Genomic DNA, 57,671 nt, shown 5'->3' on the forward strand with positions numbered 1-57,671 from the left:
ACAAAAATGCTTAAACTAATTAAATTTGATTTAATTTGTTCAGGTAGAGGGTTTTCTTCGATCATATATGTTTGTATGACCGTCCATATTCTTTGGTTGTAATTCAGAGCCATATAAAATGCTTCATCATCTTCTGTTTCCTTGGCGGCAAGCAGAAGTTGGGCGGCCTTTTCCAGGACGGCGGCATCCGTTTCTCCCGGGCTTTCAACCGTTTTTATGTGGTTATCATATGCGCTATATGGTGAACGGTTCATAGGCCAACCTTTTTGTTAATCCTGGAATAGTACTTTCTTTTCGTATTTTATCAGGGCCCGGGCGTTTTTCAATGCGCCATAAAAATCATCATCCAGAATGCGCGTGCCCAGCTCACTGATAATCTCAATAACCTCCTGAGATGGGCAGGCTTCCAAAAATTGCTTGGTAAGCTCAAAAAAAGTTGGATGGAGATTCTTACTCTCGTCAATTGAACCGGCAAGATACATGAGCAACGCCGTATAATAAATTCGCTTCGCAGGGGTATTGGCATCCTCTTCGGTCAGGATATCCTTTTCCCGCAGAATTGTTGTTTTGCTATGTACCAGAAAAGATGTGCTTTTGGGGCCGTTCTCGATAACAGTGCTACCGATCACCAGCTTTTCATGGGGCTTTAGTCTCAATCGTAAGGGCATTTGTCCACCTCTCACCCATGTTAATAGACTGATTTATTTGACAACAGGTTAATCAAAAAAAAACGGGTGGGAAAAGTCCCCACCCGTTTTCCGTTGTTAGACTTTCTGAACTTACCTGAACAATTGCAAGATACTCTGTTGCGATTGGTTGGCAAAGGACAGAGCAGAAGTACCCAGGGCCTGTCTGGTCTGAAGGGCCAGCAGGTTGGCGGATTCTTCTTCAAGGTTAGCGTTGATCAACAGGCCAGCACCAGCTTCAAGAGTCTGGATCAGCTCATTGGTGAAAGCTTCACGTGATTGCAGAAGACCAAGATCGGTACTAAAGCCAGAAGCCGTGGTCCGCAATGTTGAAAGACCGGATTTGGCTTCGGCGATGGATGTATCGATATTAGCAGCGACACTCCAATCCGCGGTCGCGGCCGTAAAGTTAAGGCCGGTCACGTTCAAAGTCGTCGAAGTAATGGTAATGCTCGTCGACTTTTCGTTGGTTGTTACGGTCAGGTCGTTACCGCCGATGAGGTTAATACCCTTATAACCGGCATCAAGATACAGTTTGTTGATTTCGGCAAGGACCTTTTCAAAGTCAGCTTCAAGTGACGCAACGTCAGTGCCGGACCCCGTAGAACCGTACGTGGTGGTGCCCATCGTGAACATTTGCGTAGCAAACGCTGATGTACCCGAAAGAGTAACCTCAACACCCGCAGAAGAAGTGATTTCAATTTTGTCCGAAGTGGTATTGTAAGTAGCGGTAATACCCGTGTCGGCTGCGGAAATAGCCGTCACGATTGACGCAATTGTATTCGTGGTCGAATACGTTACGGTCGCTGAGCCACCACCGGTAACGGCGACGGTCAAGACTGCAGACGTTGAAACAACAACAGCAGCCCAAGCAGCCGAAACAAAAGTCGAGCCACTATTTGTCGTTGAAGCAACAGCCAAACTGGAGATTTTAGAAACCTGAGTTGAAGCTTCTTTAGCCTGCTCACCAAGTGTCTTGGCCTGTTCAACTAAATTCGTCAGTGCCTCAATACCTTTATCAGCCGCTTTCAACGTCTGAACGGCCTGGCCCATACCGTCTTTAAGAGAGGTAAGGTCAGAAGCACGGTTGTTCAAACTACGAGCCGTAAAGAACGGGCTGGCACCGTCAAGGGCGCTGTTAACTTTCAGGCCGGTAGACAGACGCTCGGACGTACGCTCGAACAGAGCGTTGGTGCTTTGCAGGGAGAGGAGGTTTGTGCGAATACTCGCACTAAGATTTACATCGTTTGCCATAACTTAAAGGCTCCTATTCTAGGATAAAAGCAGGGCTATTCTGCCCTGTGACGAGATTCCTTCTCGTCAGAAACTAAAACGAATCCGTTCCAATTTCTTACCGTGAACTATATGCGCAGTTTTTTTCCGTGTCAAACCCTATTTTGAGTCAAAAAGGGGACAAAATGGCTGAATTAAGAGTCTAATGATTTCAATACATTAGGCAGCAGAATCTGTTTTTTTTGCAATCTGTGGTAAATTTTTGGCAAATCGCAGCGCTCATTACACTTATTCCCAGTAGGGAAATCGCCGGTAACGTGCCATCGGCGAAATTCCTTATAGGATTCGGAATTCCAGATCTCTTCCAATGTGTGGTCACGGACGTTTCCAAAGCTCATTTCGGTGTCATAATCCTGGGTACACGGAACCACCTCGCCATTGGCCATGACCGTAAGCGACGTCCACGGATATTCGCAATATTCGCTGACATAGTGGGATTTGTTCTCTATTTCGTCATCATCTTCAAAATACCAGCGATTATCCTGGCTTTTGACATAATTAAAGACATCCAGCGGGTCGAAAATGTCCATAAACCGTGATTGGGTCTCTAAATCATCATTTGAGACCCCCATAGCGATCATTGTTACGACGATGGTGGTCTTAAACCCGCGTTTCTTCTTCAAATCGATGACTTTTTGGATATTCTCGAAAGAATTGGTGAAATCGTTGCGTTTGCCGCGAATTTTCTTCTGGCCTTCGTCATCAAGGGCGTCAACGGAGAATTTCAACACACCTAGGCCCAATTCCATCAACTGTTCGATTCGCTCAAGATTGATATTGGCCGGCACACAGGAGAAATAAGACGGAATATTGCGTTCCGAACAGGCCCGAACCCGATCCAGAATATACTTATCCAGCAACGGCTCACCGTAGCCATGCAAGGTCACATGGCGGGCAACAATATGGAAATAGAAGCCGTTTTCACTTTGCGTCTCCCGGGTCACCCCATATCGCTGTTCGACGAAATCCCAAAAGTTCTCCAGTTCTTCCTCAGTGTAGGGACGGACCTGGTCAAGGACGTTTTCAAAGATATTGTCATCGATCCATTCATTCTTGCGCGTCATCAGCGTCGTGCGCGGACACATCACACAGCTCATATTGCAATAGTTGGTGGTCTCGATGTTAAAAACGTTGGGTTTGCGGTCGCGCAAAGCTTCCAGGTCATCGATAACACGCTCAGCGTCGCCCGGACCGACACTGCCAGCCAGGATTCGCTCCTTGAGCTCAACTCCGTTCATAAAGAATTCGATACCGTACATCAGTTTCTCCGAAGCAGGAATTCGATATCCGGCGCCAGTTTCTCCGGCGCCCAATTAACGACATTCATATTACATAAGCAGGTATTTTTGGCAAACAAGCCAATTTCACACCTTCCTATACCGTATCACCAAATTCATTAAGAGTTTGCCTAAGCGCGTTTTGCTGCACTTCGCGTTCTTCAGCATTTCGTTGATTCGAGGTGAATTGCATGATTCGCCGTTGCAGTTTTTTGGCGACGGGGGTCTCGCCCCAACCGATTCCCTTATCAGCCATCGCCGGCTCCTCACCGATCAATTGCCAGCAGGCATAAATGCCGTCACCACCATTTTTGATGAACGCCATGCGGAAGGCGTCCCAGGCAATATCCTGCTCGAGGCCCTCAAAGCGGGCGGCAAAGGTGAAACAACTGTTGACCTCGCCGGCCGGTAATTTTTGTGGTCTTAGCAATTCAGACTTGGCCAGCAGGTCCCGGTAGCCGTTACCGGCGGCGATTCGCAAATCGACAAGTTCAACGATGCGCTCGGTTTGCGCCAGCGCCACAGCCCCGGTCAGTTCGGACATCCGATAATTGAACCCGATTCTGTCGTGGCGTTGCCAGTCAGGGTTCTGGAATTTATCCCGGTCGATGCGAACCTTGCCCGAACGCGCCGTCAGGTTGGCAAAGCCGAGCCCGCCGAACTTGCGAATTTCCATGGCCAGGTTTTCATCCTGACAGGTGATCATGCCGCCTTCCCCCGCAACCAGATGCTTGGAGGCCTCAAAGGACCAGGAACCAGCGTCGCCAATGGTTCCGCCGACACGTCCCTTGGCGTCTGTTCCCAGAAAACATTCGGCGCAATCTTCAATGACCTTAAGGTCGAATTCCCTGGCCAGCGCCATGATCGCGTCCATGTCACAAACCTGGCCATACAAATGAACCGGCATGATGGCTTTGGTTTTATCCGTAATTTTTGCCCGAACATCAACGGGATCAAGCAGGAAATCATCCCAGCCAACATCGGCATAAACCGGGGTCGCGCCACAAAACACCGGTGTCACCCCGCACATGATCGGTGACAGGTTGGGAATAATGACTTCATCGCCGGGCCCCACGCCAAAGGCCGCAAGGGCCGCGTGCAAGGTGCTGGTGCCGGAATTAAAGGCGATGGCGAAAGGTTGGCCGAAGGTCTCGGCAAACAGGGCCTCGACCCGTTCGGTCATGGCCCCGTCGGCACCGGCGCGGAAGCCGTTATCGAGGACTTCCTCTATATACTTCATTTCGTTACCTGCGAAGCGCCAGCTTTTACTCATATATCCACCCGCTCGTTAAATTGCTGTTGATTGAGGAGAAACTCCCCCTGGCGGTGCCAGTTAATATCGACCAGCCCCAGTTTCAAAGCCTTCGCGGCAATTTCAGAACCCGGTGCATCCGTTGGCATCACTTCATACACACGACGGAAAAATTCGGCGTCTTCGGGATAATCCAGGGTTAGCCGTACATCCAGTCCACGTTCGTCGTCATTTAAGGGAATTTCTGCGATTCGCAGTCCCGCCGCCTCAATATAACGCGACACCACATCCGTATCGGTCTCCGGATCGGGGGCGAGGGCAAACATTTTATCAACTGCCTGACGGGTAAAAGCATAAGTCAGCAGGCCGCATACGACATCTTCGGGAACTTCGTAAACATCCCCGCCGCCGCCGCCCAACGCATCGGCTGCGCGCTTTGCGACATTAAAATCGACGGCCAGATCATCGCCATCAATACAAACCATGGCATCGGCATCGTGGGCGGCCAGGCAATCATGCCAGCGCTTGATTTTATTTAACCTGGCGCCGCGAAAAACGGCCACTCCTTCGGCTGCGGCAAGGCTCGCCAGGCGATCATCACTGGCATCGTCACTGGTGCCAAAGACAACCTCAAGCCCGGTCAGCTTGGCTCGTTGAATAATAATTTGATACGTCTGCAAGTCGTCGGTTATCTGGGCGAAGCATTTTCCCGGCAGGCGGCTTGACGTCGAACGCGCATTGATGACGGCGATGATTTTCATGACATTCTGTCCTTTGAGATAAAATCGCTAGAAACAGTATCTACCTTATCCCACCCGGCAATGGCAACCTTGTACAGACGGTTGTCATGCTGTTAAAGGTTAGCGATGATTATTCAACGCAACATTCGTGACTATTTGATTCTGGCCGATGAATCCATTCATGCGGCGCTTGGCAAGATCAGCAAGAACCAAAGCGGCTTCGTCGTCACCGTTACAGAAGAAGGCGCCGTCGAGGGGGTCCTGACTGATGGTGATTTCCGCCGCTGGATTGCCTCTGTCGAGGATCTAGACCTGAACATCCCTGTTCACACCATTTCAAAAAAGCAGCCCTTCGTCACCTCACTGAAAAATGACCCGGCAACCATCGCCGCCATGTTCAGCGAGGAAATCCGCTGGCTTCCAATCGTTGATCATAACAATCATATCACCGCCATCGCCTTTGCCGAACGGGGGCGCCTGAGCATCGGCGACTTTGAAATTGGTGAAGGATTCCCTGCCTTCGTGATTGCCGAAATCGGCAACAATCATAATGGCGAAATCGACGTCGCCAAACGCCTGGTCGATGAAGCCAGGCAAAGCGGTGCTGATTGCGTGAAGTTCCAAATGCGGGACATGGCCTCGCTGTATAGAAACACCGGCCAGTCCGACGACATCCGCGAAGATCTGGGCTCGCAATACGTTCTTGATACGCTGGCCCGTTTTCAGTTGGACAATGATGAAATGTTTGAAGTGTTCGACTACGCAAAAGAACAAGGCATCATGCCCCTGTGCACGCCGTGGGATCTGGCCAGCCTGCAACGACTGGAAGACTACGGTGTTGAAGCGTACAAGATCGCCTCGGCGGATTTGACAAATCATCAATTGCTGAGAGCCGCCGCGGCGACATCAAAACCGGTCATCGTATCGACCGGCATGTCCAGGGAATCCGAAATCATCGCCGCCACCGACGTGTTGCGCGAAGCCGGTGGACTGTTCGCCATGCTGCAATGCAATTCCACATACCCCGCCCCCTTTTCGAGCATTAACCTGCTCTACATGGACCGCCTGAAAAACATCGGCAAATGCGAGATCGGTTATTCAGGTCACGAACGCGGTTACGGTGTTGTCCTGGCCGCCATCGCCCGTGGTGCGCGGATCATTGAAAAGCATTTCACCCTCGATCGCTCCATGGAAGGCAACGATCACAAAGTCAGTCTGTTGCCCGGTGAATTCAAGGAAATGGTCCTTGCCATTCGCGATGTCGAAGCCTCTCTGGGCAGCGCAATGGAACGCCAGTTAACCCAAGGGGAGATGATTAACAGGGAAAATCTCGCCAAGAGCCTGACAGCGGCCCGCGATATTCCATCGGGCACCCGGCTAACGGCAGAAATGGTTGAGATCAAAAGCCCCGGACAAGGCCTGCAGCCGGACAGGCTGAACGACTTGCTGGGTCGGGTTAGCCAGCACGATATGCAAAAGGGCGATTTCTTCTTTAGCAGCGATCTTCAGAACAAGCGCGAGGAACCACGGGCCTTTTCATTCAAGCGGCCTTGGGGCGTACCCGTCCGCTATCATGACTTTGTCTCAATGGCATCCTTGATTCCGGCGGATTTACTGGAATTCCATTTCAGTTTCCGCGATTTGGAAGAAAAACCCGAAGATCATTTTAAGGAACCTTTCGATCATCAGCTAATCGTCCACGCACCGGAAATTTTTTCCGGCAGCTACCTGCTCAATCTGGCCGTCGACAATCCGGAAGAAGCAGCCCGGGGGGTTAGCGAAATGCAGCGGGTCGTTGACGTCACCCGAAGCATGAAGCCGTTTTTCCCCAATTCGGATTGCCCGTTGATTATCGCCAATGTCGGCGGCTTTACCGAAGCCGGATTTATTGATGCATCCGAACGCCATGACATGTACGCCCGGCTGGCTGAAAATCTGTCCAAGGTTAACACCGACGGCGTCGAAATCATCCCCCAGACCATGCCCCCCTTCCCGTGGCTGTTTGGTGGACAGCGCCATCACAATCTGTTCGTCGATGCCGATGAGATTGTGGAATTTTGCAATGCTGAGGGCTTTCGTATTTGCCTCGATGTATCTCATTCAAAACTCGCCTGCACCCATTTTAAAACCTCGTTCTCCAGCTTTATTAAAAAGGTCTCGCCTTTTGCCGCCCATTTGCATTTGGCCGACGCGGCGGGCGTCGATGATGAAGGTTTGCAAATCGGTGAAGGGGATATTGAATTTCCTGAACTGGCCGAACTACTGGAAACCTTGTCGCCGAATTCCAGCTTCATTCCGGAAATCTGGCAGGGTCACAAAGATATGGGTAGCGGATTCTGGCTTGCCTTGAGCAGACTGGAAAAGTGGTTCTAGATCAGTTCACGTTTCGTTTGAGCACGTTATGTTCAAACGAAACGTGAAAAACTGATCGATTTATTAAAGTGTGACCGGCTCTAGCGGGACGCACACCACAAGCGCCAAATATCCCGCATTTGTGTGGCAAAGGCCTGGGCAAATTTCTCACCGTTACAAAGGTGTGAGGCGTCCATTTTTTCCCTGAGCCCGGCGCGCAATCCTTCAAGCCTGTCCCCGTCATTGGCAAGCCCAACCGCCAGCCTGACGTAATCATCATGATCACGGGCGATCAGCTCAGGCAGACCAATTGTCGACAAATGGCTGAGCGAATGACGGCTTGCGAAGGTCTGCCCTGGAACGGTGATAACGGGCACCCCCATCCACAAGGCTTCGTAAGTCGTCAGGCCACCCGAATAGGGAAAAGGATCAAGCGCTATGTCCACGTCATTATAACGGGCAAAGAGCGCCTCGTGCGGTGAAGGACCTTCCAGCGTCAATCTTGAGCTATCAATCCCCTCTGCCATAAACATCGCGGTCAGGCGTTCGATGTTTGCGCTTGAATCAATACCTTTGTACTTGATCAGCAGATGTGAATGCGCCGCCCCGTCAAGAATTCTTGACCAGACGGAGACGACTTGCTGATTGATTTTGGCCGGATTACTGAAAGAGCCGAAAGTCACACCATCATTTTTCCTGAACGGCGAAGTTCCGACCTTTGGCGCATAGTCGGGCGGGTCGTAACACAACCAACCATCGGGCATTCTAAGGATGGATTCACTGTAATACTGTTCTTCATCGGCGAGCGTAGAATATTGATCAGACAGATAATAATCGATTGCCGACAGGCCCGTTGTTCCCACATATCCCGCCCAGGAAACCTGCAAAGGAGCAGGCTTGCGGGCAAAAACAAGAAGCCGGTTGTTGGCCGAATGCCCAGTCAGGTCAATAAGGATATCGATCTCATCGTTGAGGATGGTTGTTGTCAGATTCTCATCGGATTCCCACCTGATATCACGCCAGCTGCCGACCGCAGCCCTGTTGCGTTCAGACAAGTCATCGGCGATACAATCCGAATAAACGATGGTTTTAATTTCCTCCTTCGGCAAATTTTCTAACAGGCGAACGGCGAAGTAACCAACCGGGTGGCGCCCCAAATCCGGTGACACAAAACCGATGCGCAAGCGTCGGTCAGGGTCAGTGGTGTTTTGATGTTCCGGCCACTGTGCGCGCAACGTCTTGCCATGTTGTTCGTCCCACCGGCTGTGCAGTTGGTAAAGAGTTTCGGCGTTATGACCCAGCCGGTATTGTTCAGCCAGCAGTAAATTTGAATGGGTATCGGCGGATGATGGGCTCAGTTCGAGGGCCTTCCTGTAACTGGCCAGTGTGTCGTCCAGGTTGCCCAAATCCTGCTGCACATTGCCAAGATTATTATGTGCCTCTGCCAGGTCCGGATTAATGGCGATAGATTTTTTATAACTCGCCAGCGCCTGATCCAGCTGCCCCAGATCTCTTAACGCATTGCCAAGATTGTTGAGGGCGTCAACGTAGCCGGGACTGATATGGAGAGCCCTGTTAAAGCAGGCGACCGCTTCATCCAGTTGCCGCTGGTCCCGCAGTGCATTGCCAAGGTTATTATGGACCTCCGCAGAACCTGGATTGCTGGCCAGAATATCCTGATAAATCGCCACGGCCTCATCAATTTTCCCCATTTCACAACAGGTAATGCCAAGGTTGTTTTGCGCATCAACGTAATCGGGTTTGACGGCGAGAGCATTTTGGTAACTAACGGCGGCTTCCTCCAGCCGTTTAAGCTCTCGCAGCGCATTGCCAAGGTTATTATGGGCTTCGGCAAAATTCGGTTTGATCGACACGGCCTTCTGAAAAGCCGTTATGGCTTCGCTGGACATTCCTTTTTCTTTAAGTGCGTTACCCAAATTGTAGCAGGCATCGAAATGCCCGGGTTTGATGGCAATGGCCCGCTGGTAGGACTGAATAGCATCATCCAGTTTTCCCTGACCGCGAAACAGGACCCCCAGGTTAAAATGTCCATCGGCATATTTCGGGTCCAGCTGCAGGGCCTTCTGGAAGGCTTCAATGGCTTCCTCTACCCGTCCCTGATGGGCCAGCTGTTCACCCAGAATGCCATGGTGATTGGTCTTTTTACCTGACTTCTTGGCGGCTTTTGCCTGTAGGCGGCGTTCTTTTCTGTTCATCAAACTGTTCGTTTATTCTTGCAAGTTGAAGGTTTCACGAAGGCTGGCACTGATTTCTGTAAACACGGGTTCCCACGGATCGTTCATTTCCTTGCTGTGATAATGGGTGTTGGGGAACCACATGACATCATCCGTGCCCAACATAATGGTGTGGGATGTTTCGCCAATAAAGCCCAATGTCCGCACACCTAGCGCCCCTGATAATTCCGACACGGTCGACAGGCAAGAAACAACCAGATCAAGGCTGGACATCAAGGCTGCGACACCGTCGATATCGTCCTTCAGGTCGAGATCTTCCCAGGTATGAATGGTGACCCCGTAGTCCTGTAATGCCTGGGCGATGTCAGCCTCGGCATCGGCGTACACCAGACTGATAAAATCGACGCCCGGCGTTTTCAACAGGGGTTCCATTTCCTTGATTGAGGCGTAGAAGTGGCGGGAGTCGTCTTTAACGACGGAACTGTTCCAGTTGAGGCCGATTTTCGGCCTCGAACTCAATGCGGCCAATCTGGCTTGCCACAACGCCTGCTTTTCAGGGTCTGCTTTCAGATAGACATAATCATCATCAATGGTCGGAAAGGATTCAAGGGTTGGGCGGATATAGCGCCCCAGACTGGGCAATGAGCAGTGAAAATCGTAATGACGCTTGCCGTGCTCAGCTGACGCATACGGGAAGGTACGCACCTCCGCACCTTCAAAAGAGCGGCTGAATAAATCGACCAGACGTTCCGTACATTCGATGGTCACCTTGCCCCCTTGTTTCAAAACATCGGGAATCATGCTGGCGTACAGGATTTCATCGCCAATACCCTGCTCGCCCCACAGAATGATTTCCTTGTCATTCAAGGGTGTGCCATCCCACAGGGGATGCTTGAAGTGACGGTGTGTGGAAAGATAACTGCTGGCCTTATCCCGCCATTCGTAGCGCTGCCACCCTTGCGTTAAATCTCCTTGTTCAAAATGAACCAGCCCCAAATTGAGCTGAGCATCGGCAAAATCGGGTTTTAACTCCACGGCGCGCCGCCAATGCGCTTCGGCTTCTTGGCGTTTGTCCATCTGGCGCAACACATGGCCCAGGTTATTATGGGCTTCGGCATGTTCGGGCTGGGAGTCGATGGCATGTTGTAGATGCGTAACCGCTTTTTCTGACGGCCCCTTGGTGCCCAGGGCATTGCCAAGATAATAACTGGCCTCGGCAAGATCCGGGTTTATTTCAAGGGCCTTTGCGTATTGTTCCGCTGCTTCATCGACCTTGCCGGTGCCTTCCGTCGCAATTCCAAGATTGAAATGGGCTTCGGCAAATTCCGGATCGGCATCCAGCGCTTTGCGATAATAAACAATGGCCTCTTCAGGTTTGCCCATGACCCGCAAGGTATTGCCTAAATTATAATTGGCCCCGGTATAATCCGGATTGATGTCCAGGGCCTTTTTATAGTGGGTGCTGGCCTCTTCCAATTGCTTCCGGTTTTCCTTAAGAACGCCGAGATTGTAATAGGCTTCCGCATATCCCGGATTGAATTGCACCGCCAGATTATAGTGTTTGACGGCCTCGTCCATGCGCTCAAGATCTTTTAAGGTATTGGCGTAATTATTGTGAGCCAGGGCGTTATCGGGCTGAATTTCCAACACTTTGAGGTGATGCGCCACCGCATCGTCAGGTTTCCCAAGGGCGCGCAACGCAGCCCCCAGGTTGTTATGGGCCTGCGGGTAACCGGGTTGCAGAGTCAAAGCCCGGTTATAATGGGTAACGGCTTCCTGATGACGGCCCGTTTCGGCCAGACTGTTGCCCAGATTGTTATGCAGTTCGGCGTTGTCAGGATCGACCGCCAAGGCCTTGCCGATAAGATCAACAGCGCGCCCGAAATCACCCTGTTGCATGGCGATCCCACCGAGCAGTTGATTGGCGAACCTGTTCGCGGGATCAATTCTCAAAACCTGATGATAAGCATCTTCGGCCTGGCTTATCTGGCCGGATTTTTGAAACTGAACCGCCTGCTGCAACAACGGCACGATGTCAGCTGGCACGCCCTTTTTAGCCTGCTTTCTATTTTTTTTCGGTTTGTTGAGGTGACGTTTTGATTTGCGACTCATGAAAATATTCAGCCCACTATGCAAACGGTTTCAGGGAATAAATAATACAGAAACTCAATTTGGGTCGATCATGTCAAAAAATCATTACCGTTGGGTAAACTCTAATACCTGAACAACCCGACACGCAGAAGGGTTTAGAGCACTTCCGGGCTAATTTAAATTCATTCTAAAAAGCATTGTGCTGTGATTTTTTTAAAGTTATGCTATATTAACCTTCGCTTTCTAGAATTGAACCAGCGGACAACATCAGAATGATGAACGTCAAGACATTGAAAATCAACGCTCACTCTTGTATCCGGAACGCTGTTCCGGCGTTGGGCGTTGGCAAAAATTTCCGTTTGACGCTGCCGCTTTATAAGCTTCGCCAAGACTGCGGGGCTAAGCTGACACGGAGACTATAGCCATGCGCGTTCTACTCGTCGTTTACGATAATGATTCATACACCCACCTGTTTCCCATGGGACTTGGATATATTGCCGCCGTTCTTGAGAAAGATGGCCACGATGTTGAGGTTTACAGCCAGGACTACCATCACTATCCGGATCCCCATCTGACCCGGTATCTTGACGAACATAGCTTTGACGTCGTCGCCGTCAGCGTTATCGCAGGGTATTATCAGTACAGGAAGCTGCTCTCCATATCCGCTGCGATCAACGCATCGAAACAGCGCCCAGTTTATATGCTCGGCGGATATGGCCCGACCCCTGCCCCGGAGTTTTTTATTAATAAAACCGGGGCCGATATCGTTGTCATGGGCGAAGGGGAAAACACCGCTGTCGCCCTGATGAAAGCGCTTGAAAACAAAACACCGCTTGCCGATGTCACCGGCATCGCCTTCAAGGATGGCTCAAAGGTAACTGAGAACCAACGCCGTCCCTTAATCGAGGACCTGGACAGCATTCCCTGGCCCGCCTATCACAAATTTCCCATCGAATATTACCGGCTCGAAAAAGAACCGCGTTCCCAAGCGACGGACTTTGGTATGCCGATGATGTCGGCCAGGGGTTGTACGTTCAAATGCACCTTCTGTTACCGCATGGATACGGGGTATCGGGCCCGCGACCCGATCAATCTTTTGGATGAAGTTGAATTCCTGCATAAGGAATACGGCATTACCTATGTGTCCTTTCAGGACGACCTGTTGATGTCGTCGGTTTCTCATACGGAAAATGTTTGCCGGGAGTTCAAGAAACGCAACTTGCCGGTAAAATGGAACTGCAACGGGCGCCTGAACTATTGCTCCGTCGAACTGGTCAAGATGATGAAGGACTCTGGTTGTGTCTTCATCAACTACGGTATCGAATCAATGGACGATCAGGTCCTGAAGAACATGAAAAAGGGCTTACGCACCGACATGATCGTTAAGGGCATCGAGATGACCCTTGAGGCCGGTATCAGCCCCGGCCTGAACATGATGTTCGGTAATATCGGCGACACCCGTGAAACCCTGAAAAAGGCCGTCGACTTCCTGGTTAAGTATGATGACTTCGCGCAGATGCGCACCATCCGGCCGGTCACCCCCTATCCCGGTTCGCCCTTGTATTTTGACGCCATCGACAAGGGCCTGATCAAGGACATCGAGGATTTCTACGAGAACAAGCACGTCAATTCAGACCTGCTGGCGGCCAACTTTACCGAGATGAGTGATGATGAGGTGTATGAATGCCTGACCGAGGCCAACACCACGTTACTGAACAATTATCACGACATGGCTAAAAAGCAGGCGCTGGATCAGGTTACCAATCTTTACAAGGATCGTCAGGTTGGCTTCCGGGGGTTCCGCCAGCTTTAAGTCATGGTTTCCTTGCGATGGCGATGAGAGTATCCGACCAGTTTTTCTGGCACAGAAAGTCTTTGTAAGCGGCGTCGAAGTCTTCTGTCGGGATATCATTGAAAATCTCGTGACCGCCGGGTTTGCCGTGACGCAACCAGTGTAAATGGTTGGCATAACCAAAACGCTGGAATGGGGTGATGTCAATATCAGTGAAGCCCGCTTCCTGCAGGTAATGATCAATCGTTTCACGGGTATGAAGGATCAGGTGTTCGCTCCAGAAGCCGAAATCGTAAAACGCTTCCAGTTCCATTTGCTCAATCAGAAAATCCCTTGCATGGGGAATCTCAACAATAATAACGCCACCGCTCTTCAGCCGATCCCAGGCGTCCTTTAAATGGGTAAGCTGGTCTTCCAGATGTTCAAGAACATGAAATATGGTGACGACGTCAAAGGATTCTGCAAAATCAGAAAGAGATGGTTTGACCTTCACCGCCTCACCAAGACGCTTTTCAATGTCGTTTATGCACTCGCGCCGCAATTCAACGCCGCTCACCTTTGAGGCAACACCAACGCATTGATCCAGAAACAACCCGTGACCGGTGCCGAAATCGCAGATGGATCTGTTTTCAAGAAGTGATCGAAATTGATCAAGACGGCGTTCTTCATCTTCCAGCTTCTTCGACCGGATGACACCACTGTCAAGGGTATGAGAAAGATGTTCATCACCATCCAGATCGCCACCATCGCCGGATTCCGTATAGAACCGCTGATCGGGAATTTCACCCAGAAAGATAACCCGCGTTTGACGATCGACCAGAACCGGAATTTCCATGTCCCGGGTACGATGGTGAATAACCTCGATACAGTCGGGCGACACCAGATTGCATTCTACCAATGAGCGGTAAATTGAATTGGTCGCGTATAATTTATCCAGATCCGGTTTCATCTTATCCAACAGAAAAACTACCTTTATATTTGAATTTATACTGCCCGTGGATGATATCGTCCATATGGCTGCAGCGATAGTTTCCAATGACAACGCATTATTAAGGAAAGGGATTATTAACTTGCTGCACATTAAAGTCAGCACAGCTTATTGACTGGCTCGAGAACCAATGGAATGTGGTATAAAGGCTGCGGAAACCATGGATAGCATTGAGCAAGAAATAACCCTGGGAAAAGTTGAAATCCAGGAGGCTAAATACCAACAAGCCTCAGAGCGATTTCAACGACTGCTGGGTGCGCACCCGGACAACCCGGAGATTATACATGGGCTCACCATCATTGCGACAAATTCCGATGATCTTGAAAGAGCCCTGGCCCTGGCCAACAAGGCGGTCCAGCTCGATGACAAAAATAGTGAATTCGCAAACACCCTGAGCGTTGTTCGCTTCATGACGGGTGATAAAGGCGGTGCGATTGATGCACTGACCAAAATCGCTAACGACAATCCAGGCGACAAGGAAGCCCATATCAATTTGGCTGAAATGGCCGGTTCCGCCAACATGCCTGAAGCCGCCTACAATGCACTGGAACAATATTTGAACCATGCCGGAGCAGATGAACAGGTGCTCGATATCATCGGACAAATATTCAACAATTTATTGGCAGATCAACCAGTACCGGAGCGTCCTGACTGACTGAGGCAAATTATGACCTGGCTTTTAATAAATCCGACCAATCATTTTCTCAAAATGTTTCCCACCGGTATCGCCTATGTATCGGCTTCCCTTAAGGCGAACGGCGTTGCGGTCCAGACCCTGAATCTGGAATTCATCCCTGAGGATCAAGTCTTCGACACCATTGATAAAACCCTGGCCGACAAGACCCTGAAAGTCGTCGGTTTGGGTGGCCTGTATTTTGAATTTGACCGAATCCGCAGCATCATTGAACAAATTCGCCGGGTTCGCCCTGACATTACAGTGGTTGTTGGCAATGGTGTGGTCAGCAGCGATCCAAAGTTAATGCTGCCTGCGCTCGGTGCCCAAATCGGCGTTATCGGCGAAGGCGAGGAGACTGTGGTTGAATTGGCGCAAGCGCTGGAAAAGGCAACACCCCTTGAAAATATCGACGGCCTTGCGATCTTTGATGAATCCAAAAACGAGGTCACATTAACACAAGCCCGCAAGGCGATTATGGACATCGATTCCATTCCCATCCCCGATTACGAAGGCTTTGATATTGAGCGTTATCTGGATAGCCAGAACGTGGTCACCTATTACGGTTATTCCTATATGGATAATCCGCGTCCATCCCCCATATTGGCATCCCGCTCATGCCCTTTCAAATGCACCTTCTGCTACCATTCCATAGGCACTTACCGAAAGCGCTCCATGGAAAACTTCTTTGCTGAAGTTGAGATGATGGTCAAAAAATACAACGTCAATTCCCTGCTGATCTATGATGACCTGTTCGCTGTCAAGGCATCGCGACTGGTGGAATTTTGCGAACATATCGAAAAGTATGACCTCAAATGGCAGGTTTCCATGCGGGTTCAAAGCATTGATGACGGCAAGATTGATACCAGGCTGCTCAGGCGCATGAAAGAAGCCGGATGTGTCTCCATCAATCTTGGGCTTGAGAGCGTCAATGAAAAAATTCTCGAAAGCATGGTCAAGAAGACGACAAAAAGGCAGGTCGAGACTGCCGTTCGGATGATTGCCGAAGCAGATTTGACCATGCAGGGAAATTTCATTTTTGGCGATACAGTGGAAACAACAGACACGGCAAACGACACCCTGAACTGGTGGGTTCAACACAAGGAAGCCGCCATTCAGACCGATCCAATTTGGGTATTCCCTGGAACGCCTTTATTCCATCAGGCGCTTGCCGACGGGCACATCGCATCGACCGAAGAATACCTTAATCTGCCCAACCCGGCATTCAATGTCAGTTCACTTGACGATAGCACTTTCAATCAGATGAAGAGCACGCTGGCAGAAATTCAAAATCACCTGAACCGTTTTCCGGGAACACTGAGGGAATTGGAGAAGGGTGCAACGCATGAGGGCCAACAGGGTTACCACATTACCATACGGTGCCCGCATTGCGGTCATGACCACACTTTCCGTGATCATGCAGCCTGGAACCGATTAATGTGCCGCACTTGCGGTGGTCTGTTCGATGTTCCAATCCACAGGCATTTGGGATGGAGTAATTATTCTGTTGAATCTCGCCGCCTTACCTCCAGGGCAACCAGGGCGTATTTCGATGGAAACTTCGGAAAAGCCTATATAGAAGCGCGCTCTGCCCTTTTTGATCATCCTTGCAACAAGGACGCTAATTTCATTGCAGGTACAATAGCCCTGAAAGCCGGTTTCCTAAATCCGGCGGCACGGTTTATCAGCGAGGCTATTCAACAAAAATCGGATCAGGGACACATATACAACAACTACGGCATCTGCTTGTTCGGAATCGGTGAAATCGAACTGGCGTTGCTGGTGTTTCGCCATGCCCAATTGCTTGAAGAGACCATTGATGAGGCCGTGCACAACGAAGCCATGGCGCTTGAGGCGCTGGGGGGTGAGGAAATGAACCTGCAACTGGTCCATGCTCCGGGGCGTCCGCATCGTGACATCGGCAATTTGAAAATATCCGAACCGCCCGTCAATCTGGATGGCTCCACAGTTCCTGCCAAAGCACCTTTCCGGCCACGTTACGCGGCGATGGAGAAACCCAGCCGACGGGACCCCATGACAGGAGCAGCCTGAACCTGGCTTCCTACAGACAATCCGGACTATGGCCCAAGCCTGTGAAAACGTGATATTTTTTCTCTATCACAGCTAAATTTGTCATGTGATAATTTATCTATAGGTGGAGAATACGGCGTTGCAAACCCTCGTGCTTGAAAAATGTAGCCTCTGCGACTCAGCTGATCTGGACGTTATCGCCGATTTGCCGACATTACCGCTTGCCGGCATTTTTATGGAACACCGAAAGCCGGATGTGGTTAAGGGTTTCGATCAGGTCTTCAACATGTGCCGTGACTGCGGCCACATGCAGTTGGCCAATGTTCTCTCCCCACCAGCCCTTTATGGTGAAGGTTACGCCCATCGCTCGTCCGTATCGCATCTGTCAGCCGCTGCCAGCGACTTTTTCATCGACTACATCGGCAAACTGGCGCCAAGCCGGGTTTTTGATTGTATCCTGGAGATCGGCTGCAACGATTTTGTCTTGTTGGAAAAACTCTCAAAGATGGGGAAACAGGTTTTCGGCATTGACCCGATCTGGATTGATGAAACGCCCCAAACCCCCGAAAATGCCACCGTTATTGGCGGCTTTGTCGAGGATATTGATATCGGGGCCAGTCTGGGCTGCAAGCCGGACCTGATCGTTTCGACCCACAATCTGGAACATATTGTCGATCCGGTGGCCATGCTCAGAAAATTACTTGATCTTGTTGCTGACGACGGCCTTCTCGTCATGGAAGTGCCGGATTCAGAAAGTCTGGTCAAAAACCGCCGTTTTGATCAGGTTTCCCACCAGCATATCCACTATCTGACTCTGGCCACGTTCTTGAAGTTGATCAAAGCGGCAGGGGGAAAATACGTCGACCATTCATACAACTACGCCAACTGGGGCGGCTCGCTCAGCGTTGCCTTCACCCGCGACACCGGAAGTGACGAACAACTGGACATCGCAAGCCTAACCACCTTTGAAGTGAGCGCCGATTACCTTGGTTTTAAAGAACAGATGGCGCGATTCATGGATCAGGTCAGCCGCAGTGACCATCCTATGGTCGGCTATGGCGCCGGACAGATGTTGCCGGTGGTCGCTTATCATCTGGACAGTAATCTGGATTTTCTCGACTGCATTTACGACGATGATATGAACCGCAACGGCTTGTATTATCCTTTTATCAGCCCACAAATCACGCTTCCGGCGAAAGATTTATCTCTCGATGATCGAGGCGTCGTCATTACATCCCTTGACGGGGTGCGCGCCATTTCAAACAGGCTGCGCGATTTTTCCCCGCGTTTCATCTACGTGCCGATCTCTGTTTATTAGGGGGTTGAGAGGTGGCCAGTAGAATTCTTTTCATCGGTGGCACACGTTTTTTCGGCAAGCGCATCCTCGCCAACCTGATAGCTCACGGCCATGACGTCACCATGCTGACTCGCGGGGAGCAGCCAGCCCCTGACGAATTTGGCCACCTTGATCATATTTTGTGTGACCGTAAGGACTCTTCCGCGTTTGAAAATGCCCTGGACGGGCGCGATTTTGACGCTGTTATCGACAATGTCTGTTACCAACCGGCAGATGCCGAACAGGCTGTAAAAGTCCTTTCGGGTCGTTGTCAGCGCTATATTTTCACCAGTTCGGTGATGTGCGAACTGAACATTGATGGCCACGATGAGCGCCTATCCCAATATCAACCGGGCGAACTTGACTACGCACGAAACAAGCAGGCGTGTGAGGAAATTTTCTTGAATGCCACGGGCTTCAAGTCCATTGTTTTCAGGCTGCAAAATGTTGTCGGAGAAGATGATTTTTCTGGAAAATCCGGCTTGCTAACCCATCACCTGCTTGGATCAGGCGGCAACCTGCGTCTGGTCGGCGACAAAGACGACCTTTACCAACAAATCTATGCGGGTGATCTGGAGACGATCTATAACCTTGCTGTCGACCTGCCTGCGGAAAAGACAGCCCGCCGATACACAATTGGCGCTGCACCGATAGCTGTCAGTGATTATGTAGCCATTCTGGCAGACGCCCTTGCCTTGAATGTTGAGCTCGAATGGATCAACAAAAGTGACGGGGCCGCCCTTCCTGTGGGTGTTCCCTACCCCATGAATGTCGCCTTTGATTGTTCGGCGCTGGCCCAGGATTTCAACTTCGCCTTTTCGGACTATGCAAAATTTCTCCCCCGTATTGCCCAGTGGTATAAGGCCGATCACTCATGAGCCGGTTTTCAAAAAAGAATGTGCTAATTTATGTGTCTTCCCACTTCGCCTCGGCTGAGGACGGGTTTGGTCTTGGTGACATCATTCGCTTGCTGGCGCTGAGCGCGAATTTTAAGGCCGCCACCATCGGCTGGTGTTCCCATCCCAGCCTGTTCGCGCTGGCCCGGCTCAGCGATCAAATTGACGATATGTTTGGCGAAGAAGACCTTTCACGCAGACTGTCAAAATTCGATGTTGTCCTTAATCTTGGTGACGCGCCGATTGCACGGGGCCTTGATGAAGTCATTCTGGCTGATTTGACAAGCGGTACCGGAACGTTGAAATCCCGGACATTCGATTTACCCGGCCTCGTCGCGGCCACCATCGGTATTGACGCCACAGTTTCATGGCCGCTTGCTGGGACAAAACAGGAAAAACCGACCCACGATGTCGGCTTTAACATGCGTGTTCCGCAAACCTGGCGCATTAAGGAATTGCCGGAAAATCACTGGAACGCCGTGGAAGCGGCCCTTGGGCCTTCGGTTTCCATTTCCAGACAGCCGCCTGATGGTGATCTGGAATCCTATATTTCATGGATTAACAACTGCCGGGTACTGGTATCGGTTGTCGGGCTTGGCTGCCATCTCGCCATGACCCTTGGCAAACCGCTGCTGATACTGTCCGGTCCAACAGATTTCAGCGAGGCGGGGGATTATAAGAAGGGCCGGGTCTTGTATCCGCTAAACCCATGTGAATTCCGCCCCTGCCACCAGCCAACCGGCGTTGACAATTGTGGTTGTATGGGTGCTTTCGATCCGGGCGCCATCGCCGCCAACATCATGGCCATGTTGACAAGCGTTAAGAAGCCCCCAAGATAGAAGGCATGAGCACCGAAACAGCCGTCTACCTGGATTTTGTCACCTTCGAGCGATCCCTCAAGCCTGCGGACAGGGCGTTGCTGGAAAAGCGGCATCTGTTGTTTTCCTATCCGGTGCGTTCGGAAAACGAATTTGAAATGGCCGATTATCCGGTTTCACAGGGGTTGCTAATGGCGGCCTGCGGACAAGTCGGCTGCCAGGTTGATGGGGAGATGGCCCTGATCGCCAGCACCGGGGTTTCATTGCCCGAACAGGCTAAACAGGGCGTCACGCACGTGATCATTCACCCCATGATCAGCAGCATCGACGATCTGCCTGATCTTGTTGCAGCCTATCGTCAGCGCTATCCAGACGCCCTGATCGTCTTGCAGAATTCCGACCAGCATCAGCACGAAAAACTGATTGGCGGTCCGCAAAGCGATGAAATCTCCCATGAGCTGTTGAACCGGCTGCCGCAAGTCGACTGGGTGTTGCGGGGCTTTTCCGAACACGCCCTGATTTCCCTGCTGCTTGGTCTTCCGACACAAGCCGCCATGGGCCAGAATGGCCAAGGCAAGAACCTTTCAGCATTCTTCACGCTGGACTCCCTGCCACAGGATTTTGAAGCAGGCGGGCAAACCAGCAAAGGCCGCTCAATTCGTGTGCAACGATCACGCGGCTGCCTGTCCGGCTGCACCTATTGCATTGAAGGACAGGCAAACAAGAGCATCGAAAGCGAACGCTCGTGGGACGGGGTGCCGATTGAAAATTTCATAGACCGGCTTGAGCGGTTGGGTGAGAAAGGTTTTTTCTTCATCAATGTCATTGATTCCAGTTTCGAGGATCCGGGCAAAAGGGGGCTCGACGACTTAAGACGATTTTGTGGCCTGTTGATTGAACGTAAACTGAAATTCTCCTTCAAACTGCATTTGCGGGCCGAAAATATCGTCAAACTCTGCCCCGATGATCTGACATTAATGAAAAAGGCGGGTGTCGACGTTATCGTTTCAGGGCTTGAATCCGGTGAACAAACGGAACTTGATTACTACCGAAAAATCGCCTCAACCGAGACAAACAGGCAAGCCTGTATCCAGTTGGAAGAGCAAAACTTTTTTTGCAATATCTTCGGCCACATGATGTTTGCGCCGATGACGACAGTTGATATTTACCGCGAAAAAATTGCCTTCCTGCATTCCATCAACCGGTGTTGGGATTTCCTGAATATGACCAACCGTTTACTGGTTTTTTGGGGCACCCGTATTCACCAGCAAATCACTGAAGACGGGTTGGCCGAACGTCAATGCGTGAATCCCGGCTGGGTCGATTACCGTTTTAAGGATTTAATTGTCGGGCAAATCGACAAGCGGGTGAACGAGATGAAAAGGCAACATCCTGAATTTCTCGACCTTAACAATCTTATCTATGATTCAATGAACCTTGAATCGCGGCTTCTCAATCCGGCAAATGCGCACTATCTGGATATGGCGGCGGAACGTTTTGATGTGTTTCGTGACCGCCTGAACAAACGCAAATCCCTGCTTAACGATCTCTACCGTGACGGCTTTCAAAAACTGGCAGGTGACCCTGACGGTGCCTTCCTGGAAGGATGCGACATTGCAAAGGAAGCAGAGTCTCAACGCCAGGATATGGCGTCTTTGCTTAAATTCGCTGATGACCTTGAGGAGAAACCCGAAACGCTGTTTCTTCATACCTGGTTGTCTTCGGTCAACCGTTTCGGCGTTGGGGATTAATCACCATGGCGCTTTCAGCAACCCGGTCCCATGGACAGCAAGATGGACCACAAGATCAATCGTTCAATGTGTTGTTTGAAGCAGTCAGTATTGGAGAGCAGACTAGCGCCAATCGGCTTGTCTGCTCCCCTATATCGATCAATCTGGCTGAAACAGATGGTCGGGTCAGTGATGACATCATCCGCTTTTACGGGACCATGGCGGAAACCGGCGTTGGGCTGGTAACCATTGGTGCATCGGCAGTCTCTGTCGAAGGTGGCTCGACGGCAAACGGTATGCATATAGGCCCTGCCAGATATGAAGACGGACTGAAAAGATTGGCCGATACGATACGCCAGAATGGGGCGCTCAGTTCTGCACAAATCTTTCATGTTGGGGCGCAGGGAAATACTCATTATACCGGTCAGCCGGTACTTGGGCCTTCTGCCTACACCTGTCCCGATATCGGGATCAAAGCGCGGCCTCTGGAAATTCCGGAAATTGAACGCATTGAGGATGATTTCGCCGCCGCTATCCTGAGTGGATTGGCTTCGGGATTTGATTTTGTCGAGGTCCACGTAGCCCACGGCTATCTTCTGCATCAATTCCTGTCACCATTTTTCAACCATCGCAACGACGCCTACGGTGGAAGCGACGAAAACCGCCTGCGCATTATCCGTCAGATTGCTGACAAAGTTACGGCCAAACAGGGTGACGCCTTCAAACGGGTCGGGTTTCGTATTTCCGGCGGCGATTTCACCGATGACGGGATGACGATTGAACGAAATCGGGCCTTCGTAGAAATGATGGAAAACTTGGGCGCGGCCTACTGGGTTGTTTCCGGCGGCATTTACGAGACGGCACCGCAAAAATACGAAGAAATGAAAAGTGGCGGATATTATCGCTGGGCAGCTGAGTTGAAGGCATTCGCCAACGCCCCGGTGGTCGCCCAGGGCGGCATCCGTGACCTGCGGCAGGCACTGGACATCGTCAACACCGGGCAAGGTGACCTGATCGGTATGGCGCAAGCTCTGCTTGCCGACCCGGATATCATTAAAAAAACTTTTTATGGACAGGAAAGCAAGATCATCCCCTGTCTTGAATGCAGCCGTTGCCGATATATCAAACGCGTCGACCTGACCTTCGATTGCGTCCGGCCTGATGGCTATCATCCCGGTAATGACAAATGGAAATTGACGGTTCCTGACTAAACCCTACTGCGCCGCCTTGCCGCCGCTTTGCAGAATTGTCCGCTCCATGACGCCAGAGATATCACGGACCAGATCAGGGCGATCAAGCATTTTAAGAATGGCAATGATGCTGCCAAAGGCGACAATCCGCTTGTGAATAATCTGATTTTCCCAGCCAAAACGTTTTTTGATGAGATCAAGTTCGGCGTCACGGGCTTTATTGAAGTTTGTGCAGATACGTTCGATATCCTGATCCCAGGATTTAAAATAATCAGCAATATCAATTGATTGCCCGCTAAAGGGGTTGGTCCAGCTGCGACTGTGGTAGGGGTATTTTTTGTTCATGGACAGCGGTGATCCGGGATAAACCTCGACCCGCGTCACCAAAGCGATGTCAGCGCCTTTTTCAATAAATTCGGCAACCACCTTGATGGTATCGATCAAGTCCTCGACGGTCGATTCGGGCGGCCCCAGAATAATGTTGATCTGCGGCACCAGGCCTATACCGAGCATCGCATCAAGAACATCACGGCAATCGGTGACGGTAACCCCGATCTTGTTGATGGATGGCGACTTGATTAATTTTTCCGAAAATGTCTCAACACCAAGACTGCATCCCATGCATCCGGCATCGGCCAGGGCTTGCAGCAATTCCATATTGATCTGATGACGGGTGAGCACGTCGGCGATACGGGCCTGAAAATGGAAATGAAAATCTGGCGGCAAGTCGCCTGAATTTTTAGCGGCGATAATCCCCTTACAGAAGGACAGGGCGCGCCTGGCGCCAACACCGGGCCCAACAAGGAAATCATCATCACTGAAGATGACCAGTTTGGCGCCGTATTTTTGATAATGGTGGACGCAAAGATGAACAAGCTGATCCGCATCCAGCATCGATATTTTCGGGATCGCTTCCTGTGAAAATGGCAGGAATGTCTGACTGCTGCAAAATCCGCAACGCCGTGGGCAATGGCTGGTGCCGTAAAGACGCACATGTTCAAAAATAAACCCGGCCCCGCCAACGTCCCTGCCCTTGAAGGACTGCCGTAGATAATCCCAGTATTTCTGGTACGGAACGTCCATTTCAAGGACGTTGTCATAGAACATCTCGCGGAATTTATCGTGATCCATGGTCTCCGCATAATGGAAAACCAGTTCTCCATCCTGATCCCGGTAAGTGATCCCTTTTAGCCCCTCGGCAATGGCAGATAGGTTAACTGGCTCCTGATCCACGTCCAGAACCCGGCGGCAAAATTCATAAAAGGTCACTTCGGCGAAGCCCAAAAAGACAACGTTCAGCGCCGCATCCAGCCACTGTTCGTAGTTCATCGCGGCTTCCTGACCGCCGCCCGCAATAATCACAGGGTATCCCGATTTTTCGGCGCATTTTCGGAACATCCACAGGCGTTCCAGGTCGGCTTCCATCTGATAATGGGTCACACTCATGGCGATGACGGCATACTCACCGCGTTCCGCGTTCTTTATAAACTCGCTATCATCATCGATATCGTAATCAAGAATGTCACAGTCGATACCCCGATTGCGGGCGAATTCCGCTACCTTGAAAATGCCCATGGCCGGGGTCACGTAAACGCCTTCCCGGGAATGGGAATTCATCAAAAGAATTTTGCGTTGGCCTGTCAAACTCACACCTGTGATCCTGTCAAATTTGCCACTGCTTACTTCCGAAATTCTACCACAATTGATGCTTCAGTATTGCTGAACATTAACCTTGGTCATAGTATCAGATGATATCTCTACAGGTGTTCGTCAACAAAATGATCGTGGAAAGCACACACTCTTGAACAGCGCTGAACAGGATTTAAATACAGCCAGGCAGCATCACGCAGCCGGTCAATTTGTGCAGGCAGAGAGCCTTTATCAAAATATCCTGCAAACCGTTCCCGATCATGCTGAAACCCTGCACTTGCTTGGTATTTTGTCCCATCAGGTGGGCAAAGTCGAAAATGCCATTGATTTCATGAACAGAGCCCTTGCCAGCAAACCAGACTTTGCAGAGGCGCACAGCGATTTGGGCAATATGCTGCTTGCCCTGGGCCGGCTTGAAGAGGCTGTAACCAGCTACCAAAAAGCCACCATGCTAAAGCCGGACTTTGCAGAGGCGTACTCGAACCTGGGCATCGCACAAATGAATTTGGGTATGCTGGAAGATGCCGCGGTCAGTTATGGCAAGGCTATCGCCGTAAAGCCGGATTATGCGAATGCCCACTACAATCTTTGTGAAGTTTTGGAGAAAACCAACCGCACCGACGACCTGCGCACGGCCTTGGAAAACGCCAGAAAATATTGCCCCAATGATTATCGCCTGACCCTCAGGGAAGCCCAAATTCTCAAACGGGACGGCAATTTTGCAGCCGCACGAGAATCCCTCGAATCAACACAAACAGGGGCAGAGGATTCCGGGTTCATGGTGGCGCGGGCGTATCTTCTGGGCGAACTGTGTGACCGGCTGGACGATGTGGAAAGCGCCTACCGCTACTTCATGGAAGGCAATATCATCGTCAGCCAAAACCCGCAAATACAACAGATCGACAAAACCACGCCGTTTGCCCGCATCGATGTTCTGGCAGGGCGTTTTAGCGCTGACTGGATTGCAAACTGGCCACAAATTGAATGCAACGACAGCCGCCCGGACCCGGTTTTCCTTGTTGGCTTTCCTCGTTCCGGCACCACCTTGCTTGATACCATCCTGCGCAGCCATCAAGGCATTAGCCTTGTTGAGGAAATGCCGACCATCCAAAACGTCGAACAAGCCCTTGAGCAACTTCCCGGAGCCAATCCAAATGGCTTGGCGGAACTTGACCAAAACAGTCTCATGCACTTGCGGCAGGTCTATTTTGCTGAACTGGACAGGCATCTGGAACCTGCAGAGACCGCAAACATTGTTATCGACAGAATGCCCTGGAACAACACCGTTGCAGGCCATATCAAACGGATTTTTCCGAACGCCCGTTTTATTTTCGCCCAACGCCACCCCTGCGACTGTGTGTTGAGTTGCTTCATGCAGAATTTCCTGCCGAGCGATGCCAACGTCAACTTCCTGAAGCTGGAAGACGCGGCTCATTTGTATGACAAGACGATGAACTTGTGGCAGCAATATCAAGATGTACTGGAACTGGATGTTTGCACGGTACGCTATGAAAATCTTGTGGACTCATTTGAAGAAACTCTGAACCCGATACTTGATTTTCTGGGCATCGACTGGGATGAGGGTTTGCGGGATTACACCGAAACAGCAAAAAGTCGCGGAACCATCAGCACGGCAAGTTATCATCAGGTCACCCAGCCAATCTACAAAAGGGCCAGCGGGCGCTGGCAACGATACCAGCAACACATGCAAGGTGTTCTTCCGGTCTTGCTGCCCTGGGCTAAACGTTTTGGCTATGATGATTGAACAATCCCAACAGGCTGCTAGGAAAACTCCATGAAAAAGACACGAGAACCGGGTTATCAGGAGGCTCTGGATTTGATGCAGGCAGAAGGTCTCATCCCTATGGGCATCACCACGAGCTGGATGTGGAAATATGATCCCAAACGCCTGACCTTTGTTTTTTCCCGCTACAAATTTGTCGCCAAGATGCTGGCCGGGAAAAAGAATGTCCTCGAAATCGGCTGTGCCGATGCCTTCGCCAGCCAAATCGTCCGCCACGAAGTGGAAGCCATGACGGCGGTCGATTTCGATCCCATTTTCATTGAACAGGCCCAGGCGCAAATCAATCCAGATTTGCCCATTAAACTGATCCACCACAACATGCTCGAAGGACCAGTGCCCACAGACTCCATGTTCGACGCCGCTTATTGCTGCGATGTCTTTGAACATATCGATCCGGCAAGCGAACGGGATTTCCTTAAAAACACCCTGGCGACCCTTAAATCAGAAGGGGTTCTGATAATGGGGATACCCTCCCTGCAGTCACAGGCCTATGCGTCGGAACATAACAAGCAGCAACACGTAAACTGCAAGGACGGGGACGAATTCAAGGCGTTAATGGACGAATACTTTCATAATGTTTTCCTGTTTTCCATGAACGACGAGGTCATTCACACTGGTTTTTCACCGATGGCGCATTATCTGTTTGTTATATGTTGCGGGAAAAAATAAGCATCAACTGGCCAGGTTTTGAAATCCGACGATGAACACAGAACCATCAAGACAAAACGTCTACCTGATTGATCCGGGCACCGACAGCAACCTGAACCTGTTACCGTTGGGAATTGGCCGCATTGCGTCGTATTGCCGATCCCTTGATAAAATATCAAATGCCTTTGACTGTCAGGTCCGGTGGCTGCGCAAGCCCGCTGCTGTCCTTGCGGACAGTCTGGAAAGTCCTGCCGTTGTCGGTTTGCCCTGTTATGTCTGGAATACCCAGGCGTCATTGGAATTGGCGCGGGCCATCCGCAACCGCCACCCGGACTGCCTGATTGTCGTTGGTGGTGCCTCCATTCCCAAACGCGATGCAAGCATCAAAACTTTTCTTGCCGAAAACCCCTATATTGATGTTCTGGTCCGTGGTGACGGCGAGGCCACCTTCGCCGAAATTCTTGAGGCGCTCATTGACAAGCGTGACCTTGCCGACGTTGGCGGGATTGCCACTACGGGTCCGGGCAAACCGGGCGGCATATTGATAAGTCCGCCAAATCCATGGATCAAAGATCTCGATATTATTCCGTCACCGTTTCTCGACGGCATTTTCGACGAGCTGATGACCTTGCACCGCGACAAGGTCACCGGGGTGGTGCTGGAAAGCAATCGCGGCTGTCCTTATTCATGTACATTTTGCGACTGGGGAAGCGCCGACCTTCACAAAATCAAAACCTTCAACCTGCAACGCGTGAAAGATGAAATCGACTGGGTGGGCAAGAACGCCATTCCCTATATTTTTCTGGCAGACGCTAACTTTGGCATTCTTTACGAACGGGATATGGCGTTGGCAGATCACATCGCCAGAACATGCGAGCGTTATGGCTATCCAGAGTTTTTAGGGATCAACTGGGCTAAAAACAGCAATAACCATGTGGTCGAGATCGCCGAACGATTGCTTTCGGGCGGGGTCAATGCAGGGGTTACCCTTGCCGCGCAATCCTTTCATGAACTAACGTTGGAGGCCATCAACCGCCGCAATATGAAGCAGGGTGACGTCAATAAAATGCGCAAGCTGTTTCATTCCAAAGGCATCGTCACCTATACCGACCTGATTGTCGGTCTGCCCGAAGAAACCTTGGAGAGTTTTCTGGGCGGGCTGGAAATGGTGATGACCCCCGACCTGAACGATCACTGGGTTATTCACCTGTGTAATATTCTGGAAAACAGCGAGATGTCGGAACCCGCATACCTTAGCCGTTATCGCATCGAAACGCGGACCTGCGCGGTTACGATGACGCTGCGCATTCACGATACGGATTCGGTTAAGGAAAACGAGATTATTGTCATTGCAACCAGCACCCTGCCCCGCCCGGATTGGGAGCGCGCCTATGATGTCGGCTACCTTTGCGCCGCGCTGCATAATTTCCGGCTCGCATTTTTCGTAATGAACCTGCTAAAGGCCCGCTTCGGCATTGACCACACCGCATTCATTTCATTCTTTCTGGACACAGTGCGCGAACAACCCGTCCGCTGGCCCGTTCTTCACAGGGGTGTTGAACATCTGCGCCGCCAACGCCAAATGATTGTTGATGGCGTTGCCCGTTACTCGCCGGTCAAGGAACTTGGCGATTTCAACGCTTCCCCGCAAGAGGCATTGTTGGCCATGTTTCTTGAGGTTGCGGATCAGTTTTATGACGAATTAGGTGAGCTGACACAGTGCCTACTTGACGCCCACGACAAGGAATTACCGCCCGACCTTTTGGCTGAACTGTTCGACTATCAAAGGCTCCGCATGACAGTGTGGCAACCGGCAGCAACCCATCACCGTGATTTATGCTATGACTTGCCAACATATTTTGACCAGTTGCAGCAGGGAAATTCCGTAAACATGCCAGCCAAAAAAACCTGTCAGATCGACGTTATCGTTCCGGCAAACGACGCCGCCGACAAATTCGACCATGCACGCAGGCGCACGCGCGGGGCACGCTATTCGGATATACTGGACGTCAGGGCAACTTAAATAAAGGCCAGCGACAAGATGGATAAAAAGCCAACAAAGCCTGTCGTAAAAGACAAGTTCAACATGGACGGTCATAAATTGTTGTGGCATCTGGACCGGGTCGCCCAGTGGCAACAAGGTGACAGGGTCCCGCCGCTGCACCTGGATATGGGGATCACAACAGGCTGCAACATGGCTTGCACCTATTGTTACGGGGTTATTCAGGGACGCTCCGGGTTTGGCACTGACCAGAAGGGTAAATTTGTGATGCCGCTTGAGGCCGTCAAAAGAACCTTCCGCGATGCAAAAGAAGTCGGTGTGCGTTCCATCGCCATGATCGGCGAAGGCGAAAACACCCTGCATCCGGATTTTTACGAGATTATCGATTACGCCCGCCAGATCGACCTCGACATCAGTCTCGCCACCAATGGCATCCGTATTGATCACGAACAACTCGATATTATTTTGAGCAGCCTGAAATGGTTACGGGTCAACATCAGTGCTGCAACAGAAGAGGCATTTCAGAAAATCCATCAGGTCACCCATTACCAACGCGTGCTCGACAACATCGAAGCCCTGGCAAAGGCCAAACGTGAAGGCAACTATGACTGCACGATCGGTATGCAAATGGTGGTCACAGACGAAAATATGGATCAAATCGTGCCGCTCGCCAAACTGGGACGGGAACTTGGGGCCGATTATCTTGTCGTCAAGGCCTGTTCGGATACGCCAGAAAAAACACTGGGCTCCCCTGAAGGCCGGTACATGGATTTCGAGCACCTTTTCAAAGAGGCCGAGGCGTTTTCAACCGAAACCTACACAGTCTCGATCAAATGGCACAAATTGGCCAATGCTGGCTGGAAGGAATATGATGTTTGTTACGGCACCCAGTTCATTCTGGGGGTTAGTGGCAACGGCAACGTCTTCCCTTGCGGTCATTGGTTCGATGTCCGATCTGATGAATTCCTGATGGGTAATGTTATTGAGCAATCATTCAAAGAGATCGTTGAAAGCGAGCGTTACTGGCAAGTGCAAAAACACGTCCAGTCCGTCGACGTCAATCATGATTGCGAAAGCAACTGCCGCCAGCATTACATCAATCAATTCCTGTGGGATATCAGTCAGAACCCGCCCCATAAGAATTTTGTGTAGAGCCAGCACATGAAATTCCTTTTGTTCGGATCATCCGGTTGCTTTGGCACCGCTTTTGAGGCGGCGTGTGCAAGCCGCAATGTGGATTTCACCGGCCTGTCCCATCAGGATATCGATATCCTCAACCACGGTGACGTGGAGGCGCTGATAAGCAAGCAAAAGCCGGACGTCATCATTAATTCCGTTGCCATGGTTGGTATTAACCCGTGCGAGGAAGACCCGGGCAAAGCCTTCGCCTTACACGCAACGGCGGCTCTAAACATGATCAAGGAATCGGCCGCCATCAACGCCACATTTATTCAAACCAGCAGCCATGCGGTGTTTGATGGCAGCAAGGATGAACCATATACCGAAGACGACACACCCAGGGCCGGCAACGTCTACGCCGTTTCAAAATACGCCGCTGAAATGTTCGCGAGCACCTGGTGCCCAAAACATTATGTGGTGCGTTTTCCGACTATGTATGGCCCACGCCGAAACGCATCGCCCGGATTCGTTGACAAGGTACTGCAATGGATAGATGAGGGCCGTGAGTTGCAGATCGCCCACGACAAGATCGACTCACCGACCTATGTGAAGGATGCCGCCGAAGCGGTACTTGAACTTGCCCTTAACAAGCGGCCTTATGGCACCTACCACATCGCCAACGAGGGCATCGTCAGCTATTTTGATTTTATTAAGCAACTGGCGGCCTTGTTGGGGGCGTCCAACAAGGTCCATCCGGTCAAAGATGCAGACTTTCCATCGCTTGCCCCCAAGGCCCTGAAAACATCCATGCGCTCCATCAAGCTTGAACCATTAAGGTTATGGAATCACGCTCTTGAGGATTATGTTGAAAACGAGTTGAAGTAAAAGTACGGGGGGAGGGAAATATGGCCATTGAAGACACCAACATCAGTTCGGCCCTCGATATCGTTTCGTTCCTCGAGCAAAACAACGGAAAACTGATTATCAATGTTGCCGTCGATGCCGTCGGCCATACCCTTGCCGAATTCGACAACTACGCACGTATGCGCCTGACCGGCGAGTTGGACCCGGAAGGAACCCATCTTTACATGGGCCCTGATGAAGAGCGCGCCAAGACCATTGCCTCCCTTTACGGTGAGGCTTTATTTCCGCTGATTTTTCTATCCCCGCTGGCCCCGGAAATGGTTCGCTCCATCGCCCTGTTTCGGCCGGATTTGACGGTCGATGTGGGCATTTCGTCTTCCAAAGTCGCCCCGATGGCAGGCAAAACTGAAATTGTTGAAGTTTCCTCCGATGGGTACACCTCGTATAGAACAAGCATACAAGGCCTGCTTGATGACACGACCGCCTACTATCGTCGGAAATTGGCGACCCAAGATCAAAATCCATTGCACAGGCAGTTGCCGCTGATTGAAGAACTGGAAGATTTCATCGACGCCAAGGGGAAACCCCTGGCCCTGATACAGATAAAGGATGAAGAATCATCAGCCTCGCCCGAAGCCAGTAACGCCGAAACTTACATGCCGGCGCTGGAATATCTCAAAGACCAGGGATACCATCTGGTGCAAGTCGGTCGGGAACATCATCCGCAAATTTTCTCCAAATTTGGTGTCGTCGATTACGCCAATTGTCCTCTGGCATCATTCACCAATGACTTTTGTTTGTTTAGCAATGCCTCTGTTTGCCTGTTCGGCCCCTCCGGCGTTTCATACTTTGCTGAAATTATGGAAAAACCTTTCGTCTTAACAAATTCATGGTGGATACCGGCAGCACCCTTCTCAGCAAAGGCCGTCATCATTCCGGCTTTGGCAAAATCCCGCAGCGATGGTGAACTGATAAATTTCCGCGACCAGTTAAACCTGCAATTAAACTCCAGCGTATATTTTCCCATCGAAGAATATGAGATCGTCAATCCTGACGCGGATGACATTCTGGCCGCCATGAAGGAATGCCTGGAACTGGATAAAAAAACGCAGCCGCTAAACGAAAGTCAGCAAGATTTCAAGAAACTGGCGGCCAATACACCAAGTGGTCTTTCATTGAGCCGGGTCAGCGCCGACTTTCTGGAACGTTACAAGCAACTATTATAAGCGTTCGGGTCGTCAGGCCGTTTCCCTAATCCGCTGGGCAATCTGCTGTGGCTGCAAACCAAAACTTTCCATCATCAGATCCTGAGAGCCATAGCCTGTCGGAAATTGATCGGGTATGCCGATCCTGACGACTTTTGGAAGCGGGCCATCGCCATGATCCATTAACAAGCCGGAGACAGCGCTGCCTAATCCACCTTGCAAAATGTGCTCTTCAACCGTTACCAGGGTCTCGACCTTTCCAGCCCAATCCAAAACAGCTTTTTGATCAAGGGGCTTGAGTGTGTGCATATTCATAACCCCACAGGTGATGCCCTCGCCTTCCAGTATGTCAGATGCCGCCAGAGCGCGGCTGACGCTGACGCCGCACGCAATGATCCCGACACGTCCCGGTTCGCGCAAAACAATGGCCTTGCCGATTTCAAAACCGTCGCTGTCTTTTGAGACAATCGGATCACCGCCCTTGGCCAACCGTATGTATATGGGGCCTGGCCAGTCGAGGTTAACATCCATAAAGCGGGTCATTTCATGCGCGTCCGTCGGTGCGACGACTGTCATGTTGGGCAAGGCCGACATGATCGCGATATCTTCGATTGCCAAATGGGTAGATCCCAGCGGCGCATAAACCAGCCCGCCGCCATTTGCGATCAGGCGCACAGGAAGATTTTGCATACATAAATCGACCGCAATCTGCTCGAAACAACGCCGGGTCAAAAACGTCGCGATGGTATTGACGAAAGGAATAAAGCCTTCCATCGCCATGCCTGCCGCCATGCCAACGACATTCTGCTCGGCGATCCCTTCCATAAAAAACCGCGATGGCAATTCGCTGCGCATATCATCGAGAACACCGGCGCCCAGGTCAGAACCGATAAAGACGACCCGCTCGTCCTTCTTGGCCAGATCGAAAACCTTATTCAGACAGGTCTTGCGCATGTCGCCCCCCAAGACCTTCCAAAAGGCTGTCGATCTGATCAGCATCAAGGTTTGATTTGTGGTGCCATGTCGGTTCGTGTTCGGCTATGGCAATACCCTTGCCCTTGACCGTGTGACAAATAATCGCGCTGGGCTTTGCCGCTTCCAGTGGCGAGGAAGCAAGCACTGACCCAAGCGCCCCGACATCATGGCCATCGACCTGGCTGACGTTGAAATTAAAGGAACGCCATTTGTCCACCAGTGGTTCAAGGTCCTGAACAATGCTTGTTTCGCCGTAAGACTGCAGTTTGTTGTAATCAACCAGCACCGTCAGGTTTTCGAGTTTGTGCTTGCCCGCGCACATGGCCGCTTCCCAGACTGATCCTTCGTTGATCTCGCCATCACCAAGAACGACGAAAACCTGATGGTCCGCCCCCTTTATGCGGGCCGCCAGGGCCATGCCCACACCGACGGACAAGCCATGACCAAGAGCGCCGGTCGAAGCCTCTACACCGGGTATTTTGCCGCGTTCGGGATGGCCACCCAGTATCGACTGTTGATGGCAGAATGTTCGCAACTCGGATTTTGGGAAATATCCCTTGTCGGCCAAAATGGCATAAAGCGCCAGACACCCGTGGCCCTTGGACAGGATGAAGCGATCCCGGTTATCTGCTTTTGGATTGCCCGGGTCATGATTGAGGATGTCGTCGTACAAGACGCGCAGGATTTCAATCAAAGACAGGGATGAACCAATATGGCCACGCCCGCCGCCGTCCAGCGCTTCAATCACCAGCCTTCGCAGATAAAGCGAACGTTCATCCAGAGGGATTTTTGAATCTCGCACGACCATGTTTTCTTTCATGTTACTTTTGCAGGCTTCCATTCTTGGACGGCCTTGCTTTTTATAAGCCATGCCCGGGCTTTTAACAATTGCTGGTGCTTGCGCTGTTCAAGCCCGTCCATGGTCCCCGCCGCCTGTCTGCGTTGCCAGCGTTCGGGAAGATACTCGTTTAACAGGATCATACACCACCGCAAGGCATAGAACGGAAAACACAAATCAAAGCGTTCATCAAAGGTCGGGTCGCTTATGAATATTTTCCGCGCCCCTTTCCAGAACTGCTGTTTGTTCGCCGTGCTGATATCCATTCCCGGATGCAAAATAAAATCACAAACCAGCTTCACCGGATCGTCCCAGCCAAAATATTCAAAATCAACAAAAACCAGATTCCCGTCTGCACGTCTTAAAGTGTTGTGAAAGCCAAAATCAGAGGCGCTTAAGCATCGATATCGCGGATCTACAGATCGAAGATCGGGGTGCCCGGACAATCTTTCAAAAGCGGCCGTGGAGAGTCCGCGAAAGTGCGGATCAAACTGTTCGTTCAGAAAATTTTCCAACGCCTGTTCGGTCGCGGCGACGGCCAGAAGCTTGCCGTAGCGGTTTGTGATCTGATCCTGTAGATCGTCGAATGAAAAACAGGCTTCCGATGCCGTGCCGAGCAATCCGGCGTCATCGTCGCTACTGAATTCCTTCATCCGCGCGACAAAATGCAGTGTCGCATCAATATCATCCGCCGACGGGGATTCAACCTTGTCGCCATCGATCCATTCGTAGAGACCAACACCAAGATTTTTATCACACACCAAGGCCGTCGGAATGATGCCGGGAACCCGGCTCGCCAAAAACGACAAAGCCGCAAATTCAACAGATAGCCGGTCACGGGTATCACCATCGGTTTTGGGGTAGATTTTTAAGGCAAATCGTTTTCCACTTTCACAGTCGATGCGAAAAAGTCTGTTGTTGGCGCCATGGGGCACGGCAGAAAAGCCACGGACTGTTTCTCCGGTTGCTGATTGTATCCATGCTAGCCAGCTATCATCCACTGAGCGAACCCCCGCCAAAGACACTGTCCTGAATTTCCGACCATGAACAACAAACTTGCATCTCAGGCCCGGCGGGAAGCCCTGGTTCTGTCTCAAACAGTATTTTTTTTACATTTTTAGGAAAGCCCAAGTCGGCAAAGACCTCGCGCAAATCATCAATAAACAAATCGCACCCCAAGGCACCAATCATTTGGCATTTCTCGCCTCGCGTATCGGCAAAATGGACGTTGTCCGGGTTCAGCCCAAAACCCCTGTCCGTAAAAAACGCCTGCCCTTCCATCCATGCCAAAGCCGCCTTTCTCAAATCAACGCCGTCCGGAGCCGCCGCCGCGTATGTTGTTTTGTGGCTAATGATGGAAACCTTCTCATTTTTGTTTTGGCATTCCCGCAGAAAATGGGCGACCCCGTCGATCAATTCGGCCTCGCCCATACGCGGCCCATAAATTTCTGCCTGCAGAGTCATCCATTTTTGCTCCCCACCCGGCAATTGACGAATGCCGTCGCGAAGGCTTTGTTTACCACCCGGTTTCGAGGCTTCTATCCAGCCTTTTTCAGCAGCAAAGCAACGGATCAGTTCCTCGTATCCTGCGATGGTGTTATCAAAATCGAGGCCAATGTGCATACGTTCAGATCACTCGCAGCGGCTTATTTCAACACTGCATTGATAAACTTCGTCAGGGTAATTTTGTCGACAGCCTTACGATGACCGACAATCCCGACCTTGATGGCGCCCGCCACATTACCCAAAAAAGCGGCCAGTTCTACTGATCCACTGGCAAGGACAAGGGGGGCGGCGACCGCAAAAAAGGCATCCCCTGCGCCAACCGTATCGACCACCTGATCCGTTATCGCGGGAATTCTGTGAACCTTTCCGCTTTCTCGCTGAAAGGTCATGCTGCCGTGCAGGCCAAGGGTAATAATGAAACGGTCGCAATCAATTTTTTCCGGCAACAGTTCCGAAATCAGCTTTTGCACATCGGCATATTTATCAGACACCGCAAGGCGGGCTTCGGGGGTGTCGATGCAGACAAAGTCGGCCCGGGGATAACGGGTGGCAAAATTAAATCCGTGGTTGCCCGCGTTGGTTTGAACATTAACAGCCAGGAAGGGGGCATTTTCACACAAATCCGCGATGACATCCTGAGTGATCAATCCATGCCCGAAATCGGTGACAATAACCAGATCCGCATCTTTTATTTTATCGTTGATAATGCTGCGTAGTTTTTCCTCGCCTTCCGCCGATGGCGGATGGTCCTTGAAATCGTACACTTCAAACAGTTTGCCCATATACGATGTATCGATATAGCGGGTCTTTCGGGTCGTCGGCGCATCATTACGATAAAGCAGATTTAAATGGATATTGTCTTCCAGGTTGGTGCGGATCAGGTCTTCCTGACTGTCCAGTTTCCCAAGCGAGGTAATGACGTCGACATGGCCGCAAAAACTTGCAACGTGCTTGGCCGCGGCGATGACACCACCGGCGAAGGTTTCACCGTTTTCAAACTGCACCGCAATAATGTTTTCCTTTGATGGCTTACCCAAAGGCGTCACATATTTATATTCGTCGATAACGGTGTCGCCAATGACGACAACACGCATATCCTTGACCGCCTCGATCAGTTCCAGACAGCGTTGCAACCCGTCCTGTTGACGCAATTCATTCAGATAGTCGCGAAGCGGGGCATCGTAGACGTCCAGGTAATGATTGATCAGAGAAGAAGAACTGAAGGTAATGTCCTTGGTGAACATGACCCGGCCGTCGTGACGTTCGACGGTTAACTGTTCATCGGTAATTTTGCCGGTTATATCTTCATCGGCGTTTTCATAGTCCGACCCTTTAACATAAACATCGGGCTTGACCGCCTCGATCATGGGTTCGGCGCTGGCCATGTGGTTGATGGCGACAAAATCAACGCATTCCAACGCCGCCAGCATTTCCGCGCGCATATCCTGTGAAAAAATTGGCCGACCTGGCCCTTTGTTAACGAAGGCGTCAGCGGTGATGGAAACGACCAGAATATCGCCTTCTTTTTTGGCTGTTTTCAAATGACGAACATGGCCCATATGAAGCAAATCAAAGACGCCGTGGGCAAGCACAAGCGTCTTACCATCAGCCCGTGCTGCGTCCATAAGTGTCGCCATTTCCTCGATTGTCCGAACTTTGGACATATGCTCCATTGCAGCCCTATCCATCATTTCCAGCCAGATACTTGAACCAGCCGGTCGTTGCCTCCGCTATGGAAGCAGGTTCCCAGACCGGCGCTTCACGCCAATAATCAATATTGTCCAACATTTCCTTGACGCCGTCTTCAAAAGAAACTTTTGGTTGCCAATTTAACAGCTTCCGAATTTTCTGCGTATCGGCAAAGGTACAGTCAGGCTCGCCGGGGCGTTTCGGAATATAGGTGACCTCTCCACCCAGCAATTCCACCAACCGGTTAACACTGTAAGTGTCGCCAGAGCCGACATTCATAATTTTGCCCGAAAGGTCGGAATCGGCTGCCGCCAGAATGGCGCTGACAATATCGCTGACAAAGGTGAAGTCGCGGGTTTGGGTGCCGTCGCCAACCACCGTGTACGGTTTACCCGCCAGTTTCTGGGCCAGAAAAACGCCGAACACCGCGCCATATGTGCCCGAAGTCCGGCTGCGCGGTCCATAAACATTGAACAGCCGCAAGGACACCGCCGGCAATCCATAAAGCTGGGCCCAGTGCATGGCGTAGGTTTCACCGACATATTTTGTCAGGGCGTACGGATACATGGGACGGATGTCGGCATCTTCAGGCGTCGGGTTGATATCGGGAAGGCCGTAGCAGGAACTGGAGGCAATATAGACAAATCGTTTCACCGCCGCCCGGTTGGCCGCCTGCAGGACATGAAAGGTGCCATCAACGTTAGCCCGGTGATAGGCTTCGGGTTGCTCGATTGACGGCACGATGTCGGCCAAAGCCGCCAGATGGTAAACCCGTTCGACACCATCAAAAAAGGCTCCCATATCCGCGCCGGAGCCAATATCGACCTGGTGAATTTGCAAGTGCGGATTGTCTTTTACGTGATCCAGATTCTGCGGACGACCGGTCGAAAAATTATCGAGCACACAGACGTCATGGCCCAAATCCAGCAATGTCGTAACCAGATGGCTACCGATAAATCCTGCCCCGCCGGTAACCAGACTACGCACTTTTTCAACCCCTTTAATTTTAACGGATTATTCTATGCAGGTATCAAAACCCGGTCAAACGGCACTTGATTCAGAAACAAAAATCCCCACTTATAGCGATACCGGCAAGACGAAGCGCCAAATGCCGAATGTTATAAGAATAATAAACAGAAGCCAGAAAGGAAGCTGTTTTGGATAAATTTGGAATCGAAAGCCATAAACTTATCTATCATCCAGAGCGGGTCGCGCAGTATCTTGAGGCTGGGGATGATTGGCAAAAAGCCAAAAGCGTCTATCCAATTTATGTAGAAGTGTCCCCTGTTGGCGCCTGTAATCATCGCTGTGTTTTTTGCGCCTTTGATTACATTGGTTACAAAAGCCAGATGCTGGATGCCGATATCTTTTCCCGGCGAATTAACGAAATGGGCCAGCTTGGCATCAAAAGCATTATGTTCGCAGGCGAAGGCGAGCCGCTTTTGCACAAAAAAATCAACCAAATGGTCAAGGCATCGACGGATGCAGGTATCGATGTTTCTTTCACGACAAACGCCGTCAACCTGAATAAAGCGTTTATCGAACAATCCCTGCCACTGACCTCGTGGATCAAGGCCTCGTTAAATGCCGGGACCGCAGAAACCTACGCGAAAATTCATCGCACCAAGGAAGCCGAATTTCAAAAGGTCATAAACAATCTCAAAGCAGCTGTTTTGGCTAAAAAGCGGCATGGATGGACATGCACCATTGGCGCACAAATTCTTCTTCTGCCTGAAAATGCTTCCGAAATTGAAACCCTCGCCCGCATAGGCCGAGATGAAATCGGGCTCGACTATCTTGTCGTTAAACCTTATTCCCAACATTTGTATAGCGAAACGGAAACCTACAAGAATATTGATTACAATGACTTCATCGAGTTGGAAGCGTCTCTAAAACACCTGAACACCGACACCTTTGACCTGATTTTCCGCTCCAACACCATGAAAAAACACGAAGAGGTAGACGCGGAACGCTACAGTTATTGCAGTTCCACGCCCTTCTTCCTTGCCCATATTATGGCCGATGGCAATGTCTCTGGATGCAATGCCTATTTGATGCACGAAAAATTCATGTACGGCAGCATTATGGATCAGACCTTCAAGTCAATATGGGAAGGAAGCGGTCGCGAAGAGAGCTTTCATTATGTCAAAAATGAACTCGATATCAGTAAATGCCGAAAGAACTGCCGAATGGACGAGGTCAATCGCTACCTGTTCAATTTGCGAGAAGGCCTGGTTGAACACGTCAATTTTATTTAATCAACCTGTTGTACAGTTAGCGATGAGGTTATGATTCGCCACATCCGCAATCCTTTTTCACAAATGCAGGAAATCACAGTTGTCGAGCATCTATAACAACCAAAAATTCCTGCAATTCCCGGGCCGCATTCAGGCCCTGCGCGAAGGACGCGTTCTTGCCCCTGTCCATATCCGCATAAAACCAGTCAACAAATGTAATCACGATTGTTGGTATTGCGCCTACCGGGTATCCAATCTTCAACTTGGCGAAGACATGGACCATGATGATGTGATTCCGGCCGATAAAATGGCCCAGATCGTCGATGACGTTATCGATATGGGGGTCAAGGCCGTTACATTTTCAGGCGGCGGGGAACCGCTGTTGTACAAACAATTGCCGGAAACCATTAAAAATCTGGCCGCCGGCGGCATTCGCATCGGGGCTTTAAGTAACGGTTCCAACCTTAAGGGCCGGGTCGCTGATGCTTTTGCAGAATACGCCACATGGATCAGGATTTCCCTGGATGGCTGGGATGATGAAAGTTACGCCAAGGCCAGGGACATCAAGGAAGGCGCTTTTAGCCAACTGATCGAAAATTTGCGCAGTTTTTCTGCCCGTTCCAGCAAATGCACACTGGGGACGAGCTTCATTATCGATAACAAAAACTACACGCACATCTATGATATATGCGCCCAACTGAAGGATGCTGGTGTTCAGCATGTTAAATTGTATGGCGTTATCATCAACAACGATGGCCGCAAGAACAATGCCTATCACCAGGACATCGCCGAAGAAACCATGGCCCTGATCGAAAAGGCGAAGGCCCTTGAGGGTGATGGATTTTCCATCGTCAATCACTATCACCTTCTGGAAGACCGGTTCGAGAAGACCTATACGAGCTGCCCTTTCCTGACTTACCTGACCATCATCGGCGCCGATAGCAATGTTTATACCTGTCAGGACAAGGCCTACAACAAAGATGGATTGCTGGGCTCTATCAAAGATCGCTCCTTCAAGGATTTCTGGTTTTCAGAAGAAAACAAGCAACGCATGGACGCCGTAAACCCGTCAAAAATGTGCAAACATCATTGCGTCAGTAATGAAAAGAACTTGACCCTGATCGAACATCTGTCGCTGGATGAAGATCACGCCTGTTTTGTTTAAGATCAAGAGAGCCCATGCAGGAAATCGATTTCATAAGTTCGCTGCATACCAGCACCAAGCGCGATTATGTCCAGCGCGTGGTCGATCATGACAAAGCCGCTTGTACCCAGGTCGCCAAACAATGGGGCGAGGATTACTGGGATGGTGATCGTTGCTATGGTTACGGGGGCTACACCTACGATGGCCGCTGGCGGCCCGTCGCCGAAGCCATGGCCCGTCATTATGGACTAAAAGCAGGAGACAAAATACTGGATGTCGGTTGCGGCAAGGCTTTCCTGCTGTATGAATTGACTCAAGTTGTTCCCGGTATCGAGATCACAGGCGTTGATGTATCTACATACGGGATCGAACATGCCAAAGAGGAAGTCAGGCCTTACCTTAAAGTCGCCGACGCCACCGATTTACCATTCGCAGAGGCGGAATTTGATTTTGTCTATTCGCTCAATACCCTTCACAACCTGAAAGTCTTCGATCTGTATAAAGCCATTCAGGAAGTCCAGCGGGTCGGCAAGACTGACAAAAAATACATCCTGCTTGAATCTTTCAGAAACGAGAGCGAAAAAGCCAACCTGCTATACTGGCAACTGACCTGCCAGTCATTCTATTCAACCGAGGAATGGGTCTGGCTTTATAATCAGAACGGTTACACGGGTGATTACGGTTTTATTTTTTTCGAGTAAGCAATTCCCCGTCGCTGCCCCGGCTTGCTCGGGGGTCAATCATTGGGATTTCATTTTCAAGAAAAGCAGAAAAATTGAATTCCCTGTCCCTTTCGCTCCAGTACTCGCTTTTCTTGAATTTCATAAAGGCGGCATCCCTCTGGTTATTGAGAACTGAACGGTTTTTACCCAATCTGCGTTCAAGGAAATAGAGAACACAATTTATTGCCGGATTGTCCTGGTAAGCATGGCCGAGTGCTAATAGCCATTTAACCGCATTTTCGATGCGTGTTTCGTTTTCCGTTTCAAGTGCCGGCAACCTGAGAAAATTGGCGACATAATTGAACGTAAACCAAATTTCCCGAATCTGGTTTCGGGCCGGTGCCGCATCGAGGGGCATGTCAAAAATTGCATATCCCCTGATCAATCCGTCATCGTCCTTTGCATTGAAGACACCTGCCCGGTTCGGATTAAAATCAACAGTCGTGCCACGTTTAATCAATTGATCATCAATGTCGTCGTCCTCCAGCCCTGCGTAGGCCAAATAGGCATCCGTATTTTTCAAGGGTTGAAAATTAAAGAAGTTGTTCCAGTCGAGTTTCGATACACGGGCGACGTCAAATGAATCGAGCATTTGTCCAAAAGTTTCCGTCGGCAAACCAAGGATAAAATTGACGATATAGAAGATGCCGGGAAAATCTTTCGACATCTGTGCAAACTGAAGAAACCGTTCAATCGTTGCCGGCTTTTTGATCTTTCTCAGCATTTCGGGATTACCCGTTTCCAACCCTACCGTAAAGCCCAGGCAGTGGCTTTTTTCCAGCGCCGCAAGGATTTCCGGGGTTACAGAACTGGCGATCATGCCGTTGTTGGCCGACCATGTCGCACCCGGCAGACGTTCCGCAATTTGATTGAAAAGATTGAGAGCAAAGTCACGGTCATAGAGCGGGTCATCATCAAGCCACTCGAAATGACGGATGTCGTGATGCTGCCAAAGATCAACCATCTCATCGACAACATGATCCACATCCCGAGTGCGGACTCCGGGGCCGTTAAAATTCCGAACGCTGCAAAATGTACAACGGGCCCGGCACCCCCTGCGCGTCAGGATAGTGGCGTATGGCACATCGACGCCTTTGATCCGGGAGAAGTTATTCAATGATCCGAATTTACAGTACTCGGCAAGATCAATTTTGTTAAATTGCTCACGGATGTCGAAATGAACCCCTGCGCCAAAGGCATTTCGGGTGCTGGTAACAGATCTCCCGTCTTCGTCATCCAGCATGAACAAGTTCGGGGGTTCCTCCTGGCTTTCTTTTCGCAAGAAAGTAACCAACCCCGACAGGCCCAATTCGCCCTCGTTAGCAACGACTATATCAGCCAGATTGCCCCGCAGAAGGCGATCCGGGTCCGCCGTCGCGGCCACCCCGCCAACAATGATCGGTACAGCCGGATAGGTATCTTTGATCCAGGAGCAGACGGACTTAAGCTGAGGGAAAGTTGAATCGAACATAAAAGACAGGCAGATAAAAAAACTCTGATCCCTGGGGAAAATCTGTTCAAGGCACCCCTGCCAGATTTTATCCAGATTTTCGATACCTTCGCTGGCCGCTTTCAGAACCTCAAGATTCAAGTCGCTAATGACGGAACTGACACCAAGACGCTCAAGTTCGCCGGACAGGTAAAACAAACCGTGGGGAGGATATGCAAAATATCCCCGGTTCCTGGCGATCTCTGTTTCAACGAGTTGAGGCGGAACTTGTGGAATTTGAACAAGGACAGCCTTGCCATCCAGTCGTTTCGGGTCAAGACGCCGCTTAATCTGGTTATACAGATTATCCAGGAAGAGAGGCTCCGGAACGCATTTGTTTTTTTCCGGGACCGTGTTCAAAACCTAATCCCTAACCAGCGCGTTTATGAGATTGTTTTGATAGGCTTCGGCAACCCCGGCGTCACTGTTATCGGGCGCCCATGGCGGAAAAATGCTATCGCCTTCAGCCAGGAAAGGGCCGGGTTTGCTTTCGTGAAAGATAGCGAAATCGCTCAAGGGAATGACGGTGTGATAATGATTAGCTTCAAGACGATAAAGAAAAAAATCGTCTGGTCGCATTAAACAACTGTCTGTTACGTTGCCATCCAGATCAAAAACAAAGGCCCCCATTTCTCCTTCAAGCAGGTGCCAGGTCTCTCCCTTTATTGAATGCCTATGAGGCCTGCGATAACCATTTTCACGTCTTTGCACAATCAGCATGTCATGAAATGCGGCTTCCGGTTTTTGATGAAGGGAAAGCCGGACATCTTCACCCCTGGAATTGGAAAACCGCTTCAGGTCATCCAGGACTTCCCTGTTTATTGAGACGGGGCTCTTCAAGCAAAAGAAACCAGGTGTTCGTGCGCCCTCATCGCGACGCACATCATATTGATCCAGGAAATCGATAGATGAATTTGAAGTATCAGACATGAAACCGGATGTTTGTTAAGTCTGTTTATTATTGTAGCGAAGAAGATAAATTTTGCACCATCTCTCTGCAGACCGAACCCACATCCCTAAAGTTCAAGGCGGTTCGCAAAATGGTCTTTTCAGCATTAAGGGAAATATTCAAAGGCCGCGGTTCGACAGTTGGAAAGTCGTTAATACTACAGGGCCGAATGCAGGCTTCCATCGGTTGAAGGAGCTTTATTTCGTCGGCAAGTATCTGGCAAATACCGTAGCGACTCAATGCCTGGGGACCGGCAACATGGAAGATACCGTTTTCATCCAGGGCAACAAGCGCCCTTATGGCCTTGCTGACATCATCAACATGGACGGGGCAAGAAATAAAGTCCTCGGCGCACGGTATATCCTTTTCACCAGCGGTTATTTGGCTATACCAGTTTCCAAGAAACGATCCTGCCTGGGGACTGGAATCATAGATCTTGGACAATCTGATTATTTGAAAGGGGTGCCCCTTTGCCAATAGATATTGCTCTACTTCCACCTTTTGTCGACCGTAGACAAGGATGGGATTTGGTTCATCTTCTTCAACATAATTACCCTTCCTGCCATCAAAAACAGCCTCGGTTGAAATGAATACAGGCCTGATATCATTGGCGTAGAGTTCATCAATCAGCTTGATAATCTGGGTAACATTGATGCTTTCAGAACGTTCAATATCATTTGCACAAGCGTCCGGATTCGTTTCACCATTGAGCAAGACAGCTTGGGAATATTCCGACATATTAAAATTCAGATCAGCCAATCCCATGGTCCCGGCATCAAATTTTAAACAATCGGGTATGACCGATTGATTATAGGTTCCCGTGCTTGCTTCGTGACCGATGAGATCGAACAGATGTCTTCCCACATAGCCGGAAGCCCCCACGATTAACGTTTTTCCGGTAGTCATCATGCACTCACTGGCAAACCCTGTTTCCAGGACTCTATCTGGGATGGAGAATCAGGTCGAATTTTGGTGGCTCTTACTCATTCATGATAGCATCTTGGCGCCCTAGGCAGTCTATTTTCAAAGTAACAAGAACAAAGAAGCCTATATGAACACCCAATGCATGCTGTGCCACGGTACCTCTCTGCGGCAAATGATAGAAATAAAAGGAATGACAATCGCCCACCAACTTCTGGAAAGGGCTAATCAATCCAAAGATACCTTCGATATACGCCATGTCGTTTGCCAGCATTGCGGACTGGTCCAGATCGCCAATCCCATCGATCCCGATGTTCTATACAGCGCCTATAATTTCAACTTCAGTTCCTGGAAAAAAGAACCCCATCTCGAACACGAACTGGACACGATATTTTCTCATGGAGTACCGGGGTCGGCATTCGAGATCGGCTGTAACGACGGAAAATTTCTCGAAGCCTTGCAAAGCCGGGGCGTAATAAATCTTTTTGGGGTGGAACCTAATCCCGTGTCCAGTTCACAGGCCCAAAGCAAGTCTGATCTGCGTATCTTCCATTCAATGATGACACCTGAAATCGCAGAGAAAGCTCTTGCTGAAAATGGAAAATTCGACCTGGTCCTTTCCCGTCAAGTTATTGAACACGTCGAAGATATTGACAGTTTTCTCGAGTGTGCGGATTTGCTGCTCGCCGATGACGGGTTGCTGTTTATTGACCTTCCGGATTTTGGGCCCGCCCTCGCTCTTGGTGACGTGTCCTTGTTATGGGAGGAACATATCTCGAATTTTACCAGGCCCGTCTTGAAGGAATTACTGGTTCGCAAGGGTTTCAAACCCTTTGAAAGCCACTCTTACGATTTCAGTGGTGGTACCATGTCCACTCTTTCGCGTCGATCTGATAAAAGTGAAACCGATACAGACAAGACTTTGCTTACGGAGCATCTGGCTTCGACGGAAAATTACGCAACAAAGGTCAAACAGTACGGAGCAAGGCTCCGTAAGGCATTAAAGAAAGCTGCGGATTCAGGCTTTCTCATTATCCTTTATGGCAGTGGCGGCAGAGCCAATGTGGCGCTAACGGCCCTGGGGATCGGTGAATTAATTGATTTTGCCATTGATGATCAGTCCGAAAGGCTGGGTAAATACCTTCCTTGCAACAGTATCGAAATCCGTCCAACCAATGTATTGCAATCTTCTGACCAACCGATGGTCATTCTATTGGCGGTCAACAATGACAGTGAACCGACGGTGATAAAACAAGCGCAGGGTTTATCGGGCGAATCTATGCTGTTTTTATCTATTTTTGGACCGAAGGATATCCACGAGAAATTGGATGCTTTTGAAAGTGTTTTATCTGCCCGCTAATGCATACAGATATAATTCCATCTTTGTATAATTCATACTGGGCGTAAGGATTCGTTAGTCTGAAATCCCGGAGACTATTGCATGCAAGATGACACCCAAGATTTAACCCTGGCCATGAAGTGCGCCGAGAATGGGGATATTAAGAAGGCCAAAGAAATTTGCGATGGCATCCTTGCAGAACTCCCCAAGAACCTCGAAGCCCGGCACTTTCAGGCCTATCTTTTCATCCTTATGGGTGAGTTTGAAACAGCCATATCAAAATTGCTTCATATCGTCGGCGACTGTCCGAACAATCCCGATATTATCTCCACATTAGCCGCCGCCTACATCAAGGGTGGCGACCAGAAAAAAGGTATATCCTTCTTGCGAAGGATACTTCAATTGAAACCAGACGATGTAGAGGCCCTTACGGACCTGGCGACGATCCATGCTGAGGTTGGACATTTAAAGGCTGCTATTGGATATTGCACAAGGGCGCTTGAGGTCAGCCCGGATCATGCAAGGGCCAGCCAGTTGAATAAGGCTCTGGATGAACATCTGTTCAAACTGCATGTCGATCCAATAAATCAATTTGTTAATGATGATATTGGCCGCGGCAAACCGAAAGTCATTGTGCCGCTACGCTTGATAGGAAGGATCGGGCACCTCATCATTGAGCCCTTTTTACTAAAATGCATCTACGACCCGGCTGAGTACGACATTATTTTCGTGACCCCGCCAAGAGGGCTAGCGATTAGCCAGCCTGTCTTCGATATCTCCCTTCGAGACCTGTTTTTTGTAGAAGATCCACATGATCCGCAAATGGCGGCCTACAATCAGCACGGAAAAAGCATCGGAACGTATCAATTGGATGATCGCACAATTGTTCTGGAATCCGTTGCCGATCTGATGGTTCAGGCTGTCGAAAAAGCCCGCGATGGCCAATTTTCCTATCGTGCCGTTCTTACAGAGGCTGAATTGGCAGAAGGTATGGCGTTGCGCAGTGCCATGGGGATACCGGTAGATGCAAAAATTGTCACACTCTACGTTCGTGACTCAGGATTTTTCCCCAGCCTCGAAGGCCACGGGGTTAGAGACTCAAGCATTGCCAATTATATTCCAGCCATCAAACACCTTGTAGATAAAGATTACTATGTTGTCAGATTAGGCGACAACAAGATGACGCCCTTGCCTGATTTAGGGCAACACGTTATCGACGCCCCTTTTCATCCGGCCTACACACAGCTGGTTGAACCGTATTTCGTCTCCCAGAGCGATTTCATGATAAAAACAACCTCAGGGCCGGAAGCGCTCTCTCTCATCTTTGGCATACCATCAGTGTATGTGAACGCCATGTTCACTCCCATATTTCTAATCTCCAAGGACGATCTAGCTATTTTTAAAAGTTACTATTCACATCGCTATGAAAGAAACCTGTCCTTACGTGAAATTGCCTATGACAAGGAAATTCTGTTTTCATGTACGTCTGATAGCTTCGTCAGGGAGCAGATCGAACTGCATGAGAATACGCAAGAAGACATCCTAAACGTCACCATGGAGATGACAGACCGCATGGACGGAACCTACAATCCTACACCGTCCATAGACGAGCGTTTCCGTAAACTTTGTCAGCAAATCAACAAGGATTGCAGCCTGGACACATCAGACAGGATATACGGTCAGCTGGAAATCTACAGTTTTCTGCCTTACTTGATGAAGGGGCAGGTTTCCCACGAATATTATAAATCCCATCCGGAATTATTATCGTGAGGCTGCCCCCCGGCATCCTTCGTAAAAGAGGAACCATTAATACCATTACCCATGAAAATAAGCCTGCCAACCTAAACTATTCCAATTTTTGCCAAAATTCGCTATTATGAGCGATGGTCTGATGATGATCTGGGAACCATCAGGTTAAGGTTTTAGTAAAAACCCTCATCGTTAAAATGACGATGATGTGGCGATGCCTCCCTCGTAGAAGTCCGAACAGAGGCCGCGAACCATCTGGATTGAGGGATTTTGGTATTTCCGTGGCAATTGTTGCCATGATGTTTTTTGAGTCTGGAGATAGAGCGATGGTCGATTTCCCCCTTGCCAGTCCGACCCAGAGAAACCTGAGTTCCTTGGTTCAGGCAAAACAGTTAATTGATGCCGCCTCCAAGCGAATTACGACCGGTATTCGCGTTTCCAGCCCCCTTGAAGGGGTGGCTGCATTTTTTGACGCCAAGGAATTATCCACCCGTTCGACCCAGTTATTGAATTCCAAGGAAAAACTGGTTGACGCGGCGGAAGTTACCGGTGGCACCCTTGCCGATATTGATGAAATAACAAGTTTGCTGACGACAGCCAAGTTGCTGGCCGCTGCTGCAAAGGGTGGCGCCGTTTCAGGTGCCACGGCGACAACCGCCACCGGCAACGTTGTTACGACAGAAGCAGATGTCATAACAGGCACCCTGGGTGGGGTCATTGACGATGATTCATTCACCATTACCCATGATGGCACGACGACGACAATCACCAACACCAATGGATCGACCTTTACATCTCTGGTCGCCCAGATCGACGGTATCGCCGACCTATCGGCAACGGTTTCCGATGGCAGCGCCATTGTCATTTCCGCATCAGACGGAAAAGACGTTGTTATCTCGAACGCAACCAACACATTAGCAACGGATTTGGGGCTGTCCTCGTCAACCGATGGCATCATCGCCACCAATGCGACGCGCAGTTCAGCCGAAACCCAGCTCGACCTGACATTAAGCAAAATTTCAAAGCTGGTCGGGGAATCCTCGTATTCGGGCACAAACCTGTTGAAAACGGAACCTGATACCTTAACGGTCTCCTTAAATGAAAATGGCGGCAATGTTTTTGATTTAGAGGGCGTCGCCTCAACGGTAAGCGCCCTGAGCCTGACTGAAGTCGATGCCGCCAACCTCTATGCCACCGATACCGGTATTGATTCCTCAATTGCTGAAATCGATGCAGCGATAGCGGCTTTGGCACGGACAAGGGCGACCATCAGCACCGGCGACAGCATCATTAATTCACGACTGGATTTTGCCAGCGAGTTTATCGATTTGCTGGGCGAAGGGGTAGACAGGCTTATCGCCACCAACCTGGATGAAGAGCAGGCAAACCTGCTCGCCTTGCAAACACGTCACGATTTATCCGCGACCGGTATTGGTCTGTTTTTTCAAAACGGCACCATATTGACGTCAATTCTGCATTCTGGATAATTTTTTAAGGTTTACCCATGCAATCCCGCGGTTATCAAACCTACGCAACGGCACAACACACGACGATCAGCTTGCGTGAGCTTGAGCGCAGGGCGCTGGCCCGCGCTATCCACGAGCTTAGCGTTGTTCGCGATAACTATACCCCGGGCAAGGAAGGCTACGCCCTGTACACGGACGCCCTGAAATTCAATCAAAAGCTATGGACGCTCATTCAATCCAATATTGTCGAAAACCCGACCAGCGGCACGGCCAAGCTGCGCGCTAACTTTCTTGAACTCAGCCTGTTTGTCGACCGCCATACGCTGCAAGCCATGCGCGATCCCAATCCGGATAGCCTGACGGCGTTGATTGATATAAACAAAAATATTTCAGGCGGGCTCTTTAACACCGATACCAAGGCAGAGTCGGCAACAGCTCCCTCTCCCACATCCATGGCCCCCGTCCCGTCAGGTTTTTAGCGCCCGGCGGCACATTCTTCCCATTTCAGCGCAGAAAGTTTTGCCGGGCAGGGCCAGGAATCCCCCATGATGCTATCCAGATTAAAAAATATTTCCTTTAATTTCAAATAGTTAAGCCAGTACAAAAAGTTGGCCCGGCATTTGCTAGATAAGGGGTGAATTTATTTCTCGCCCCTTATTTAAAGGATGAACAATGGCTACGGATATCAGTACGGTTAAATCAACTATCGTAACGGATGGCGGAACCCCTTCAAACAAAGGGACTGGGCAGAGCAGTGGCTCGGGCATTGATTTCGCAGATATTATTCGCAAAAACGGCGTCCATGTTGATGGTGGCCTCAACACCCTTTCAAACAAGGCCGGTATTACCGGTGTTAGTGAACGCTCCGAAAACGCGCAAGCAGCAACGGAACAACCACGAGACGACGCCAGCGACCGCAATGACAATGATGGCCATCGGGCTGATGGCGACGAGCGCTCCGAACGGGTTTCCGATCGTGACGCGTCAAGCCAGCCAGACAGGTCAAACGATTATGCAAATGATCGTTCGCAAGACAGTCGCCCACAAACTGCGGAAACGGCCGACGACTCTCATGAAAATTCCCAACACGGCGATAATAACGGTGAAACCGCCAACCGTGATGATAACGCCAGCGATTCTTCAGATAATGACGCGGCCTCCAATCAGGAAGCCGGTTCTGACGAAACCACCGACACTACCGATAGCGGTGATGGAGAACAAGCCGCCGCCAAGGGCGAAGGCGAAAACGAAAACAAAGCTGCCAATGGCAACAAGGGCGAGACAGCAAACGAAGGCGCAACCGCTTCAACGGCCAAGCAGATGCTCAACACCTTGCTTGAAAACACGCAAGGCAATGCCCTTCCCGGACAAGCCAGCGGACAGGCCCAGGAAAATGCTCAAAGCGGCGTTGTTAAGACAAACGCCAACGAAGGCCTGAACGCAGCCATCGCGAGTGTCGGTAAACAAACTGAGGGCGCCAGCGCCAACACCGGCCAAGCGACAGGCAATGCCGCCAACGCACAGGCGCAAAACCAGACCCACAACCTTACCAATGGCCAGAACCCGGCGCAGACACAAAACACGGCCAATGCTGCCAGTCAGGCGGCTGGCGAAGCACAGGCCAAAGACACCAGCAAAGCCGCAGAACAGGCCGCCCAGATTTCAAAAATGGTCGGCAATGGCAACAAGATTGACGTGTCGGTTACCGTAACCGATGAAAAAGCGACGATGGTTTCCAAACCCAGTGCAACGTTGACGTCTGCTACGGTTCTTGCCGCTGACAGCACACCAGCCTCGCTGCGTAATCAGCAGGCGCAAGGCGCAAACAACGCAGGTGGTCAGACCCAGGCGCAACAAGTCGCCGGTCAGGCTGCAAACGCCGGAGCCGCGGCCCAGCAAGCCGCCCAGCAAGCCGGCAGCGGCCAGTCACAGTCCGCCAATACAGCGGCCATTGATGCCAAGGGCGCGGTTCAGGGGAATTTGCATGCCGGTGGCGCGCAGGCAACGATTTCCGGAAACGGCGAAACACCGGTTGCAACAGCTCCTGGCAGCACGACCGCAAGCCAGCAGGCACAACAGAACACTTCGACCCAGGCGGCCAATGCGAACCGCTTCACCACCGCCAATCCGGCACTCACCGATCAGGTATCGGTTCAAATCAGCAAGGCCATCAACGCCGGTAACGACAAAATTTCGATCCAGTTGAAGCCTGCGGAAATGGGCCGCGTCGATGTGCAGATGGAAGTCGGACAGGATGGCCGTGTCTCCGCCGTCATCACCGCCGATAACAAGAGCACAATGGATCTGCTGCAAAAAGATTCCAAGGAATTGCAGCAAGCGCTTCAACAAGCCGGATTGCAACTCGATAACGACAGCCTCAGCTTCAACCTGCGTGAACAAGGCGACGGTCAATTGGCCGGCAATTCCGCAGACGGTGGCGAGCAAGGCATCGATGACGGCATGGGCGACGAATTGAGCCTGGAAGAAGAACTGGCCGGGCTTGAAAAAGACATCATTACCGACAGCCGCATCGACGTGCGGGCGTAAGGGAGTAACAAGACATGTTTGGCGCCAGCTCAGTAGATTCTTCCAGCATTGATCCGACGTCATCGTCGGGCACCGCCAAGGCTAAACTGGATCAGGATCTCAATCAGTTTCTCAATCTTCTGGTCACCCAGTTGAAGAACCAGGATCCCCTTGATCCCATGGATGCCAACGAATTCACCTCGCAACTGGTGCAATTCGCCAGCGTTGAGCAGCAGATTTATCAGAACGCCAATCTGGAAAAACTTCTAAACGTGACACAGACCTCGCAAGTGGCCGGAATGACCGACTTTATCGGCAACACCATCGAATCTGTCGGTTCTTCCTTCCATCTTGAGAATGACAATGCCGAAATCACCTACCAGTTCGATACCAAACCGCGGACCGCGAATATTTCCATCGTCAATTCAAGCGGCCTGACGGTCTATTCCACCGACGCCGCACTGGAAACCGACAAGCAGTCCTTCACCTGGGACGGCAAGAATAAATCAGGCACGGCCCAACCAGACGGATCCTACGCCGCTATTGTTTCGGCCACCGACGGCGACGGAAACATCATGAATGTGACGCAGACTGTCTTCGGTCGCGTCACCGGTGCCGGCGCCAAGGACGGTGTCGTCTCGCTTTACATGAACGACGTGATTACGCCTCTCGATACGGTCCTGGCCGTCAAGGAAACCAAAACAACGCCCGCCCCTTAAAAGGCAGGGATTATTGATAACCGCCGGGATGTCCCGGCGGTGAAATGAAATTAAAACGCCGCCAGAAATCTCGCGGCAAATCGAAGGAGAAGGAAAATGAGCTTATTCGGTGCTTTATCTTCGGGTGTATCAGGGCTTACCTCCCAGTCGAGTGCCATGGGCGCTATTTCCGATAACATCACCAACGTATCGACGGTGGGTTACAAGAACACCACGGTTAATTTCCAGTCACTGGTAACGAAACAAACCAGTTCGACGTTTTATTCCGCTGGTGGTGTTCAATCCAGACCACGTCAGGATACGGGCGTTCAGGGCCTGCTGCAGGCATCAACCTCATCCACTGACCTTGCGATTTCGGGATCAGGCTTTTTTGTTGTCAATGAAGCGGCGGAACCGACGGTCGATGACCAGTTCCTGTACACCCGTTCCGGTTCCTTCTTCATGGATAACGAAGGGTTCCTTCGCAACACATCCGGTTTTTACCTGCAAGGGTGGCCGACAACTGCCGGCGGTGTCGTCAAACCCGCCAACACGAACCTGACCATTGCCAACCAAAACATTGTTTCGACGGATTATCTGTCAACGGTCAACCTGAACCGGGTTGGTGGTACAGCATCATCGACATCGACCATCGGCATCGGCGCCAACCTGCCGTCAAATGACACGGCTGGCACGGAGCATAAAACCGACGTTCAGTTCTTCGACAGCCTGGGCAATGCGAACACCATGAGTGTCGTCTACACCCGCTCGGACCGTGAAAACCAATGGTCAATGAATATCGACACACCGGCTGGTTCCTCTGTCATGACCCTTGAGGACGGAACGGCGACAAACCCAAAAGTTTATTCCAGCGTTGGCCAGCTTGAGTTTAACAAACTGGATTCAAGCGGCGCCGGCCGCGTTCCCGCCGACGGCTCGACGGTCATTATCAGTGGCGTCACCTATGAATTCGACTCCAACGCCAGTGGCCCGGCCAATGCCGTCACCTTTGCAACCACCGACAGTCTTTCGACTGTCGTCGCAGCCCTGGTGACGGCCGTCAAAGCGACGGATAACGAATTCGCCGATTATGGTGACTCGACACCGGTAACCGTCAATAACCGGATTTCTGTCAGTACCGGCAGCACAACGACCATCCTGTTCAAGGATGAGGGCACCGAAGCGATCACCGTTGACCCGACCGGCCTGCTCGACGGCACCGGCGAACGGGTGACCACACAGGACACCGCCTTCACCATCAAGAAGCAGGACCTGGCTTATACAGATACCGCGCAGTTCAAGTTTACGGCGGTCCCGGCAACCACGACATCCATGATTATTAACAGCCTGACCTACACGTTTACGGCAGGTGAAGCCGTTGATACCACCGGTGCCGACAGAATTATTTACAGAGATGGCACCATTGCCCAAACCCTTGCCGATCTTCAGGACGCCATCGAAGCTAACGATCCTTCCTTCTCGCTTTCCGGTTCGGGCGTTGACCTGCGCAAAAGCGCCGGCGCAACCGATAATGTGCTGTCGCTCAGGACATTGAGCACCGGTACCTACGATGTCAACTTCGCCAACATCAGTGGCACGCCCCTGACAACCATCACAGAGGCCGACGACACCGCTTTTGCGGCATCCACCCAAGCCGTCAATACGGCAGCTGCCCTTGAATTTTCAAGTGATGGTCTGCCCAAGGCCATCAATGTATCGAAACTGGAAGTTCTCAATTTCGCCAACGGTGCGGCTGATATGGATGACTCGAGTGCTGGCGTGAAAAAAATCACCATGGATTTTGGCACCCTGACTGAAGCCAATGGCATGACCCAGTTCGGCGCCAGCTTTACGCCGGTTTTCATCAACCAGAACGGTTCACGCTTTGGCACTTTCGCCGGGGTTACCGTCTCCGCCGATGGCCTCGTCACGGCGCTGTTTGATAATGGTGAAACACGGCCGATTTTCAAACTGCCAATGGCCACCTTCGTTAACGTCAATGGCCTTGAATCCAGAACAGGTAACACCTGGAACGCAACAGAACAGTCCGGCGATTACACCTTGCGTGTCGCCGACAACGGACCAGCAGGACAAACTGTCCAGGGCACGCTTGAGGCCTCGACAGTCGATATCGGTGAGGAATTCACCGACATGATCGTGGTGCAGAGGGCCTACTCTGCTTCCGCGAAGATCATCAGCACCGCCGACCAAATGTTGGAAGAGCTGATGAGGGTGAAACGTTAGTCCCAAACTAACGTCTAATCCACTACCACAAGCCCACGTCCCAAACCCAGTCCCGGCAACGTCCCAAACCGTTGCCGGGACACCCATTTGGGGGTCAGATATCTGCGGCTACACGGGCAAAGGCTTTTGCAATAAGCGCGTTTTCGTCCTCAATGCAGACATTCAATGCGGGAAACCACGGGTAATGTTTTTCGCCAAGCAGGCCCCATTGCATGTCCCTGCTTCCTTTGGAAATCACCCAGGTTGGAACAGCCAAGGCCGGGGACAGCCATTGCAGATAGTTCTGTGTCGTTACCACCCCATCTAAAGCTGAAATCAAGGCTGCTGTCCCGTCCAGATCATCATTGAGGTCTAGGTCGTCAAAGACCGCAAGCTCAATGCCAAAACATTCCTTAAAAAAGCCCTGCTCCTGCCCCGTCAATCCGGCCTGCAGGCTGATAAAGTGAGCATCAGGTCTGTCAAACAGCGGCTGCCAGAGTTCAAGAGCGGGGAATTGATTCGCCCGATCTTCATTGACAAAAAGACTGCGCCAGCTGATTCCGATTTTTTTTCCCGAACCCAGCCCCTGCATCCTGTGACGCCAGGATTCTACTTGCCGCGTATCAGCGTTGAATTTATTGGAACGGGACGGAAAACTTTCAATCGTCGGCCTGAAGAAGCGCGGCAATGACCCTTCCAGAACAAAGAAATCAACGGCAGGGTAGTTATCCAGCCAGCTAAATTCCTTAACAGTGGTTTGCCCATCTGACGTATAGCGCGTGACCCCGTAAACCGAAGCCGCAGGGAAAGATCGCTCAAAAATGCTGACCAGCCGTTCATCAATTCCGATAATCACATGCCCGGCCCGCTCAATGATATCGGGCAGGCAGGTCGAAAACATGATCTGGTCACCGATGCCCTGCTCGCCCCAGACCAGAACGGTTTTGCCGGTCAAGTCCTCCCCACTCCAGACTTTTTCCGTAAACGGGCCAAGGCTGCCGATCGTATTGCGCCACTCAAAAGCCAACCACCCCTGTTGCAATTGCCCTTGTGACAAAAGAGGGATGGAGTCGAAGGTGTCACGGGCGACAAGGGTCGGGTCGAATTGTAGCGCCCGCCGGTAAAAGACAAGAGCTGTATCCCACAAACCTTTCCCTTTAAGGTCATGGGCGTATTCAAATATCAGCTGTGCCTGGGCTTGCGGAGCCTCCAGTCGCCCCACCACCATATCCAGAATTTCCAGGCTTTCGCGTTCTTGCGGATCTTTTGACAAGGCTCGCAAAACCATCGAGGCGGCCGCTTGCGGTTCTCCTAGGTCAAGCGACATCCGGGCCAGATTCTTTAAGGCATCGAGATTTTCCGGATCGTCCTCCAGCACCTGACCATAAAGGGTCAGGGCTTCCTTCAAACGCCCGGCCTGGCGGTGCGTATGGGCCGCAGCAAGTTTACGTTTCACGCTTGTCTCCCGCATAAAAGCCGTGATTTCCACACCCATATTAGGCAATTTTTAACACCCGGGCCCTACTCTTTACCAATCAACAGTATGACCAGCGCATCAAGTGGGCAAACCTTAAAATAAATGTCATTTCCAAAGAATACACCAACCGGGAATTCAACCTTCCAACCCTGGATTCTTGACCCCCAGGGTCTGCCTATGACCATTCACGATCTACCCCCAAGCAACACAAGACGCTGGGTCATTCGCCGCAAGGCCAAGGTTGTCGCAGGGGTTCTTGGCGGGCTCATCACACTCAATGAAGCGTGCCGCCGTTATGACCTTTCCATCGATGAATTTATCTCCTGGCAGCGCCAGTTCGACAAACACGGCATCAATGGGTTGCGGGCGACCAGAGGCAAAGACTGACTGATATTCATTTTTATGCCCCTGCTAGGCAATTATTGCCGGGCTGTTAACCAGTTATTCACGATCCCCTCCTTAGCTTAGAGCTGATGATATATTCATCTGACACCGTATTAGGCACACGGCGTCATCTTTAGTTTGGGACAAGGGACAAAACGTGGAAACTCTCATTCAGGCTCTCCGTAATCTGGGGCCACTCAGAATGGCCGTCATGGGCGTAGTCGCCGTCGGCCTCATTGGCTTCTTTATTTTCATAACGACCCGGTTAACGGCGCCGCAGATGGAATTGCTATACGGCGGCTTGCAAGCCGAACACCAGTCCAAAATAACAGGCCAACTCAGCGCCTCCAATACGCCTTACGAAATCCGCAACGGCAATGAAATTTTTGCCCCGGCCGATATGATCGGCCAACTACGCCTGTCTATGGCTGGTCAGGGAATTGGTGGCGGCCAGATCGTCGGTTATGAAATTTTTGACAACGCCAACGCCCTTGGCACAACCAATTTTATCCAGAACGTCAATCTTCTGCGTGCCCTGGAAGGTGAACTTTCCAGAACCATTAAATCAATTTCTTCAGTCAGTTCGGCCCGTGTTCATCTGGTTTTACCCAAACGCCAGCTTTTTTCCCGGCAAACCCAGCAACCAAGCGCCACTATTATGCTAAAGATGAATGGTGCCCGTCTTGATCCCGAGCAGGTATCCGCCG

Annotated in this window: 47 protein-coding genes (2 of these 47 cut by a window edge); 27 read left to right on the forward strand and 20 right to left on the reverse strand. The window is 50.8% G+C overall.

Going from position 1 to position 57,671, the window contains the following annotated elements; translation table 11 throughout:
• From flaF to HOL66_14960, 6 genes are all read right to left on the reverse strand, one after another.
• A protein-coding gene (flaF, locus tag HOL66_14935; protein ID MBT5245531.1) for a flagellar biosynthesis regulator FlaF crosses the window boundary here: on the reverse strand, positions 1 to 254 show its 5' portion. 127 nt of this gene lie to the left of the window's left edge; 254 of the gene's 381 nt are visible here — the first part of the coding sequence; the start codon lies at positions 252 to 254; the stop codon falls past the left edge of the window.
• 15 nt (positions 255 to 269) lie between these two features.
• Positions 270 to 629, reverse strand: a complete 360-nt coding sequence (gene flbT / locus HOL66_14940) for a flagellar biosynthesis repressor FlbT (GenBank protein MBT5245532.1) — start codon at positions 627 to 629, stop codon at positions 270 to 272.
• Positions 630 to 779: 150 nt separating this feature from the next.
• Entirely contained in the window at positions 780 to 1,940 is a 1,161-nt protein-coding gene (locus tag HOL66_14945; protein MBT5245533.1) for a hypothetical protein, read from the reverse strand.
• A gap of 173 nt (positions 1,941 to 2,113) precedes the next feature.
• The gene (locus tag HOL66_14950) at positions 2,114 to 3,238 is read right to left on the reverse strand and encodes a radical SAM protein (protein MBT5245534.1); all 1,125 of its coding nucleotides are present in this window, start codon (positions 3,236 to 3,238) and stop codon (positions 2,114 to 2,116) included.
• Between the two features lie 115 nt (positions 3,239 to 3,353).
• On the reverse strand, positions 3,354 to 4,529 hold the full coding sequence (locus HOL66_14955) for a DegT/DnrJ/EryC1/StrS aminotransferase family protein (protein ID MBT5245535.1): 1,176 nt from the start codon (positions 4,527 to 4,529) through the stop codon (positions 3,354 to 3,356).
• Entirely contained in the window at positions 4,526 to 5,269 is a 744-nt protein-coding gene (locus tag HOL66_14960) for a hypothetical protein (protein MBT5245536.1), read from the reverse strand. The genes HOL66_14955 and HOL66_14960 overlap by 4 nt, the downstream gene beginning before the upstream one ends.
• Before the next feature lie 105 nt (positions 5,270 to 5,374).
• Here HOL66_14960 and HOL66_14965 point away from each other — a divergent pair, with 105 nt between their 5' ends.
• Positions 5,375 to 7,621 (forward strand): TIM barrel protein, encoded by a 2,247-nt coding sequence (locus tag HOL66_14965; GenBank protein ID MBT5245537.1) that lies wholly within the window; start codon positions 5,375 to 5,377, stop codon positions 7,619 to 7,621.
• 80 nt (positions 7,622 to 7,701) lie between these two features.
• Here HOL66_14965 and HOL66_14970 read toward each other — a convergent pair whose 3' ends face one another.
• Positions 7,702 to 9,816, reverse strand: coding sequence for a tetratricopeptide repeat protein (locus HOL66_14970; protein MBT5245538.1), 2,115 nt, complete (start codon positions 9,814 to 9,816; stop codon positions 7,702 to 7,704).
• A gap of 12 nt (positions 9,817 to 9,828) precedes the next feature.
• A complete protein-coding gene (locus HOL66_14975) occupies positions 9,829 to 11,907 on the reverse strand; it encodes a tetratricopeptide repeat protein (GenBank protein MBT5245539.1) in 2,079 nt (692 codons plus the stop codon).
• 403 nt (positions 11,908 to 12,310) lie between these two features.
• Between HOL66_14975 and HOL66_14980 the strand changes: the two genes are divergently transcribed.
• Positions 12,311 to 13,699 (forward strand): B12-binding domain-containing radical SAM protein, encoded by a 1,389-nt coding sequence (locus HOL66_14980; GenBank protein MBT5245540.1) that lies wholly within the window; start codon positions 12,311 to 12,313, stop codon positions 13,697 to 13,699.
• Between the two features lies 1 nt (position 13,700).
• Here the strand turns inward: HOL66_14980 and HOL66_14985 are convergent, their stop codons facing one another.
• Positions 13,701 to 14,627: a class I SAM-dependent methyltransferase gene (locus tag HOL66_14985; GenBank protein ID MBT5245541.1), complete on the reverse strand. Its 927-nt coding sequence runs from the start codon at positions 14,625 to 14,627 to the stop codon at positions 13,701 to 13,703.
• A 169-nt stretch (positions 14,628 to 14,796) separates the two neighbouring features.
• Between HOL66_14985 and HOL66_14990 the strand changes: the two genes are divergently transcribed.
• The 7 genes from HOL66_14990 (at position 14,797) to HOL66_15020 (ending at position 23,361) form a co-directional block, all read left to right on the forward strand.
• Positions 14,797 to 15,321 carry a hypothetical protein gene (locus HOL66_14990; GenBank protein MBT5245542.1) on the forward strand — a complete coding sequence of 175 codons (525 nt, stop codon included), beginning with the start codon at positions 14,797 to 14,799 and terminating at the stop codon, positions 15,319 to 15,321.
• A 12-nt stretch (positions 15,322 to 15,333) separates the two neighbouring features.
• On the forward strand, positions 15,334 to 17,391 hold the full coding sequence (locus tag HOL66_14995; protein ID MBT5245543.1) for a radical SAM protein: 2,058 nt from the start codon (positions 15,334 to 15,336) through the stop codon (positions 17,389 to 17,391).
• A gap of 118 nt (positions 17,392 to 17,509) precedes the next feature.
• A complete protein-coding gene (locus HOL66_15000; GenBank protein ID MBT5245544.1) occupies positions 17,510 to 18,688 on the forward strand; it encodes a methyltransferase domain-containing protein in 1,179 nt (392 codons plus the stop codon).
• Between the two features lie 11 nt (positions 18,689 to 18,699).
• Complete coding sequence (locus tag HOL66_15005; protein MBT5245545.1) at positions 18,700 to 19,584, forward strand: NAD-dependent epimerase/dehydratase family protein; 885 nt, start codon at positions 18,700 to 18,702, stop codon at positions 19,582 to 19,584.
• Positions 19,581 to 20,441 carry a hypothetical protein gene (locus HOL66_15010; protein MBT5245546.1) on the forward strand — a complete coding sequence of 287 codons (861 nt, stop codon included), beginning with the start codon at positions 19,581 to 19,583 and terminating at the stop codon, positions 20,439 to 20,441. Before HOL66_15005 ends, HOL66_15010 begins: the two co-directional genes overlap by 4 nt.
• Positions 20,442 to 20,446: 5 nt before the next feature.
• Complete coding sequence (locus HOL66_15015) at positions 20,447 to 22,171, forward strand: hypothetical protein (protein ID MBT5245547.1); 1,725 nt, start codon at positions 20,447 to 20,449, stop codon at positions 22,169 to 22,171.
• A gap of 5 nt (positions 22,172 to 22,176) precedes the next feature.
• Positions 22,177 to 23,361, forward strand: a complete 1,185-nt coding sequence (locus HOL66_15020; protein ID MBT5245548.1) for an NADH:flavin oxidoreductase — start codon at positions 22,177 to 22,179, stop codon at positions 23,359 to 23,361.
• 3 nt (positions 23,362 to 23,364) lie between these two features.
• Here HOL66_15020 and HOL66_15025 read toward each other — a convergent pair whose 3' ends face one another.
• Positions 23,365 to 24,990, reverse strand: coding sequence for a radical SAM protein (locus HOL66_15025; GenBank protein ID MBT5245549.1), 1,626 nt, complete (start codon positions 24,988 to 24,990; stop codon positions 23,365 to 23,367).
• A 151-nt stretch (positions 24,991 to 25,141) separates the two neighbouring features.
• Here HOL66_15025 and HOL66_15030 point away from each other — a divergent pair, with 151 nt between their 5' ends.
• Genes HOL66_15030 through HOL66_15055 form a run of 6 tightly spaced genes read left to right on the forward strand, consistent with a single transcriptional unit; the run spans position 25,142 to position 32,653 of the window.
• Complete coding sequence (locus HOL66_15030; protein ID MBT5245550.1) at positions 25,142 to 26,755, forward strand: tetratricopeptide repeat protein; 1,614 nt, start codon at positions 25,142 to 25,144, stop codon at positions 26,753 to 26,755.
• Positions 26,756 to 26,785: 30 nt separating this feature from the next.
• The gene (locus HOL66_15035) at positions 26,786 to 27,463 is read left to right on the forward strand and encodes a class I SAM-dependent methyltransferase (GenBank protein MBT5245551.1); all 678 of its coding nucleotides are present in this window, start codon (positions 26,786 to 26,788) and stop codon (positions 27,461 to 27,463) included.
• A gap of 31 nt (positions 27,464 to 27,494) precedes the next feature.
• Entirely contained in the window at positions 27,495 to 29,465 is a 1,971-nt protein-coding gene (locus tag HOL66_15040; GenBank protein MBT5245552.1) for a B12-binding domain-containing radical SAM protein, read from the forward strand.
• Positions 29,466 to 29,483: 18 nt separating this feature from the next.
• Positions 29,484 to 30,596, forward strand: coding sequence for a radical SAM protein (locus HOL66_15045; protein MBT5245553.1), 1,113 nt, complete (start codon positions 29,484 to 29,486; stop codon positions 30,594 to 30,596).
• Positions 30,597 to 30,605: 9 nt separating this feature from the next.
• Positions 30,606 to 31,448, forward strand: coding sequence for an NAD(P)-dependent oxidoreductase (locus HOL66_15050; protein MBT5245554.1), 843 nt, complete (start codon positions 30,606 to 30,608; stop codon positions 31,446 to 31,448).
• 20 nt (positions 31,449 to 31,468) lie between these two features.
• A complete protein-coding gene (locus HOL66_15055; GenBank protein ID MBT5245555.1) occupies positions 31,469 to 32,653 on the forward strand; it encodes a TIGR04372 family glycosyltransferase in 1,185 nt (394 codons plus the stop codon).
• Positions 32,654 to 32,665: 12 nt separating this feature from the next.
• Here the strand turns inward: HOL66_15055 and HOL66_15060 are convergent, their stop codons facing one another.
• The 6 genes from HOL66_15060 to HOL66_15085 are packed head-to-tail and all read right to left on the reverse strand — an operon-like array spanning position 32,666 to position 38,627.
• Positions 32,666 to 33,586: a transketolase gene (locus tag HOL66_15060; protein MBT5245556.1), complete on the reverse strand. Its 921-nt coding sequence runs from the start codon at positions 33,584 to 33,586 to the stop codon at positions 32,666 to 32,668.
• Positions 33,564 to 34,415 carry a transketolase gene (locus tag HOL66_15065; protein MBT5245557.1) on the reverse strand — a complete coding sequence of 284 codons (852 nt, stop codon included), beginning with the start codon at positions 34,413 to 34,415 and terminating at the stop codon, positions 33,564 to 33,566. Before HOL66_15065 ends, HOL66_15060 begins: the two co-directional genes overlap by 23 nt.
• 8 nt (positions 34,416 to 34,423) lie before the next feature.
• Positions 34,424 to 35,446, reverse strand: coding sequence for a hypothetical protein (locus HOL66_15070; protein MBT5245558.1), 1,023 nt, complete (start codon positions 35,444 to 35,446; stop codon positions 34,424 to 34,426).
• Positions 35,439 to 36,068: a hypothetical protein gene (locus HOL66_15075; protein ID MBT5245559.1), complete on the reverse strand. Its 630-nt coding sequence runs from the start codon at positions 36,066 to 36,068 to the stop codon at positions 35,439 to 35,441. The genes HOL66_15070 and HOL66_15075 overlap by 8 nt, the downstream gene beginning before the upstream one ends.
• 23 nt (positions 36,069 to 36,091) lie before the next feature.
• Positions 36,092 to 37,642, reverse strand: coding sequence for an adenylyltransferase/cytidyltransferase family protein (locus HOL66_15080; protein MBT5245560.1), 1,551 nt, complete (start codon positions 37,640 to 37,642; stop codon positions 36,092 to 36,094).
• Positions 37,632 to 38,627, reverse strand: a complete 996-nt coding sequence (locus tag HOL66_15085) for an SDR family oxidoreductase (protein MBT5245561.1) — start codon at positions 38,625 to 38,627, stop codon at positions 37,632 to 37,634. Before HOL66_15085 ends, HOL66_15080 begins: the two co-directional genes overlap by 11 nt.
• 170 nt (positions 38,628 to 38,797) lie before the next feature.
• Between HOL66_15085 and HOL66_15090 the strand changes: the two genes are divergently transcribed.
• From HOL66_15090 to HOL66_15100, 3 genes are all read left to right on the forward strand, one after another.
• Positions 38,798 to 39,898 (forward strand): radical SAM protein, encoded by a 1,101-nt coding sequence (locus HOL66_15090; GenBank protein MBT5245562.1) that lies wholly within the window; start codon positions 38,798 to 38,800, stop codon positions 39,896 to 39,898.
• Positions 39,899 to 39,977: 79 nt separating this feature from the next.
• On the forward strand, positions 39,978 to 41,042 hold the full coding sequence (locus HOL66_15095; protein MBT5245563.1) for a radical SAM protein: 1,065 nt from the start codon (positions 39,978 to 39,980) through the stop codon (positions 41,040 to 41,042).
• Between the two features lie 14 nt (positions 41,043 to 41,056).
• Positions 41,057 to 41,722, forward strand: coding sequence for a class I SAM-dependent methyltransferase (locus tag HOL66_15100; protein MBT5245564.1), 666 nt, complete (start codon positions 41,057 to 41,059; stop codon positions 41,720 to 41,722).
• Here the strand turns inward: HOL66_15100 and HOL66_15105 are convergent.
• The 3 genes from HOL66_15105 to HOL66_15115 are packed head-to-tail and all read right to left on the reverse strand — an operon-like array spanning position 41,706 to position 45,090.
• A complete protein-coding gene (locus HOL66_15105) occupies positions 41,706 to 43,592 on the reverse strand; it encodes a B12-binding domain-containing radical SAM protein (GenBank protein ID MBT5245565.1) in 1,887 nt (628 codons plus the stop codon). The two genes, HOL66_15100 and HOL66_15105, sit on opposite strands and share 17 nt — an antisense overlap.
• Before the next feature lie 3 nt (positions 43,593 to 43,595).
• Positions 43,596 to 44,162, reverse strand: coding sequence for a cupin fold metalloprotein, WbuC family (locus HOL66_15110; GenBank protein ID MBT5245566.1), 567 nt, complete (start codon positions 44,160 to 44,162; stop codon positions 43,596 to 43,598).
• Positions 44,163 to 44,190: 28 nt separating this feature from the next.
• Positions 44,191 to 45,090, reverse strand: coding sequence for a sugar nucleotide-binding protein (locus tag HOL66_15115; GenBank protein MBT5245567.1), 900 nt, complete (start codon positions 45,088 to 45,090; stop codon positions 44,191 to 44,193).
• 187 nt (positions 45,091 to 45,277) lie between these two features.
• On the opposite strand from HOL66_15115, the gene HOL66_15120 reads away from it, so the two are divergent.
• The 7 genes from HOL66_15120 to HOL66_15150 all read left to right on the forward strand — a co-directional run bounded on the left by HOL66_15120 (position 45,278) and on the right by HOL66_15150 (position 55,124).
• Complete coding sequence (locus tag HOL66_15120) at positions 45,278 to 46,462, forward strand: methyltransferase domain-containing protein (GenBank protein ID MBT5245568.1); 1,185 nt, start codon at positions 45,278 to 45,280, stop codon at positions 46,460 to 46,462.
• 81 nt (positions 46,463 to 46,543) lie between these two features.
• Positions 46,544 to 48,211, forward strand: coding sequence for a TIGR04372 family glycosyltransferase (locus tag HOL66_15125; GenBank protein ID MBT5245569.1), 1,668 nt, complete (start codon positions 46,544 to 46,546; stop codon positions 48,209 to 48,211).
• 305 nt (positions 48,212 to 48,516) lie between these two features.
• The gene (locus HOL66_15130; protein ID MBT5245570.1) at positions 48,517 to 49,677 is read left to right on the forward strand and encodes a hypothetical protein; all 1,161 of its coding nucleotides are present in this window, start codon (positions 48,517 to 48,519) and stop codon (positions 49,675 to 49,677) included.
• Between the two features lie 17 nt (positions 49,678 to 49,694).
• Positions 49,695 to 50,135, forward strand: coding sequence for a flagellar biosynthesis regulator FlhF (locus tag HOL66_15135; GenBank protein ID MBT5245571.1), 441 nt, complete (start codon positions 49,695 to 49,697; stop codon positions 50,133 to 50,135).
• 193 nt (positions 50,136 to 50,328) lie between these two features.
• Positions 50,329 to 52,203, forward strand: coding sequence for a hypothetical protein (locus HOL66_15140; GenBank protein ID MBT5245572.1), 1,875 nt, complete (start codon positions 50,329 to 50,331; stop codon positions 52,201 to 52,203).
• A gap of 14 nt (positions 52,204 to 52,217) precedes the next feature.
• On the forward strand, positions 52,218 to 52,901 hold the full coding sequence (locus tag HOL66_15145; GenBank protein ID MBT5245573.1) for a flagellar biosynthesis protein FlgD: 684 nt from the start codon (positions 52,218 to 52,220) through the stop codon (positions 52,899 to 52,901).
• Positions 52,902 to 52,997: 96 nt separating this feature from the next.
• Positions 52,998 to 55,124, forward strand: coding sequence for a flagellar hook-basal body complex protein (locus HOL66_15150; protein MBT5245574.1), 2,127 nt, complete (start codon positions 52,998 to 53,000; stop codon positions 55,122 to 55,124).
• A gap of 94 nt (positions 55,125 to 55,218) precedes the next feature.
• On the opposite strand, the gene HOL66_15155 is transcribed toward HOL66_15150, so the two are convergent.
• Entirely contained in the window at positions 55,219 to 56,559 is a 1,341-nt protein-coding gene (locus HOL66_15155; protein ID MBT5245575.1) for a tetratricopeptide repeat protein, read from the reverse strand.
• Positions 56,560 to 56,682: 123 nt separating this feature from the next.
• Here HOL66_15155 and HOL66_15160 point away from each other — a divergent pair, with 123 nt between their 5' ends.
• Both HOL66_15160 and fliF read left to right on the forward strand, forming a co-directional pair.
• On the forward strand, positions 56,683 to 56,967 hold the full coding sequence (locus tag HOL66_15160) for a DUF1153 domain-containing protein (GenBank protein ID MBT5245576.1): 285 nt from the start codon (positions 56,683 to 56,685) through the stop codon (positions 56,965 to 56,967).
• Between the two features lie 154 nt (positions 56,968 to 57,121).
• A protein-coding gene (gene fliF, locus HOL66_15165; protein MBT5245577.1) for a flagellar M-ring protein FliF crosses the window boundary here: on the forward strand, positions 57,122 to 57,671 show its beginning. It continues 1,106 nt past the right edge of the window; 550 of the gene's 1,656 nt are visible here — the first part of the coding sequence; its start codon is at positions 57,122 to 57,124; its stop codon lies beyond the right edge, outside the window.

The sequence above is a fragment of the Rhodospirillaceae bacterium genome (genome assembly GCA_018662005.1).
Lineage (GTDB): Bacteria > Pseudomonadota > Alphaproteobacteria > Rhodospirillales > JABHCV01 > JACNJU01.

What these genes read in the sequence shown, in the direction of transcription:
- HOL66_15125 (MBT5245569.1), top strand. Translation starts at nt 46,544, where the DNA reads ATGCAAGATGACACCCAAGATTTAACCCTGGCCATGAAGTGCGCCGAG.
- HOL66_15130 (MBT5245570.1), top strand. Translation starts at nt 48,517, where the DNA reads ATGGTCGATTTCCCCCTTGCCAGTCCGACCCAGAGAAACCTGAGTTCC.
- HOL66_14950 (MBT5245534.1), bottom strand. Translation starts at nt 3,238, where the DNA reads ATGTACGGTATCGAATTCTTTATGAACGGAGTTGAGCTCAAGGAGCGA.
- HOL66_15150 (MBT5245574.1), top strand. Translation starts at nt 52,998, where the DNA reads ATGAGCTTATTCGGTGCTTTATCTTCGGGTGTATCAGGGCTTACCTCC.
- HOL66_14965 (MBT5245537.1), top strand. Translation starts at nt 5,375, where the DNA reads ATGATTATTCAACGCAACATTCGTGACTATTTGATTCTGGCCGATGAA.
- HOL66_15135 (MBT5245571.1), top strand. Translation starts at nt 49,695, where the DNA reads ATGCAATCCCGCGGTTATCAAACCTACGCAACGGCACAACACACGACG.
- HOL66_15140 (MBT5245572.1), top strand. Translation starts at nt 50,329, where the DNA reads ATGGCTACGGATATCAGTACGGTTAAATCAACTATCGTAACGGATGGC.
- HOL66_15100 (MBT5245564.1), top strand. Translation starts at nt 41,057, where the DNA reads ATGCAGGAAATCGATTTCATAAGTTCGCTGCATACCAGCACCAAGCGC.
- HOL66_15160 (MBT5245576.1), top strand. Translation starts at nt 56,683, where the DNA reads ATGTCATTTCCAAAGAATACACCAACCGGGAATTCAACCTTCCAACCC.
- HOL66_15080 (MBT5245560.1), bottom strand. Translation starts at nt 37,642, where the DNA reads ATGATGGATAGGGCTGCAATGGAGCATATGTCCAAAGTTCGGACAATC.
- HOL66_14990 (MBT5245542.1), top strand. Translation starts at nt 14,797, where the DNA reads ATGGAATGTGGTATAAAGGCTGCGGAAACCATGGATAGCATTGAGCAA.
- HOL66_14995 (MBT5245543.1), top strand. Translation starts at nt 15,334, where the DNA reads ATGACCTGGCTTTTAATAAATCCGACCAATCATTTTCTCAAAATGTTT.
- HOL66_15065 (MBT5245557.1), bottom strand. Translation starts at nt 34,415, where the DNA reads ATGGTCGTGCGAGATTCAAAAATCCCTCTGGATGAACGTTCGCTTTAT.
- HOL66_14955 (MBT5245535.1), bottom strand. Translation starts at nt 4,529, where the DNA reads ATGAGTAAAAGCTGGCGCTTCGCAGGTAACGAAATGAAGTATATAGAG.
- HOL66_15035 (MBT5245551.1), top strand. Translation starts at nt 26,786, where the DNA reads ATGAAAAAGACACGAGAACCGGGTTATCAGGAGGCTCTGGATTTGATG.
- HOL66_15055 (MBT5245555.1), top strand. Translation starts at nt 31,469, where the DNA reads ATGGCCATTGAAGACACCAACATCAGTTCGGCCCTCGATATCGTTTCG.
- HOL66_14970 (MBT5245538.1), bottom strand. Translation starts at nt 9,816, where the DNA reads ATGAACAGAAAAGAACGCCGCCTACAGGCAAAAGCCGCCAAGAAGTCA.
- HOL66_15145 (MBT5245573.1), top strand. Translation starts at nt 52,218, where the DNA reads ATGTTTGGCGCCAGCTCAGTAGATTCTTCCAGCATTGATCCGACGTCA.
- HOL66_15020 (MBT5245548.1), top strand. Translation starts at nt 22,177, where the DNA reads ATGGCGCTTTCAGCAACCCGGTCCCATGGACAGCAAGATGGACCACAA.
- HOL66_14960 (MBT5245536.1), bottom strand. Translation starts at nt 5,269, where the DNA reads ATGAAAATCATCGCCGTCATCAATGCGCGTTCGACGTCAAGCCGCCTG.
- HOL66_15040 (MBT5245552.1), top strand. Translation starts at nt 27,495, where the DNA reads ATGAACACAGAACCATCAAGACAAAACGTCTACCTGATTGATCCGGGC.
- HOL66_15050 (MBT5245554.1), top strand. Translation starts at nt 30,606, where the DNA reads ATGAAATTCCTTTTGTTCGGATCATCCGGTTGCTTTGGCACCGCTTTT.
- HOL66_15015 (MBT5245547.1), top strand. Translation starts at nt 20,447, where the DNA reads ATGAGCACCGAAACAGCCGTCTACCTGGATTTTGTCACCTTCGAGCGA.
- HOL66_14985 (MBT5245541.1), bottom strand. Translation starts at nt 14,627, where the DNA reads ATGAAACCGGATCTGGATAAATTATACGCGACCAATTCAATTTACCGC.
- HOL66_15075 (MBT5245559.1), bottom strand. Translation starts at nt 36,068, where the DNA reads ATGCACATTGGCCTCGATTTTGATAACACCATCGCAGGATACGAGGAA.
- HOL66_14980 (MBT5245540.1), top strand. Translation starts at nt 12,311, where the DNA reads ATGCGCGTTCTACTCGTCGTTTACGATAATGATTCATACACCCACCTG.
- HOL66_15060 (MBT5245556.1), bottom strand. Translation starts at nt 33,586, where the DNA reads ATGCGCAAGACCTGTCTGAATAAGGTTTTCGATCTGGCCAAGAAGGAC.
- HOL66_15045 (MBT5245553.1), top strand. Translation starts at nt 29,484, where the DNA reads ATGGATAAAAAGCCAACAAAGCCTGTCGTAAAAGACAAGTTCAACATG.
- HOL66_15010 (MBT5245546.1), top strand. Translation starts at nt 19,581, where the DNA reads ATGAGCCGGTTTTCAAAAAAGAATGTGCTAATTTATGTGTCTTCCCAC.
- HOL66_15120 (MBT5245568.1), top strand. Translation starts at nt 45,278, where the DNA reads ATGATAGAAATAAAAGGAATGACAATCGCCCACCAACTTCTGGAAAGG.
- HOL66_14945 (MBT5245533.1), bottom strand. Translation starts at nt 1,940, where the DNA reads ATGGCAAACGATGTAAATCTTAGTGCGAGTATTCGCACAAACCTCCTC.
- HOL66_14975 (MBT5245539.1), bottom strand. Translation starts at nt 11,907, where the DNA reads ATGAGTCGCAAATCAAAACGTCACCTCAACAAACCGAAAAAAAATAGA.
- HOL66_15115 (MBT5245567.1), bottom strand. Translation starts at nt 45,090, where the DNA reads ATGATGACTACCGGAAAAACGTTAATCGTGGGGGCTTCCGGCTATGTG.
- HOL66_15110 (MBT5245566.1), bottom strand. Translation starts at nt 44,162, where the DNA reads ATGTCTGATACTTCAAATTCATCTATCGATTTCCTGGATCAATATGAT.